The sequence below is a fragment of the Nocardia miyunensis NBRC 108239 genome, assembly GCF_001613065.1.
GTDB lineage: Bacteria > Actinomycetota > Actinomycetes > Mycobacteriales > Mycobacteriaceae > Nocardia > Nocardia miyunensis.
The window spans coordinates 57,672-105,573 of the sequence record NZ_BDBQ01000062.1 but is presented as its reverse complement, the minus strand read 5'-3'; the positions used below and the strand labels follow the sequence as shown (position 1 = coordinate 105,573).

The 47,902-nt window shown below is 67.4% G+C and carries 43 protein-coding genes; 28 read left to right on the top strand and 15 right to left on the bottom strand.

Going from position 1 to position 47,902, the window contains the following annotated elements; translation table 11 throughout:
- The 6 genes from NM2_RS50325 to NM2_RS26985 all read left to right on the top strand — a co-directional run.
- Nucleotides 1-1,173, top strand: a 1,173-nt coding sequence (locus NM2_RS50325) for a hypothetical protein (RefSeq protein WP_067674198.1), incomplete at its 5' end; no start/stop codon positions are given.
- 32 nt (nucleotides 1,174-1,205) lie between these two features.
- On the top strand, nucleotides 1,206-1,532 hold the full coding sequence (locus tag NM2_RS27005; protein WP_067674196.1) for a PE family protein: 327 nt from the start codon (nucleotides 1,206-1,208) through the stop codon (nucleotides 1,530-1,532).
- The gene (locus tag NM2_RS27000) at nucleotides 1,533-2,513 is read left to right on the top strand and encodes a PPE domain-containing protein (protein WP_067674194.1); all 981 of its coding nucleotides are present in this window, start codon (nucleotides 1,533-1,535) and stop codon (nucleotides 2,511-2,513) included.
- On the top strand, nucleotides 2,513-3,340 hold the full coding sequence (locus tag NM2_RS26995) for an ESX secretion-associated protein EspG (protein WP_067674192.1): 828 nt from the start codon (nucleotides 2,513-2,515) through the stop codon (nucleotides 3,338-3,340). Before NM2_RS27000 ends, NM2_RS26995 begins: the two co-directional genes overlap by 1 nt.
- A gap of 86 nt (nucleotides 3,341-3,426) precedes the next feature.
- Nucleotides 3,427-3,705 carry a WXG100 family type VII secretion target gene (locus NM2_RS26990; RefSeq protein WP_067674190.1) on the top strand — a complete coding sequence of 93 codons (279 nt, stop codon included), beginning with the start codon at nucleotides 3,427-3,429 and terminating at the stop codon, nucleotides 3,703-3,705.
- Between the two features lie 76 nt (nucleotides 3,706-3,781).
- Nucleotides 3,782-4,078 (top strand): WXG100 family type VII secretion target, encoded by a 297-nt coding sequence (locus NM2_RS26985; RefSeq protein WP_067674188.1) that lies wholly within the window; start codon nucleotides 3,782-3,784, stop codon nucleotides 4,076-4,078.
- Nucleotides 4,079-4,439: 361 nt separating this feature from the next.
- Here NM2_RS26985 and eccE read toward each other — a convergent pair whose 3' ends face one another.
- The gene (gene eccE, locus NM2_RS26980; RefSeq protein WP_084531594.1) at nucleotides 4,440-6,254 is read right to left on the bottom strand and encodes a type VII secretion protein EccE; all 1,815 of its coding nucleotides are present in this window, start codon (nucleotides 6,252-6,254) and stop codon (nucleotides 4,440-4,442) included.
- 200 nt (nucleotides 6,255-6,454) lie between these two features.
- Between eccE and eccB the strand changes: the two genes are divergently transcribed.
- Nucleotides 6,455-7,999 carry a type VII secretion protein EccB gene (gene eccB, locus NM2_RS26975; RefSeq protein ID WP_067674186.1) on the top strand — a complete coding sequence of 515 codons (1,545 nt, stop codon included), beginning with the start codon at nucleotides 6,455-6,457 and terminating at the stop codon, nucleotides 7,997-7,999.
- 75 nt (nucleotides 8,000-8,074) lie between these two features.
- Here the strand turns inward: eccB and eccA are convergent, their stop codons facing one another.
- Nucleotides 8,075-9,898, bottom strand: a complete 1,824-nt coding sequence (gene eccA, locus NM2_RS26970; RefSeq protein WP_067674183.1) for a type VII secretion AAA-ATPase EccA — start codon at nucleotides 9,896-9,898, stop codon at nucleotides 8,075-8,077.
- A gap of 216 nt (nucleotides 9,899-10,114) precedes the next feature.
- On the opposite strand from eccA, the gene eccD reads away from it, so the two are divergent.
- Genes eccD through eccCa form a run of 3 tightly spaced genes read left to right on the top strand, consistent with a single transcriptional unit; the run spans nucleotide 10,115 to nucleotide 17,069 of the window.
- Nucleotides 10,115-11,590: a type VII secretion integral membrane protein EccD gene (eccD, locus tag NM2_RS26965; protein WP_067674181.1), complete on the top strand. Its 1,476-nt coding sequence runs from the start codon at nucleotides 10,115-10,117 to the stop codon at nucleotides 11,588-11,590.
- Between the two features lie 56 nt (nucleotides 11,591-11,646).
- The gene (gene mycP, locus NM2_RS26960) at nucleotides 11,647-13,032 is read left to right on the top strand and encodes a type VII secretion-associated serine protease mycosin (RefSeq protein WP_067674217.1); all 1,386 of its coding nucleotides are present in this window, start codon (nucleotides 11,647-11,649) and stop codon (nucleotides 13,030-13,032) included.
- A 5-nt stretch (nucleotides 13,033-13,037) separates the two neighbouring features.
- Nucleotides 13,038-17,069 carry a type VII secretion protein EccCa gene (eccCa, locus tag NM2_RS26955; RefSeq protein ID WP_067674179.1) on the top strand — a complete coding sequence of 1,344 codons (4,032 nt, stop codon included), beginning with the start codon at nucleotides 13,038-13,040 and terminating at the stop codon, nucleotides 17,067-17,069.
- A gap of 30 nt (nucleotides 17,070-17,099) precedes the next feature.
- On the opposite strand, the gene NM2_RS26950 is transcribed toward eccCa, so the two are convergent.
- Nucleotides 17,100-17,603: a DUF4254 domain-containing protein gene (locus tag NM2_RS26950; RefSeq protein WP_067674215.1), complete on the bottom strand. Its 504-nt coding sequence runs from the start codon at nucleotides 17,601-17,603 to the stop codon at nucleotides 17,100-17,102.
- 176 nt (nucleotides 17,604-17,779) lie between these two features.
- Between NM2_RS26950 and NM2_RS26945 the strand changes: the two genes are divergently transcribed.
- Complete coding sequence (locus NM2_RS26945) at nucleotides 17,780-18,619, top strand: GntR family transcriptional regulator (RefSeq protein ID WP_084531586.1); 840 nt, start codon at nucleotides 17,780-17,782, stop codon at nucleotides 18,617-18,619.
- A 143-nt stretch (nucleotides 18,620-18,762) separates the two neighbouring features.
- Nucleotides 18,763-19,206, top strand: a complete 444-nt coding sequence (locus NM2_RS26940) for a GNAT family N-acetyltransferase (protein WP_245718236.1) — start codon at nucleotides 18,763-18,765, stop codon at nucleotides 19,204-19,206.
- A gap of 172 nt (nucleotides 19,207-19,378) precedes the next feature.
- Here NM2_RS26940 and NM2_RS26935 read toward each other — a convergent pair whose 3' ends face one another.
- The gene (locus tag NM2_RS26935) at nucleotides 19,379-20,020 is read right to left on the bottom strand and encodes an MBL fold metallo-hydrolase (protein ID WP_067674175.1); all 642 of its coding nucleotides are present in this window, start codon (nucleotides 20,018-20,020) and stop codon (nucleotides 19,379-19,381) included.
- Between the two features lie 84 nt (nucleotides 20,021-20,104).
- On the opposite strand from NM2_RS26935, the gene NM2_RS26930 reads away from it, so the two are divergent.
- Nucleotides 20,105-20,524: a MarR family winged helix-turn-helix transcriptional regulator gene (locus tag NM2_RS26930; RefSeq protein WP_218025996.1), complete on the top strand. Its 420-nt coding sequence runs from the start codon at nucleotides 20,105-20,107 to the stop codon at nucleotides 20,522-20,524.
- A gap of 216 nt (nucleotides 20,525-20,740) precedes the next feature.
- Here NM2_RS26930 and NM2_RS26925 read toward each other — a convergent pair whose 3' ends face one another.
- Nucleotides 20,741-21,568, bottom strand: a complete 828-nt coding sequence (locus NM2_RS26925; protein WP_067674171.1) for a helix-turn-helix domain-containing protein — start codon at nucleotides 21,566-21,568, stop codon at nucleotides 20,741-20,743.
- 104 nt (nucleotides 21,569-21,672) lie between these two features.
- Between NM2_RS26925 and NM2_RS26920 the strand changes: the two genes are divergently transcribed.
- Nucleotides 21,673-22,485: an alpha/beta fold hydrolase gene (locus NM2_RS26920; protein ID WP_084531585.1), complete on the top strand. Its 813-nt coding sequence runs from the start codon at nucleotides 21,673-21,675 to the stop codon at nucleotides 22,483-22,485.
- Nucleotides 22,486-22,647: 162 nt separating this feature from the next.
- Here NM2_RS26920 and NM2_RS26915 read toward each other — a convergent pair whose 3' ends face one another.
- Both NM2_RS26915 and NM2_RS26910 read right to left on the bottom strand, forming a co-directional pair.
- Nucleotides 22,648-23,379: a dienelactone hydrolase family protein gene (locus NM2_RS26915; RefSeq protein ID WP_067674169.1), complete on the bottom strand. Its 732-nt coding sequence runs from the start codon at nucleotides 23,377-23,379 to the stop codon at nucleotides 22,648-22,650.
- 222 nt (nucleotides 23,380-23,601) lie between these two features.
- Nucleotides 23,602-25,125, bottom strand: a complete 1,524-nt coding sequence (locus NM2_RS26910; RefSeq protein WP_067674167.1) for an alpha/beta fold hydrolase — start codon at nucleotides 25,123-25,125, stop codon at nucleotides 23,602-23,604.
- Nucleotides 25,126-25,560: 435 nt separating this feature from the next.
- Here NM2_RS26910 and NM2_RS26905 point away from each other — a divergent pair, with 435 nt between their 5' ends.
- A complete protein-coding gene (locus NM2_RS26905; protein WP_157121327.1) occupies nucleotides 25,561-26,877 on the top strand; it encodes a lipase family protein in 1,317 nt (438 codons plus the stop codon).
- 15 nt (nucleotides 26,878-26,892) lie between these two features.
- Here the strand turns inward: NM2_RS26905 and NM2_RS26900 are convergent, their stop codons facing one another.
- The 5 genes from NM2_RS26900 to NM2_RS26880 form a co-directional block, all read right to left on the bottom strand.
- A complete protein-coding gene (locus NM2_RS26900) occupies nucleotides 26,893-27,708 on the bottom strand; it encodes an IclR family transcriptional regulator (RefSeq protein ID WP_067674165.1) in 816 nt (271 codons plus the stop codon).
- Nucleotides 27,709-27,877: 169 nt separating this feature from the next.
- On the bottom strand, nucleotides 27,878-29,059 hold the full coding sequence (locus NM2_RS26895) for a thiolase family protein (protein ID WP_067674163.1): 1,182 nt from the start codon (nucleotides 29,057-29,059) through the stop codon (nucleotides 27,878-27,880).
- The gene (locus tag NM2_RS26890; protein WP_067674161.1) at nucleotides 29,056-29,838 is read right to left on the bottom strand and encodes a CoA-transferase subunit beta; all 783 of its coding nucleotides are present in this window, start codon (nucleotides 29,836-29,838) and stop codon (nucleotides 29,056-29,058) included. The genes NM2_RS26895 and NM2_RS26890 overlap by 4 nt, the downstream gene beginning before the upstream one ends.
- Entirely contained in the window at nucleotides 29,835-30,659 is an 825-nt protein-coding gene (locus tag NM2_RS26885) for a CoA transferase subunit A (RefSeq protein ID WP_067674211.1), read from the bottom strand. The genes NM2_RS26890 and NM2_RS26885 overlap by 4 nt, the downstream gene beginning before the upstream one ends.
- Before the next feature lie 55 nt (nucleotides 30,660-30,714).
- A complete protein-coding gene (locus tag NM2_RS26880) occupies nucleotides 30,715-31,683 on the bottom strand; it encodes a zinc-dependent alcohol dehydrogenase (RefSeq protein ID WP_067674159.1) in 969 nt (322 codons plus the stop codon).
- A 232-nt stretch (nucleotides 31,684-31,915) separates the two neighbouring features.
- On the opposite strand from NM2_RS26880, the gene NM2_RS26875 reads away from it, so the two are divergent.
- The gene (locus NM2_RS26875; RefSeq protein WP_245718235.1) at nucleotides 31,916-33,781 is read left to right on the top strand and encodes a bifunctional sugar phosphate isomerase/epimerase/4-hydroxyphenylpyruvate dioxygenase family protein; all 1,866 of its coding nucleotides are present in this window, start codon (nucleotides 31,916-31,918) and stop codon (nucleotides 33,779-33,781) included.
- Nucleotides 33,782-33,813: 32 nt separating this feature from the next.
- A complete protein-coding gene (locus NM2_RS26870) occupies nucleotides 33,814-35,199 on the top strand; it encodes an MFS transporter (protein ID WP_245718234.1) in 1,386 nt (461 codons plus the stop codon).
- Nucleotides 35,200-35,602: 403 nt separating this feature from the next.
- On the opposite strand, the gene NM2_RS50320 is transcribed toward NM2_RS26870, so the two are convergent.
- The gene (locus tag NM2_RS50320; RefSeq protein WP_439956922.1) at nucleotides 35,603-37,240 is read right to left on the bottom strand and encodes a MinD/ParA family ATP-binding protein; all 1,638 of its coding nucleotides are present in this window, start codon (nucleotides 37,238-37,240) and stop codon (nucleotides 35,603-35,605) included.
- Between the two features lie 927 nt (nucleotides 37,241-38,167).
- On the opposite strand from NM2_RS50320, the gene NM2_RS26860 reads away from it, so the two are divergent.
- From NM2_RS26860 to truA, 9 genes are all read left to right on the top strand, one after another.
- The gene (locus NM2_RS26860) at nucleotides 38,168-39,418 is read left to right on the top strand and encodes an MFS transporter (protein ID WP_067674152.1); all 1,251 of its coding nucleotides are present in this window, start codon (nucleotides 38,168-38,170) and stop codon (nucleotides 39,416-39,418) included.
- Between the two features lie 250 nt (nucleotides 39,419-39,668).
- Nucleotides 39,669-39,890, top strand: a complete 222-nt coding sequence (gene infA / locus NM2_RS26855) for a translation initiation factor IF-1 (RefSeq protein WP_040804562.1) — start codon at nucleotides 39,669-39,671, stop codon at nucleotides 39,888-39,890.
- Nucleotides 39,891-39,984: 94 nt separating this feature from the next.
- Nucleotides 39,985-40,098, top strand: a complete 114-nt coding sequence (rpmJ, locus tag NM2_RS26850) for a 50S ribosomal protein L36 (protein WP_040818798.1) — start codon at nucleotides 39,985-39,987, stop codon at nucleotides 40,096-40,098.
- 220 nt (nucleotides 40,099-40,318) lie between these two features.
- On the top strand, nucleotides 40,319-40,690 hold the full coding sequence (gene rpsM, locus NM2_RS26840) for a 30S ribosomal protein S13 (RefSeq protein WP_067674148.1): 372 nt from the start codon (nucleotides 40,319-40,321) through the stop codon (nucleotides 40,688-40,690).
- A gap of 9 nt (nucleotides 40,691-40,699) precedes the next feature.
- The gene (rpsK, locus tag NM2_RS26835) at nucleotides 40,700-41,113 is read left to right on the top strand and encodes a 30S ribosomal protein S11 (RefSeq protein ID WP_067674146.1); all 414 of its coding nucleotides are present in this window, start codon (nucleotides 40,700-40,702) and stop codon (nucleotides 41,111-41,113) included.
- Nucleotides 41,114-41,134: 21 nt separating this feature from the next.
- Entirely contained in the window at nucleotides 41,135-41,740 is a 606-nt protein-coding gene (rpsD, locus tag NM2_RS26830; RefSeq protein WP_067674143.1) for a 30S ribosomal protein S4, read from the top strand.
- Nucleotides 41,741-41,847: 107 nt separating this feature from the next.
- Nucleotides 41,848-42,906 (top strand): DNA-directed RNA polymerase subunit alpha, encoded by a 1,059-nt coding sequence (locus NM2_RS26825; RefSeq protein WP_040818611.1) that lies wholly within the window; start codon nucleotides 41,848-41,850, stop codon nucleotides 42,904-42,906.
- Between the two features lie 47 nt (nucleotides 42,907-42,953).
- Nucleotides 42,954-43,475, top strand: coding sequence for a 50S ribosomal protein L17 (gene rplQ, locus NM2_RS26820; RefSeq protein WP_067674141.1), 522 nt, complete (start codon nucleotides 42,954-42,956; stop codon nucleotides 43,473-43,475).
- Between the two features lie 87 nt (nucleotides 43,476-43,562).
- Entirely contained in the window at nucleotides 43,563-44,405 is an 843-nt protein-coding gene (gene truA, locus NM2_RS26815; protein WP_067674139.1) for a tRNA pseudouridine(38-40) synthase TruA, read from the top strand.
- A gap of 217 nt (nucleotides 44,406-44,622) precedes the next feature.
- On the opposite strand, the gene NM2_RS26810 is transcribed toward truA, so the two are convergent.
- On the bottom strand, nucleotides 44,623-45,303 hold the full coding sequence (locus tag NM2_RS26810; RefSeq protein ID WP_067674137.1) for a respiratory nitrate reductase subunit gamma: 681 nt from the start codon (nucleotides 45,301-45,303) through the stop codon (nucleotides 44,623-44,625).
- Nucleotides 45,304-45,515: 212 nt separating this feature from the next.
- Between NM2_RS26810 and NM2_RS26805 the strand changes: the two genes are divergently transcribed.
- Both NM2_RS26805 and NM2_RS26800 read left to right on the top strand, forming a co-directional pair.
- Nucleotides 45,516-46,373, top strand: coding sequence for a hypothetical protein (locus NM2_RS26805; RefSeq protein WP_067674135.1), 858 nt, complete (start codon nucleotides 45,516-45,518; stop codon nucleotides 46,371-46,373).
- A 53-nt stretch (nucleotides 46,374-46,426) separates the two neighbouring features.
- Entirely contained in the window at nucleotides 46,427-47,251 is an 825-nt protein-coding gene (locus NM2_RS26800) for an LLM class F420-dependent oxidoreductase (protein ID WP_067674133.1), read from the top strand.
- Nucleotides 47,252-47,443: 192 nt separating this feature from the next.
- Here NM2_RS26800 and NM2_RS26795 read toward each other — a convergent pair whose 3' ends face one another.
- Complete coding sequence (locus NM2_RS26795; protein ID WP_067674131.1) at nucleotides 47,444-47,779, bottom strand: metal-sensitive transcriptional regulator; 336 nt, start codon at nucleotides 47,777-47,779, stop codon at nucleotides 47,444-47,446.
- Nucleotides 47,780-47,902: the final 123 nt, after the last annotated feature.

Sequence of the window (47,902 nt, the reverse complement as noted above, 5' to 3'; positions counted from 1 at the left end):
CCGGGCACGCCCGCGGGGAGCAACGCGCCGGCCGCGCCGACCGCGGCACAGCCGAATGTCGATCCCACCCAGGTACTCACGGCCATCACCACCGGTCTGCAGACCGCTATGCAACTCGGCACGTCGGCGTTGCAGGTGGTGATGCAGATGTGGCAGGGCCAGGGCGCGGAGCAGGCCGCCTCGACGGGTGCGCGGGCGGAGTCCTCCGGCAGTCAGCTGGCCACCCAGAGCACCGGGCAGAAGTCGATTCTCGGCGCGGGCGCGACCTCGGTCTTCACCGGCGGCGCGCTGATGGCGGCCGTGATGGACAAGTACATGACCACGATGGCGCTCACCGCACCGGCCTTGTCGGTGCCCGGCGGAGCGGCGTTCATGGTCGCCGAGACCGCCGAGGCCATCGCCGAGGCGCTGGCGGTGATCACCAAGACGCGAGTGGAGCTGACGATCCACTCCGCCAACATGGTCGAGGCCGGTCAGAAGGTGGAGGTCAGCTCCACGCCCACGGGCGTCAACGCGGCCACCGAGGCGTCGACCGCGGCGGACACCGCGTCGGCGGCGTCGTCTTCGTCCAGCAGTGAACTGCAACAGCTCATGCAGCTGATTTCGCCGATGAGCCAATTGCTCACCACCGGAGTGCAATCGGCGACGCAGCTGGGCGAGGCGGCCAAGACGCTCATCCCGGGTGTGTCCACCACGCCGACAGCCGCTCCGGTCTCCGCCGACAAGGCATCCGCGCTCGGCGCGTACAAGGGCTCGGACTCGAAGAGCTCGTCCGCCGGTGGCGAGGGCGGCGGGGGTGGTGTCGGCGGTATCGCCGGAGTCCCCGCGACGCCGCTCACCCCGTACATCGGCACCCAGCTGGCCGGTGGTTCCACCTTCGGGCCCGGCGGTGCCGCGGCAGCATCCGAGGCGTTGGCGGCCGAGCCGGTGGCGACCTCGTCGCAGCTGTCCGGCACCAGCCCCGGGGTGATGCCGATGAGCGGCGCGGGCGCGGCCGCCGCCGCGGCCAAGGGGGTGGGCGCGGGCGACGCCGGTGGCGGCGTGAACGGCAATCTGGTCACCAGCTCGAACGGGGACGCGGTCGTCGGTGACCTCGAGGGCGCGACCCTGCCGGTGGTCGGGGCCTACGTCCGGGCCGTCGAGGCGCCACCCGACAAAGAACTGACGTTGTGATGGTGCAGCGGAAATCAAGTGGAGGGATCGTCATGACAGACAACAACTTCGACGGGGTCTACTTCAGCCCGGCCGCCGCGACCGACGCCGCGGGCCGCCTCGACGCGCTGGCCCAGCGCCTGGAGCAGGACCTGCAGACCAGCAAGACCGCGCTGACCGTTCCGGCGGCCGGTACCGACGAGGTCTCGGTGCGCGCGGCCCACACGATGAACGATGTCGCGGGCTCGTTCTCGACCAGCGCGGACGCGGGCGTGCTCGAACTGCAGAAGCTGGCCGCCTCGCTGCGGGCCCAGGTCACCCACTTCGGCCGGGTCGAGAGCGAGAACAGCACCGGAATCGAGCAGGCGCGGTCGGTCTAGATGATCGAACCACCGCAGCCCGGTTTCACCGGGGTCGTCTGGGAGGCGCGCGAACCCGACAGGCTCGCACGCGATCTCGATACCGGCCCCGGCCCACTTCCGATGGCCGAGGCCGGTGCCACCTGGTCCCGTCTGGCCACCAGCTTCGGTGCTGCGGCGGTCGAGTACGAGGCCATCATGGTCAGCTTGCGCGGTGCGTGGCAGTCGACGGCCAGTGTCGGTGTGCACGACCGCATTTCGGCGTTGCGCGATTGGCTGGCCGGCGCCGCGCAGGCGGCGGCCGCCAATGCCGCCAAGGCGCAGGAGCACGCCGCGGCCAATGAGCTCGCCCGCCTGACGATGCCGAATATGGCTGATATCAAGGCAATTCAGGAAGCGCAGCAGATGTTGCAGCAGATCGGCATCTCGCTGGGCGCGCCGATCCAGGCGATCGCGGCGGTCACCGACACCGATTCGGATATCGCCAAGGCCACCGCGTCGCGGGTGATGCGCGTCTACGAGGCGGCCACCGAACCGCTGGCCACCCCGTGGGTGCAGGATCATCCGCCGGAGCTGACCTCCGGCACCGCGCTGGCGGCCGAGCAGGCCGGTGCCCAGGTGCCGAAACTGCCCGAGCCCGAGGGGGTTCCGGTGCTGCCGCCGAGTTTCGATCCCGCGGCGTTCGCCATCACCCCGCCGATGAAGACCGCTTATCGCGCACCGTCTTTCGTGGAATCGACGACCGCCGCCGAGGAGGCCGCGGAGGTGGTCCCGGCGTCCGCGACGAGCCAGATTCCCGCCGGCGGCATTCCGGGAGCGGTCGCACCGGGTGCCGCGGCCGCGGGGTTGCAGAACGAGGAGCATCGCGCCGGAATCGCCGTCGAGGGTGCGGACGCGATCGGCATCGACAACGGAATCGTCAGTGCCCCAGCGGTTCTCGGTGGTTCGCCCGCCGGTCCGCAGCAGAGCGCGCCCGGTAACGCCCAGTCCGGGGCGGCCTGATGGCGACACTCACCAATGACGGCCTGTTCGCGGTGGCCGAACGGCTCGGCGTGCAGACCCTGCCGTTGGTGCTCGCCGTTGCGCCGCAGCATGATTCGTATGAGGAATGGCAGGCCGCGCAGGAGGAGGCGGTGGCCGGACTGACCGATGCCGGGGTGTTCGATTCCTACGGCGAGGTGAGTTCGGATCTGGCGCAGGCGTTGTTCGTCCTGGCGCAACCCGAACGCGAACTGGTGGCGCGGATCTATCGCGTCGCGCCCGATCGCGCGGGCGAGGCGGCCGACGCCCCTGCCGACGTGGTGCGAGTGTGCTTGGCGCGCAGGGGAGAAGACCATGCGATCGCCGTGCGCACCGGCGACGATTTCGAGTTGCGGACCTTCTGGTCCGACGGTTCGGGCGATTCGCTGGCCCGTCCGCTGCTCGGAGCGCTCGGGACGTGCGCACCGGCCGAGATCCCCGATTTCAGTGTGCTGTCCCATGATCTGAGCGAGCGGCTCAGCGAGGCGAGCACCGCGACGGAGTACGCCGACGCCTGCTACGCGCTCGGCGTGCCCGACCGGGAGGCCACCATTCTGGGTCTGGCCTTCGAATCCTGTTATGCCTACGCCGAAATCGTGGCCTATACGCACGAGGACGGCATAGCCACCCGGACACCGGGCGCCGTCGCGATGTACGACACCGGCCGCGGCCGGATTATCGCCATTCCGGGGCTGGCGCCCGATCAACAGTCTTGGTCGACGGTCACGCCGGGCACCGATCACCGGATCGCGCAGGCGATTTCGGCGCTGATCGAGATGTTGCCCGGGGAAAGGTGGCTGCGGCTATAAGTTCTGAAATATGTCCCGAAGTCTTCTATTCTGAAGAGGTCGGATGACCTCCGAGCAGCACTGAACCGTGATGAAAGGTTGGGAAAATGGCAGGCGCAGTCGGTCTTGATAAGGCCGCCATCGAAAAGGTGGCCAACGACATGGACACCTCGATCAACAACATCCGTAGCCACATCCAGAAGATCGAAGATGCCGCCGATGCCGCCAAGGCCGGATGGCACGGCGATGCGAACGCCTCGTTCGTGAAGTCCGCCACCCAGTGGCACGAGGAGGCCGAGACGCTCAAGGCCAACCTCACCGCGCTGCACCAGGCCGTTGTCGACGGCAAGAACAAGCTGCTGTCGATGGACCAGAGCAACGCCTGATCATCTCTTGCGGGTCTCGGCCGACGCCGGGGCAGTCCTGCCGCATCCCGAAATTTCCCGATGAGGAGATACATCCATGAGCGATATCCTTTACGACCCCGCCACGATGAACACGCTGTACGACGACCTGCAGCACTCCGGTTCGCAGCTCAAGCAGGAGGGCCAGAACCTCGAGCAGAACGCCACCGCGTTCCACAACGCGCTGCAGGGTGACAATGCGTCGTCCAACTTCGACTCGGTGCACAAGAAGTGGTCGGACGAGTTCAGCCAGCACCTGGGCGTTCTCGACCAGCTGTCCAACTCGGTCGAGGAGGCGCTGCACCGCGCGCTGGCGGCCGACTCCGCGGTCGGCGACGGCTTCCACGTCTTCTGATCCGAACGCATATCCCCGAAAGGCCGTTCGGAGTCGATCCTCCGAACGGCCGTCGGCATTTCTACTTCCGGGCCGCGCGAAAAGTTCTCGCGCGGCCTGCTCTGTTGTCCGGCAGCGTCATCGCGGTGCCGCGGGCCGCTGTAATAGCGGGTGCGTCCGGTGTGATTCCGCGGGAATTTCATTGTGCGCGAACGAATTTTTTCATTTACTGAATTTTCGGGGGGTGGGGGCCGGTTTCCCGCCGATGTCGCGATCATGAACAGTCGCTGATTTTTTCCGTTCACATATGTGACTGCGCATCCACATATGTGACTGATTCGGAAACGGGCGTACATCGATATTCCCGCCGACGCACGGGAATTCAGCGTGTGGCGAGCGATTCCCCGATGTACTGCATCTCGTCCGGTGTGGTGACCATGTGCACCGTCGCCGAATCGGTCGCGGTGCGGACGGTGATCATATTCGGCGACGCGGGATCCTGCAGCAGCGTGACATCGGCGTCGAACGGACTCGCCGGACCGTTCTCCTCGCGCACGTGCAGAATGGTCGCCCCGCCCGGCAGCGCGGTCGGGGTGATGCCGTCGAAGACCACGACAGTCGTTGTGGGATAAGAACTTCCGGGTTGCATCGCGGGCGCGGGCGGATGGTGGCTCGCGCCCGCCGAACGCGGCGCGAGCGAGAGTGAATGCGGCGCGGCCACACTCGCGACCATGGCGTTCCAGGCGTCCGGGCGCACGGTGTGCACCACCGTGTGCGCGCCCAGCGCGATCGCCCGCAGCACCACCTGCTGCGCCAGGTCGAGCTTGCCGATGACCTCCAGATGCCTTGTGCCCTCACCGATCAGCGGCACCGCGATGCCCTGCCCGGTCAGATCCGCGCCGATCAGCTGCCCGCATCCCGCGGTGGGCACCGCAAGCCCGTCCAGCGCGTCCAGAGGGCCGCGATAATCCTCCGGGGCATCTCCGGGAGCCACCGCGATGGGCAGGCTGTCCAGGAACGCGCGCAGCTGCTGTCCGGGCAGCCGCCGCAGACCCGGCACCGGCGGATCGGCCGGATTGCTCAGGGTGTCGAACCGCACCAGCGCGTGCAGTGCGATGCCCGGCCGGATCTCGTCCCGCGCGCTGCGCACGGCCTGCGGGCGCAGCCGCACGGTGATGGTCGTGGAAAGGCTCTGCGCGGCCCACAGATCGGCGAAACCGGGGGAGGCGATCAGATCCCGCCCGATCGCGTAACTGGTCAGGTGCAGGCCCTGGTATTCGAGCGTATTCGGCGATTCGGTGAACTGGTCCGGCGTGATGCCGTGCGTGAGTTGCCTTACCGCACTGTTGATCTCACCCGCGGTGAGCACCGAGACGGTGATGTCGCGCGCGGCGAGCCGATTGGCGACCCGGCGGGTGGCGATGATCGCCGCGCGCAGCGCCCCGGCTCCGCCGCCGCCGCGATTGTCCACCGCCTCGGCATTGGCCAGCGGATCGAATCGCAACACCAGCCACACCGTGCGCCGCGCGATCGCGGGCAGCGGGCCGAGGATGCGGTCGTAGAGCCAGGCCACCGCGCCGTTGCCCGCGGTGCGCGCGCCGGTGCTGATGACGTCGATGGAATCCAGCGTGATGTCGAATTGTCCTAGGCAGTTCGCGATCTCGCTGAGCGGCAACTCCTGGTTCGACCCGAGCGAGCCCGGGCGCAGCCAGGTCATCGAGTCCGGCGGCGGTTCGATCCGCAGCATGCTGATCAGCCGATCGTCATCCCAGCGCACGCCGTAGCTGCCGCCCTCGGGCAGCGGGACGTCGAATGTCTCCGGCGGCTCGGCGCTGGGATCGTGCCGCCACCGGTTCCAGCGAAAGGAGATGGCGCCGCCGATGATTCCGGCGAGGTTGCGCGGCTGACGGCGACGCAGCGGCACGAGTCCGATCAGCGCTACGACGACGCCGATCGGGACGATCTCGTACCACGGCAGAGCGCAGGCGGTGGCGATCCAGCCCGCGAGCGCGGCCAGCAGCAGCACCGGAACCACTTGGCGCAGTGGGAAATCCCGGAACACCCAGAAGTCCTGATCGTGCAGCGCGATCGGTGGGCGGACGCTGCGCCCCGCGCCGCCGTTCTGCGACGAGCGCCCGTCGGCCGATCCGGATTCGGATTCCTCGGGTCCGGTGTACACGATCGCTTCTTCGACCATCGTTTCCTCTTCAATGGAGCCGGCCTGTACGGCCGGAAGCGCGCTGCGAATGGCCGGTTTCACGGACCACGTTACTGTGTTCGGCCTGTGAGTGGCGGTCGACCCGTGCAACCGCCTAGTCTTTTCCTTGCGGGGAGTCTCCTTGATGGGCGGCCATACCTGCGCGTTCGACCGATGCCCTACCGTTCGAGGGAGATCCAGTGCCGGCACAGCTGACAACTCGGGCACAGGTCAATGGATATCGCTTCCTGTTGCGCCGCCTCGACCACGCGCTGGTCCGGCGGGATGTGCGGATGCTGCACGATCCCATGCGCTCACAGTCCCGTTCGCTGATCATCGGCGCCATCCTGGGCGTGATCGCGGTGGCCGGTTGCGTGATCCTGTCGTTCATCCATCCGCAGGGTTCGGTCGGCAAGGCGTCGATCATCGTCGGCAAGGACAGCGCGGCGCTTTTCGTGCTGGTCAAGGATCAGTCCGGGAATCAGACCCTGCATCCGGCCATGAATCTGGCCTCGGCCCGGCTGATCAGCGGCAGTAACGAAACACCCACCTCGGTCAAGGATTCCAAGCTGTCCTCCTATCCGCGCGGTCCGCTGCTGGGTATTCCGGGTGCGCCGAACGCGTTGCCGGGGACCTCGCAGGGCGATCATTCGGATTGGTCGCTGTGCGAGTCGGTCGCCCTGTCGGCGAGCGGCAGCGCGACGAGTTCCTCGGCCGTCACCACGACTGTTGTTGCCGGACAACCCGAACTGGGCAGCCAGGCGCGGACCGCGGACCCGGGGGAGGCGGTGCTGGTCCGGCACGACGACAAGACCTATCTGCTCTACGACGGTAAGCGTGCGGAGATCGATCCCACCGATACCGTGATGGCCCGCACCCTGAACCTGGGCGCGCACCCGACGCGGCCGACCGGCACCGGCCTGCTGGACGTCGCGGTCCCGGTGCCGCCGCTGGCCCCGCCGAAGATCCCGGACGCCGGTCGTCCGGGACCGGGGAAACTGTCGAATGTGCCTGTGGGCGGGGTGATCTCGGTCGCGCCGCTGGACGGCGGCGGCGCCTCGGATCTGTACGTGGTGCTGGCGAACGGCGTGCAGCACATCGGCCCGTTCGTCGCGCAGCTGATCCGCAACGACGATTCGCACGGGATGAGCGAGATCAAGACGGTCCCGCCGGACGTGCTCGACGGCGTCCCCGTGGTGACCACCCTGAATCTGGGCCATTTCCCCACACAGGTGCCGAAAATCGTTTCCGCCGAGGATGATCCGGTGACCTGCGTGCACTGGAACAAGAGTTCGGGCCTGGCCACCGAGCAGGTCGAGTCGAGTAATCCGGCGGACAAGGCAGAGGTCTCCCTGGTGCTGGGAACTCAACTGCCGCTGCGAAATTCGGAGCATCCGGTCAAGCTGGCCACCTCGTCCGGCAGCGGCGATCACGTCGACGAGGTGTTCGTCCAGCCGATGACGGGTGAGTTCGTGCAGACCACCGGGATGGATTCGGGCAGCCTGCGCCGGGACAGCCTGTTCTACATCACCGACGACGGAATCCGTTACGCCATACCGGATCTGGCGACCGCACAGATGCTCGGCCTGGGCAAGACGCCGCATCTGGCACCGTGGGCGATCGTGGGCCAGCTGGTCCCGGGGCCGACGCTGTCGCGCACATCGGCGCTGGAGAGTTACGACAGCGTGCCGCCCAGCGCGTCGAGTTCGGACGACTCGTCGAACACCACCACCGCGTCAAACTGAGGGTCGCGGAACCGAAACAGCAGCGGCTCTGTCACTTTCGAAGTGGATTCGAAAGCAGCAGAGCCGCGGTGACGCTCAGCTCAGGCCGAGCGAGGCGAGAATGGTCACGAGGGCGGCCCGCATGTCCGGCGCCTCGATCCGCATCAGCACCGCCTCGTCCACGTCGGTCAGATCCAGCGAATCATCGTTGGCGAGGCGGAATTCGCGTTCCTCCTCGGCGGCTTCGATGACGTTACGGATGAAACGACCGTTACCGGCCAGGTCGACCCCGCGACGCGGCTGGCCGTTCTGATCGGTGCTCTCCATCTCGTACAGCCGTTGACACGCCTCGACCAGCAATGCGGTGGCCTCCTCGGCCAGTTCCGAGTCGCGGGACTTGGCGATCACCTCGCCGATCTGCCCCAGTTCCTCGGCGGTGTAGGACGGGAACTGCAGACGCTTTGAGAAACGGGACGCCAGACCGTCGTTGGCGGCCAGCAGGCGGGTGATCTCGCCGTCGTATCCCGCGATGATCACCACGAGCCGATCGCGGTCGTTCTCCATGCGGGCCAGCAGGGTGTCCACGGCCTCACGACCGAAGGCGTCACCGCCGGACAGGCCGGTCTGGATCAGCGTGTACGCCTCATCGATGAAAAGCACACCGTCCATTGCGCTATCGATCAATTTATCGGTTTTTATCGCGGTACTACCCAAATGTTCACCGACGAGATCCATTCGCTTCGCTTCGACGACCTTGTCGGTTTTCAGAATGCCGAGGCCGCAATAGATCTTGGCGACGACGCGAGCGATCGTGGTTTTACCGGTACCGGGCGGGCCGGTGAACGCCAAGTGATTGCCGCGGGATTTGGCCGAAAGGCCCTTCTCCGCACGGATCTTGGCCAGCTGCGCACTCGACTGCAACCGGGCGACCTGGGTTTTCACCGAGACCAGACCGATCTGCCGATCGAGTTCCTTGCGCGCCTCCTCCAGCGTCTTCTTGGCGCGATCCTGGAAGTCCGCCTCCTGCTGCTCCTGCATCGAGGGAGCCGAGTCGGGGTCCCAGCGGTCGGTCCGGGCGGCGATGGTCTCCTTGGAGGTGATGGTGATCCGGTAGGTGCGATCGCGCATCGCCTCGGTGTTGGCGGCGAAATCCGGTGCCTGCGAATAGACCTTCTCGAAGAGCTTCTGCGCCTCTTCCTCGGCCCCGTTCTCGCGCAGGCACAGCCCGCGGCAGAACATGGCGGTGGTGCGCGCGGCCGGAATCGGGCCGTGCTCGGCCATTTCCATGCGGCGGATGGCCTCGCCGAACAGGCCCAGCTGAGCACAGGCCGAACCGACCATGACATGCGCGCCCGCCGCCATGAACGGATCGTCCCACTCGGCCGAACCGGCCAGCACGGTCATCACATCGGGCCAGCGCTGGGTGTTGTAGTGCAGTACGCCGCGCACGTAGGCGGAGATCCGGTTGTCCGGCTCGGTTTCCGGCGCGGGCGCCTGTCCGCGACGGAATTCGGCGAGCTCGTCGAGCACCTGCTCGGCCTCGTCGAACTTCTTGTCGGAGATGAGTTGCGCGGCCTGGGCGACCCAGATCTCGGTGTAGTTCGCCAGCGGGTAGTCGATGTACAGGCCGGTGACGAACCGCCCGGCGAGCTCGCGCGGGCGCAGTCCCAACCGGCGTTGCTCGCGGTAAAGCGTTGCGCCGCTTGTCTTCTGCAGCTGGGTGAGCACCTCCGGGGTCATCTCACCGGCGATGGCCAGGCCGAGCCAGGCATCGCACATCGTGGGATCCCACTCGGTGGCACGCTGGAACGCCAACTTGGCGTACTCCAGGTCGCGCGTGGCCTCCTGTCCATCGATGGTCAGACCCAGCGACAGAACGCCGGCGTCGAAGGCGCGTTGAGCTTGGCGGTTGCTGGTCATAACACTCGAACCCCGAATTTTCTTTTGTGAAGGCCCATTCCGTATCTCTCCTGACCAGCGTACCGATCGCGCACTACTCACCTGTCCGATACATTAGGGTTCGCTGCACAAAGGTCGCAACGCGAAGGCAATTGACGGGGTGAAAGTGGTTCGGCCAGCTGACAGATCGTCGTGTGATACACCGTTGGTTACCGTGGGTCCGGGATCGGCGGCCTCATGACGACGCCATCGCCGGGCGGGCGGACCGCCGCGGAGCCCGAACTCTGCCGAGTCTCGGTCATCGGAGGAAATACGCAGCTGGATGTGGGTTTGCCCACGGCGATCCCGGTGGCCTCGTTCATCGGTGACCTGGTCTCGCTGATCGAATCTCGCAACCCGGACGTCTCGGACGGCGAGGAAGACACCGGCCCGTTGCAGACCCAGCACTGGACGCTGGCGCGGCTCGGGCGCGATCCGATCCCGCCGAGCCGGACCCTGGTCGAGGCCGAGGTGCACGACGGCGATCTGCTCGTGCTGCGCGCGGTGAGCGCCAAGGAGACCCCGGCGCTGTTCGACGACGTCATCGACGCGGTGTCGCGGCTGACCGCGGACACCTTCCGCGGCTGGTCGCCGCAGGCGGCCCGTTGGACGGGCCTGGTCGCCGCCGTGCTGTCCGCGGTCGTGGCGATGCTGCTGCTGGCCGCGGGCCGGTCCCACGTCAACGGTCTGGCCGAGGGGTTCGTCGCGGCCGGTGTCGGGATCGCGGCCATGGTGGCCGCCGCGATCGCGGTGCGCCGCTACAGCGATGCGCTCGCGGGCACCTGGCTGTCGCTGGCCTCGCTGGTGCTGTTGTTCTCCGCCGGTGTGTTCTTCGTACCGGGTGGTCTGGGCAGTCCCCATCTGCTGCTTGGCTTTTCGGTCGCGCTGGTGGCCGCGGCGGTGGGTTATCGCGCGACCGGTATCGGGACGACGTTGTTCCCCCTGGCGATCACCGTCGCGCTGTTCGGCGGGATCGCCGCTGCCGTGCGGATGATCTGGGACGTCGCGCTGTCCGGTATCGGGGGCGGCATGCTGGTGGGCGCGCTGATCGTGATCTCCTCGGTGCCTCGCCTGTCCGCGGTGCTGGCCCGGCTGCCCGTGCCGCACGTGCCGACCGCCGGTGCGGCGATCGATCCGGCCGACCACGAGCCGCGCCCGACCATCGAGGGCATCGGCGCGATCGGCGCGACGGCGCTGCCGTCGGCGGTCGGCCTGGGCCGACGTGCCAAGGCGGCCAACGCATATCAGACCGGCATCCTCGCGGGCTGCACTCTGGCGGCGGTCTTCGGCGCGGTCGCCGCGGCCGATCCGCTCGGCGGGGTGCGCTGGCCGGGTATCGCGCTCGCGGTGGTCACCTCGATCATCCTGGCCCTGCGCGGCCGCTCCTTCGCCGATCTGACCCAGGCCGGTTCGCTGATCGCGGGCGGCGCGGTGATCTTCGTCGCGACGGCGGCCGGTGTGTCACTGGGGGATTCGCGCGCGGTGCTGATCTCGGCGGGGCTGTTGCTGATTTTCGCCGCGGCGGTGGTGGTCTTCGGCGTGATCGGTCCGCACATCGAGATCACCCCGGTGATGCGCCGGATGAACGAGTTGTTCGAATATCTGCTGATCGTGCTGGTGATCCCGCTGGTGTTGTGGATCATGGACGTGTACTCGATGGCCCGCGACATATGACCGGTGCGGGCCCGGTGGGCGGGAAAGGTTACGGCCGCGGTCGTTGCGTGCTCAGGATGCTGTGCGCGGCAACGGTTCTCGCTGCGGCGATATTCGCCGTCCCGGGGCCCGCGAACGCGGTCCAGCCGCCGTCGGTCGATCCCCGGGCACTGGGCGCGGCCCAGGCGCTGAGCGGACGTCCCGCACCGCTCGAGCCCACCGAACAGCGCGAGGTGTGCGCCACGCCGATGCTCAGCGGCGCCGTGCCCAGCGACGCGCCGATCGCGCAGCGGGTGCTGAATCTGCCTGCGGCATGGCAGTTCTCCGAGGGGGCCGGCCAGAAGGTCGCGGTGATCGACACCGGGGTGAACCGGCATCCGCGCCTGCCGAATCTCCAGGCGGGCGGCGATTATGTCTCCAACTCCGACGGCACCTCCGACTGCGACGGGCACGGCACCATCGTCGCGGGCATCATCGCCGGACAGCCCAGTGCGGACGACGGATTCTCCGGCGTCGCACCGCAGGCGCAGATTCTGAGCATCCGCCAGCTGAGTCTGGCCTTCTCGGCCAAGAACAACCGATCCAGCGGGCAGACGCCCGGCGCGATCTCCGATTCCGGATACGGCAACGTGCTCACCCTGTCCGCCGCGGTGGTGCGCGCGACCGATATGGGCGCGACGGTGATCAACATCTCGGAGGTGGCCTGCACGGGCGCGGGGTACGACACCGCTGACGGATCGCTCGGCGCGGCAGTGCAATACGCGTACAACCACAACGTGGTCGTGGTCGCCGCGGCCGGGAACATGCAGTCCGACGGACCCTGCAAGACGCAGAACACCGGATCGGGCTGGGATGGCGTGCAGACGATTCCGAGCCCGGCGTGGTTCGATGAGTATGTGCTGTCGGTCGGCTCGGTGGATCCCAACGGCTCCCCCTCGGAACTGACGCTGCGGGGCCCGTGGATCGGCGCCGCGGCGGTCGGCCGCCAGATCGTTTCGCTGGACAGCAAATCCGGTGGCACCGGCCTGGTGAACTCCGTGCAGAGCAACGACGGCATCCGGCCCATCGAGGGCACCAGTTTCGCCGCGCCCTACGTCGCCGGCCTTGCGGCACTGGTGCGTTCGCGTTTCCCGAAGCTCACCGCCGGGCAGGTCATCGATCGGATCGAGCGCACCGCGCATCATCCCGGTGCGACCCGGGACGACTCGGTCGGCTACGGGATGATCGATCCCGTCGCCGCGATGACCGCGGTACTGCCGGACCGTCCCGTGTCCGCGGGTGCGGATGTCCCACGGGCCATCCCGACGCCCTATTCGCCGCCGCCCGCGGACACTCTGCCGCGCAAGGTCGCCACGATCGGCTCGATCGTCTGTCTGTCCGTGCTGGGAATCGGTATCGCACTGGCGATTCCGCTGCGCCGCCGCCCCGGGACCGCCGCCGATACCCTCGACCACGATCGGTAGGACTCATGATTACCGAAGGTTTCGTCCGCCGTCCGCGTATCGCTCCGCCGCGCGCGCCCGGCGGAGAGGTGACGCTGAGCCCGCCGCCCGAGGTCACCCGGCCGGTGCCCGGCCCGCTGATCTCCAAGCTGATGCCGGTGGTGATGGTCGTCGCGGTCGTCGGCATGCTCGCGATGATGGTGATGATGGGCAGATCGCTGCTCAGCAACCCCATGATGATGATGTTCCCGATGATGATGGTCGTGTCGATGGTCGGCATGATGATGGGCCGCGGCGGCGGTGGCAGCAAGTCCGCCGGTGAGCTCAACGAGGAGCGCAAGGACTACTTCCGCTACCTGGACCAGATCCGTCGCGACGTGCGTAAAACCGGTGTGCGGCAGTTGGATTCGCTGCGCTGGTCCCATCCCGAACCGGTCGATCTGGAATCGCTCGTCGGCACCCGCCGGATGTGGGAGCGCCGCCCCAACGATCCCGACTTCGGGCATGTGCGCGTCGGGGTGGGCAGTCACCGCCTGGCGACGAAACTGGCTCGCCCGGAGACCGGTCCGCTCGAGGACCTCGAACCGGTCTCGACCGTCGCGCTGCGCCGTTTCGTGCGTACCCACTCGGTCGTGCACCAGTTGCCGACCGCGGTTTCGCTGCGCGCCTTCCCGGCGGTCAATATCGAGGGTCCCGACGAGGACTCCCGAATGCTGGTGCGCGCCATGCTGATGGAATTCACCGCATTCCACGGACCCGATCACGTCGCGGTCGCGATCGTCTGCGCGGACCCCGACGGCGATGCGTGGTCGTGGGCGAAATGGCTTCCGCACCTGCAACATCCGACCCATCGCGACGGTATGGGATCGGCACGGATGATGTACGGCTCACTGGGCGAGCTGGAGACCGCGCTGTCGGCCGAGCTGATGGAACGCGGCCGGTTCATGCGCAATCCCCAACCGACACAGGGCCGAACGCATCTGATCGTGATCATCGACGACGGATTCGTCAACGGCACCGAGCGCCTGGTCAGCGAGTCCGGCCTGGACTCGGTGACGGTGCTGGACCTGACCGCGCCGGAGAACGGCCTGGCCGTGCGACGCGGTCTGCAACTGGTCGTCGGCGACGGCGCGGTGAGCGCGCGCAGCGCCGCCGGAGTGGAACGTTTCGCCACGGTGGACGAGGTGAGCACCGCCCAGGCCGAGACCTTCGCCCGCGCGCTGGCGCGGTACCGGATCGCCACCGCCGCGCAGATCGTCAGCCTGGGTGAGGAGACCCGCACCGACCCGGGTCTGATGGCGCTGTTGAAGATTCCCGACGCCGCTCAGATCGAACCGGCCAAGGTGTGGCGTCCGCGTACCGCGCGCGAGCGGCTGCGGGTGCCGATCGGCGTCACCCCCGACGGCACCCCGGTCGAACTCGACATCAAGGAATCGGCCGAGAACGGTATGGGCCCGCACGGATTGTGCATCGGCGCAACCGGTTCGGGTAAGTCGGAGTTCCTGCGCACGCTGGTGCTGTCGATGGTGGCCTCGCACTCCCCGGACGCGCTGAACCTCATCCTGGTCGACTTCAAGGGTGGTGCGACGTTCCTGGGCCTGGATCCGCTGCCGCACGTCGCGGCGGTCATCACCAACCTCGAGGCCGAGCTCTCGATGGTCGACCGTATGAAGGACGCGCTGGCCGGTGAGATGAACCGCCGCCAGGAACTGCTGCGGTCCTCGGGCAACTTCGCGAACGTCACCGATTACGAGAAGGCCCGTGCCGCCGGGGCCGCGCTGGATCCGCTGCCCGCACTGTTCGTCGTGGTCGACGAGTTCTCCGAATTGCTCTCGCAGAAGCCGGATTTCGCGGATCTGTTCGTGATGATCGGCCGTCTGGGCCGCTCGCTGCACGTCCATCTGCTGCTGGCCTCGCAGCGACTCGAGGAGAACAAGCTGCGCGGTCTGGACTCGCACCTGTCCTACCGCATCGGTCTGCGCACCTTCTCCGCCAACGAATCTCGCGCCGTGCTGGGTATCACCGACGCCTACCACCTGCCGAGCGTGCCCGGCTCCGGATATCTCAAGACCGATGCCGCGGATCCGTTGCGGTTCAACGCGACCTACGTCTCGGGACCCTATGTCGCCCCGGTGGCGACCGGCCCGGTCGTGGTCGGCGGCCGGACGGTGGGCGGTTCGCCGACGATCTTCACCGCGAGTCATGTGGAGGTTCCCGAACTGCCGCCCGAGCCGGAGCCGGAATTCGATCCGCTCGAGCTGCCCGAACCGCCCACGGCCGAGGAGGGTATCCCGGATTCGCTGCTGACCGTGGTGGTCAAGCGGCTCACCGGGCACGGCCGTCCCGCGCACGAGGTGTGGTTGCCGCCGCTGGACGAATCCCCGTCGGTGGATATGCTGCTGCCCGACCCGGATTGGCGTTCGCCCGCGAACCGGCACGGTCAGCTGTGGATGCCGATCGGCATCATCGACAAGCCGTACGAGCAGCGCCGCGACGTGCTGACCATCCAATTGTCCGGCGCGCGAGGACATGTCGCGGTGGTCGGCGGTCCGCAGTCGGGCAAGTCGACGGCGCTGCGCACCATCATCATGTCCGCGGCCGCGACGCACACTCCCGAACAGGTGCAGTTCTACTGCCTGGACTTCGGCGGCGGCAGTATGGCCGGTCTGGTCGGCCTGCCGCACGTCGGCTCGGTGGCCGGTCGTCTCGACGTGGACCGGGTCCGGCGCACGATCGCGGAGCTGACCTCGCTGATGCGTCAGCGCGAGGAGCGGTTCAGCGAACTGGGCATCGAGTCCATGGCGGAGTTCCGGCGGCGCAAGTTCTCCCAGATCCGTACCGACGGCACCATGCCGCCGGAGGATCCGCTGGCGGCGGACCGGTTCGGTGACGTATTCCTGGTGATCGACGGCTGGGCGACCATCCGCGAGGAGTTCGAGGTACTCGAGCCGCAGATCAATGCCATTGCCGGACAGGGCCTCTCACTCGGCATCCACCTGATGATCGGTGCGTCCCGCTGGGCGGAGATCCGCGCGGTGGTCAAGGACCAGGTCGGTACCCGCCTGGAGCTGCGCCTGGGTGATCCGACGGATTCGGAGATGAATCGGCGTTCGGCGGCGTTGGTTCCGGTCGGCCGTCCCGGCCGCGGTCTGACGCCCGAGGAACTGCACATGCTGATCGCGTTGCCGCGCTTGGACTCCCAGACCGAGACGGGTGATCTGTCCCAGGGCGTCGCGGCCTCGCGCGAGGGCCTGGCGCAGCTGTGGGGCCATCGCAAGGCGCCCGAGGTGCGCATGCTGCCCATGCAGTTCTCCCGCGAGGAGTTGCTGGCCGTGGCCGCCCAGCGCGGTATCGAGCAGAGCCCCACCCGCATCGTCGTCGGGCTCGGCGAGAACGAATTGGAGCCGCTGGTACTGGATTTCGGCACCGAACCGCATCTGTTGGCCTTTGCCGACGTGGAGTGCGGCAAGACCACGCTGCTGCGCAATATCGCGATGGGCATCATCGAGAGCGCCACGCCGGAACAGGCCCGCATCATCATGATCGACTATCGCCGAACCATGCTCGGCGTCGTCGAGGGCGATCAGCTGGCCGGATACTCGACCTCCTCGCAGACCTGCGGGTCGATGGTCGGCGATATCGTCAGATTCCTGTCCGAACGCATCCCCGGCTCGGACATCACCCCGAGGGAGCTGCGCGAACGCAGCTGGTGGAGCGGGCCCGAGATCTACATCCTGGTGGACGATTACGACATGGTGGTGCAGGGCGCGGGCAACCCGCTCACCCCGCTGCTGGAGTATCTGCCGCAGGCCCGCGACATCGGCATGCACCTGATCGTCACCCGCCGAACCGGTGGCGTGTCCCGCGCGCTGTTCGACCCGATCCTCGGCGGTATGAAGAACATGTCCGTCTCCGCGCTGATCATGAGCGGCCCTCGCGACGAGGGCAAGATCATCGGCGACGTGCGCCCGTCCAAACTCCCGCCCGGCCGCGGAATCCTGGTCTCCCGCACCCACGGCCAGGAGATGGTCCAGATCGCCAACCTCCCACCGCTGTAATTTTGGCCGGACGGGGAGCGAGAGACGCCGCTACCAGGCGGGCAGGCGGCGGCGTCCGGCTAGGACGTCGGCGATGAGATCGTCGTAGGCGTCGGCCAATTCGGCGAGGTGATGCCACGCGATGTGCAGGATCTCGTCATTGGCGTCCAGCGTCATCAGGGCGTGGTGGGCCCGGACCGATGCCTCGGCGAGACGGTCGATGACCGAGCCGACGGTTTCGGTGTGCAGGGTCGCGCCGAGGCGATGCTGGGGGATGGACCGGGATATCCAGTCGTCGATCGCCATCACCAATTCGCTTCGGCGCCGCTCGATTTCGAGCAGTGTCGCCGGAGAATGGTCCGGTTCGGATCCGCCGCGCCCGATCAGCCGACGCTCGTGCAGCACCGCGAGATCGCGGGTGAACCACAGCATGGGCCCACCGATCACGCGATAGCCGCGACATGCGCGTAGGAGCAGATCAGAACTCGGCAAAATCTCGCTCACGAAGGTCTGGACCGCGGTCACACTCTGCGGTGCGTCGGGCACTGCTGCCACGACCACCGTCTGAGATGTCTCCGAACCCGCCACGTTGCCTCGCCGTCATCGCAGTACAGCACCCGTTCAGGACGTTCATTACAATAAACCTCTGAAGCGGGGTGTCAAGGGTCGCACGGCATGTCAGCACCAGGGGTAAACTCCTTTACCTTGAAGTAACAACCCGTAGGAGCGAGATGGCGGACGGTCCGAGGTATCAACGGATCGCAGATCTCCTCCGCGAGGAGATCCGCATCGGCAGGTGGAAGCCGGGCGATCGGCTCCCCAGCCACAACGAGCTGGCCGAACAAATGCAGGTGTCGATTACGACCGCGCGCAACGCGATTCAGGTCCTGGTCGCCGAGAACCTGCTCTACACAGCCACTTCGCGCGGCACCATCGTGCGCAGTCAGGAAGTGCTGGAATCGGTCGTCACGACCCCGCTCCGGCCCGATCGCCCGAAATCCTCGCAGGACATCTTCTCCGAGATCGCGCGGGCGGCCGGTCGTGAACCGGCGAAACATTTCACCGCCCGAATGGAACCGGCCGGTCCGGATGTGGCATTGTGGCTGGGTGTTCCGGAGGATTCCTGGGTCGTCGCGCGCACGGTCGTGCAGTACCTGGACAACGAGCCGTGGTCCTGGGAGGTCAGCTTCTATCCACGCGACCTTGCGGAGGCCACCGGTGTGGACTCCCCGCGCGACATCCCCGAGGGCACCACGCGCCGCCTGGCCGAGCGCGGTCATGCCGAGTCCGCGCATCGCGACACCGTCATCGCCCGCCCCGCGACCGCCGAGGAGGCGGACGTGCTGGGGGTAGGGACGGGCACTCTGCTGCTGGACCATCTGCGCATCGGTGCGAACGGTTCGCGGATCACCCGCGCGACCAGGCACCGTTCCATCGCCGCGCGCAACCGTCTGGCCTACGAACTCGGCGACGACGCCGGCACCGAACTCATCCGCAAGACCCTGGGCGCGCAGAATCCCCCGGGCAACGCCCATTCCTTCGGTAACTCGTTGGTGCCCGGATCGCCATGACAGTCCGCATCCGCCAGGCCACGCTGGCCGACCTCGGCACCATATGCCGACTACGGCTCCAACGAACGGCCTGGCTTGCGGCACGCGGGTCCGATCAGTGGACCAGACAGGGTCGAGGGCTTCCCATCGAAATATTTGCCCACGTGGTCGGGCGGGCAGTGCATGCCGGGGAAACCTGGATCGCCGAGGACCGCGGCGAATCGGTGGGCACCATCACGGTGAACGACCGTGCGGACGAAGGACTCTGGACACCGTGCGAAACCGCCGAGGCGGTGATCGTCCACTACATGATCGTCGATCTGCGTTTCGCCGGAAACCGCATCGGCTCCCAGATGCTGGCCCACGCCGCCGCCCTGGCCCGGGCCCGCCACCGCACCTGGGTCCGTCTCGACGCCTGGACCACCAACACCGATCTGCACGACTACTACCTGCGCGCGGGATTCCGCCTGGCCCGGCTGGCGGGCCCCGAAGCCTCCGGCCCCTCCACGGCCCTGTTCGAACGCCGCGCCGACTCCTGGCTCCCCGCGGTCGTTCCCCGCCTTCCGTTGCAAGCCGACAGCGTCATCCGCTCGGCCTCCCCAAGCTGAGACTGCTTGTGCCGCTTCGGATTTCATTTCGTGCGCCGCGCCCGGACCCGTGGACGCGCTCCGAAGTCTCCGATCCCGCGATTCGCAGCGCTTCCGCGTGGGTTCGCGCGGCACTCGGGGCTGCCCGCGGCATGATCATCAGCGGGTGTCCGATGTTGTCCCGCAGGTGATTTCAGCCGATTTCGACGGACGCGCCGGACGGTATCCGGTGGTATGGGGCTCCGATGCCGGGGCCGTCGTCGCCCAGGAAACCGGCGATCATCGTGGTGCCGATGTCGTTGAGCGCGCCGTCGTGGACGGCGAGCGCCTGGCGTGGGGCCACTTCCCGCACGTAGTCGATCAGCTGTCCGGTGCTGGACCAGGGGCCGTGCACGGGTAGCAGCAGGGTGTCGACGGCGACGTCGGGGACGGTGAGAGCGTCGCCAGGATGGAACAGGGTGTCGTCGATCAGGAATCCGATGTTGCCGACGCGTGGGAGATCGGGGTGGATGACCGCGTGCCAGGTGCCGTACACCTTCACCTCCCGGCCCGCGGCGGTGAAGACCTCGCCCGCGCCGACAGCGGTGACTCGCGCACCCAGGCCGTCCAACTCGCGGGCGACGGATGTGTTGGTCCAGATCCGCAAGGCCGGATTCTGTTGTGTGGCTTCGCGAAGCGTCTCCTCGGAGAAGTGGTCGAAGTGCTCGTGGGTGACCAGCACCGCGTCGGCGCCCTCCAGCGCCCGCGGATCGGTGAGACCGCCCGGGTCGACCACCAGACGCTGACCGTCGACTTCGACGCGGACACAGGCATGACCGAACTTGATGAGCTGCATGACCCCTCCACCTTTCAAATTATACAACCAAACTGTACAACTAGATTGTACAATTTGGTTTCACTGTCTCGGTACGATGGGATGGTGAGTGATGCACTGGCCGAAGAGTTGCGGCATGCGATCGGCGGTCTGGTCCGTGCCGTGCGGGCCGTCGACACCATGTCGGCCGGGGAGGCCGCGGTCCTCGGCTATCTCGACCGCGACGGCCCGCACACCACCGCCGAACTGGCGCATCGGCGCAAGGTGACGCATCAGTCGGCCGCCAAATCCGTCAAAGAACTGATCGGGGCCGGTCTGGTGCGTGCCGAACCGCACCCCGACGACGGCCGCAAACACCTGCTGTACATCACCGATACCGGCCGGGACCGCCTGCGGCGGGAACGCGCTCAGCGCGCCACGTCGCTCGACAGCGCCATCCGCGACACGCTCACCCCGCAGGAGCGGCAACGGCTGCGAGACTGCGTGCCCCTCCTGACTCGCCTGACCGCTCGCCTGAACGAATAGTGATCAGGACGCACACCTCGACGCGATCGTCCACGGTCCGAGCGCGGCGGCGCGCGATATGCGAGAGCGAAATCTCCTGCGCCGCAGTCGATTCGATGCGCAGGCCCAGCGTCGCTCGGTGGCGCGGGAGCGTGACGGCCGGGATGGGCAGAGGATCGGAGAATACGGATCGTCGTCGGCGATGTCTGAAACGCCGGTTCGGGCGGGAAACTCGCGTCAAGGGCGGGCGGTGAGGTTTGCCGTCTGCCACGCACCCGGACGTACGCCGGTTTCGCGCAGGAAGAAGGCTGAGAAGTTCGATGCGTCGGGGAAGCCCAGCCGTTGTCCGCAGCGGGCCGGGGTCAGGCGATCGTGTGCCAGCAGCCGCTCGGCCTCCAGAACGAGCCGCTCGCAGAGGTAGTCCTTGGCGCTACGACCGATCGCGGCATGGACGCCGCGCGACAACGTCCGCGGCGAGTATCCGAGTCGGCGTGCGTAATAGGCGACGTCGTGATGAACCCGGAATTCCTCCTCCACCGCGTCGCGGAACCGCTGAAAGACATCGTTCGCGGTCCGGACCGCGTCGGTAGGCGGGCTGAGGCGTAGCAGCAGCGCGGACAGCAGCAGGCCGAGGAGTTCTGTGGTTCGGGTGTCGTGCGCTGCCGCGGCCTCGAGACGAAGATGCCCGAGCGCGGCCGTGATCAACGGCCACTGTGCGTCGGTGGCGGTCCAACAGGCCGAGGCGTGCGGGTCGGCGGCCAGGTCGCGGCTGCCTGGCGTGATCGGCAGGGTCGGCACGAACAGGACCAGATCGCCCGTGAGGTCATCGATGTTCTCCCAGCGGTGCACCACACCAGGTCGGATCCACACGACGCTTCTGCTCGCCAACCGATGATCGGAGAAGTCGATCGACACCCATCCGCGCCCGCGCCGGACCACCGCGAGCACGTGGAAATCACCGCGCTGGGTCCAGCCGTCGTTGAGCCGCCGCAACGTCGCGAAGGACATCGTCTCGACCGGCGCAAGGGTCTCCCGTGGCGGTCGATAGATGAGCTGCCGAATCATATGTCCATTTTCAACCATGCCGCGTCCGTTCATGACGATGCCTACGGGACGCCCGGAGTGATGGAATCGAGTATCGGAAATGCCACTGAGAGCAAGGAATTCGTATGGCCTTCGCCGTCTCGTCTCACATACCCGCCTATGACCACCGGCCCGGGGCCGGATCGACGCTGGTATTTCTTCACTATTGGGGAGGAGCGGCGCGCACCTGGAAACCGGTGATCGACCGGCTTCCCGGCCGCGCCACGCTGAGCATCGAATCCCGTGGCTGGGGACGCTCCCGCCACCTGCCCGGCCCGTACACCCTGGAACAACTCGCCAGCGACACGCAAGAGATCGTCGCCGACGCCGGGGTGACCGACTACGTCCTGGTCGGACACTCCATGGGCGGCAAGGTGGCGCAACTCGTTGCCGCCACGCGTCCCGCGGGACTCGTTGGACTCGTCCTCGTCGGGTCGGGACCGGCCGAGCCTTCCGCTGCCATCACCCCCGAGTATCAGCAAGTCTTGTCGCACGCCTATGACTCCGACGAGGCCGTGGCCGAGGCGCGCGACACCATCCTCACCGCCACGCCCCTGAACGTCGATCTTCAGGCCCAGATCGTGGCCGATTCGAGGGCCGGCGATCCGGTAGCCCGTGCCGAGTGGCCGCTGCACGGGATCGCCCGGGACATCACTCGCGAAGTTCGTGATATCGCGGTCCCCGTACTGGTCGTCGCCGGTGAACACGACCGAGTCGAGCCGGTCGAGGTGCTCCGTGCCAACCTCCTGCCGTATCTGGACAGCGTGGACCTGCGTGTCATCCCCGGCAGCGGCCACCTCATACCGCTGGAAGCGCCCGCCGCTCTCGCCTCGATCCTCCAGGAAATACCGTTCGGCACCGGCGGAGATCCCGCCGCAGCCGATCGGCATTCACTCTGAGGGGCACGATGTGAAGCCGGATACGCCCCGACCGGCCGGTACCGGCCGGTCGGGGCGGTTGTGCGTCTGCCGACCACCGCTGAGGAGGCGGGCCGAACTCGTCCGCGATCAGCGGCGTCCTGGCCGACTCCTATCGGCTGCTGCCCGTCCGGCGGGCCTGCCTCACTTCAGGTGCCGGGCGAAGAACCGGTTCCCGGCTTCCCCCGCGAACTGCGGGACGCCGGTGTGCCCGCCCATATTGGCGTGCAGCGTCTTCTCCTCGGAGCCGAAGGCGTCGAACAGGTCCAGGGCCAGTTGCCGGTCGTTTCCCTCGTCGTCCCATTGCAGCAGGACGTGCAGCGGAATGGTGACCTGCCGAGCCTCCTCGAACATGATGCGAGGCACGTAACTCCCGGCGAACAGAACGGCGGCCGAGATGCGCGGCTCGACCACCACCAGCCGGGTGCCGATGGCGATCACCCCTCCCGAATACCCGACCGGGCCGTCGATCTCGGGCAGCGCGAGGAGGGCGTCCAGGGCGGCGCGCCATTCCGGGACCGCCTTTTCGACCAGCGGGAGGACGAGCCGTTCGACGATCTCGTCGTCGACGGGCTTGCGGGCCGCGATTGCCCGGTGCAGGTCGGCGTTGGCCTGTTCGGCGGTGTCGGAACGGGGCCGGTCACCGCTCCCGGGGAGTTCGATGGTGGCCGCGGCGAAACCCTCCGCCACGGCGTGCCGGGCCCGGCCCACGAGTCGCGGATACATCTTGTGCAGTCCGCCGGGGTGGCCGACCAGGATCAGCGGTGTCGGTGCGGATGCGGATTCGGGCGTCCACAGGATGCCGGGGATCTCGCCGAGGGTGAATTCGCGTTCGAGGACGCCGTCGCCGAGACGTTGTTCGGAAATGAATTGCATGGTCGTGCCTTTCGGGAGTGCGCTCGAGCGGCGCTCCCGGACGACCTATCGCCCGACCGTGACCCCTGAGGGGAGCACCCATATCGATACTGCGTTCACGGGTACCACCTCCTCGTTCTCCTGCACGGCTGCCGGAAGGTTAGCAGTGGCCGCCGTCGCCCGCCAACGGGTTTTGCGAGTTGTTCTACCGCAGTGGATTTACCAGGCTGCTCGGCTTCGGGCTCAGTAGTCGTCGCGGTAGTTGGGGTCGCGTTGGCAGGTGAGGTCGGTGGCGGGGAGGGTGCCGTCGCGGAGGTAGGTGTCGACGACGTCGGTCACGCAGTGGCTCAGGCCGGAGTGGAGGACGCCGTGCACGCGGGTGTCGGCCAGTGTGACCATTCGTGACGCGGTCAGGTCGTGGTGCAGTGCGACGCCTTCCGAGTACGCGGTGCGGGTATCCCGGGTTGCCTGCAGGATCAGGGCTGGTGTCGAGTTGTGCACGGCGGTGGGTGGCTCGATCGGGTCCGGCCAGAACGCGCAGGCGGTGATGTTGTTGGCGAACGCGCCGAACACCGGTTGGGTCGCTCGCACGTTTTCGATGTTGCGGAGATACCAGGCCGGATCTCGGGGTGCGGCCTTGTCGCCGCACTGGACCGCGGCCATGCCCGGAGCCTCCAGCGGAACGGGACCGTTGATCTTCGCCTTCAGTTGTTCCAAGTCGATGGGCAGCCCGGACACCGCGTCGGACACAGTCCGCACGGCCTCGGCGAGGGTGGGGTTCTTCCGCGGATTCGACAGCAGCGACAGCAGCATCAACGGAACGGTGTGCTCATCGATGAGGAAGCCGCTGCCGATGACCGGATGCGACGCGGCACGCCGGATCATGTCCTCGACGAAGGCTCGGACCTGCGGTGCGGTGCGGCCGAAGTGGTAGTCGGCATCGCGGCGGGCCGCCCAGATCGCCCAGTCGTCGAGCGCTGCCTCGTTGACCGGGCCCATGTCCTGGTACGCGCCGAGCCAGTAGCGGTCCGGGTCGAGGGCGCTGTCCAGCACCATCCGGTCAGTGTGCCGGGGGAACATCTGCGTGTAGACCGCGCCCAGGTAGGTGCCGTAGGAGTCGCCGAAATAGTTGATGGTGCGTTCACCGAATGCGCCGCGGATGACATCCATGTCTCGGGCGGTATTGCGGGTGGTGATGAGCCGGGCCTTCTCGGGATCGGGTGTCACACAGGAAGCCGCGAACGCGGCGGCCAGGCCGGCGTCACGCGCGTAGCCGAAGGTGTCGAAACCGGCCGAGAACAGCATGGTGGGCAGCGGCAGCGCACAATTCATCCGGTCCGATCGGCCGATGCCACGCGGGTCCATGCCGACCAGGTCGTACCGGGCACGGACATCCGGTGTGAATCGATCTCGCAGATCGGCCATCATGCCCAGGCCCGGACCGCCGGGACCGCCAGGGTTGGACAGCATGATCCCGCGCCTGCGGGCCGGGTCGGTGGCCGGGATACGCGAGATCGCGATGGTCAGCTTGCGTGCGTCCGGTCGGTTGTAGTCGAGCGGCACCACGACGCCCGCGCACTGCGCTCCCGCACCGTCGAGCGTCGCGTCGTTACACGGCTTCCAGTGCAACTGCTGGTGATAGAACGACTCCAGCCCACGCGGGATGTCATCGACCGGATCGGCGCTTGCTCGTCCCGCCGGCACGGTGGCGAAAGCGGCGGCGGATATGACCGCCAGTACGAGCCATCGGACCCACAGTATCGGCATCGCAACTCCTGATCGAGACCTCCGTGTGCGCGTCCCTGATTCCGCACAGCCATTTTTCGAGGTCACGAAACAGCACACTACTGCCGTTTGCTGGAGGCGGACCAGTGCGGTGGAGATTTACAGTTGCGTCATCCGTGCTCGCCTCGGTTACGTTGAGGTTAAGGCTTTGACGTGATGTTTTGTTGGGATAACGAACATGTGTGAATCGCTGGACGGCGAATTATCTTCGTATGCCAGGCAATTGCCTGAAATGGCCAAGCGTCGGTGTCGGCTGGGCCCTGCGGTCCCTGTCCTCTTTTTCGCGGGGAATCGATAGTTGCCGCAACTTTTTCGTTGCGATATCGAATCGTTATGCTACCGTGATTCCAATCTCATTTGCGGGTTGATGCGGGCACAGAGTGCCTGCACACCGCAGAAGCGGACGCGGGAGACGCGATGGAATTCGGGCACATGTTGTCGACATATCGAGAAAATGCTTACCGCACAGCGTGTTCGGCCACCGATGCGCTCGGCCTTCCGGTCGACGGCGCACCCGGGCAACCGGTGATGCGGTGGCGGATCGGCCGGCTGTGGCTTGCGACCCTCACGCTCGCCATGATCATGCTGCCGGCGGCGTTGTCGATGCCGATGGCGCGAGCCGCGGTGTCATCCCCCGATGACGATCCCTTCTATGCCGCACCCGCCGATCTGGCGTCGCATCCGAACGGCGCGGTGCTCGGGTCGCGGACGATCTCGCTGCTCGGTCTGCCGATACCGGTGAAGGCGTGGCAATTACGTTATCGCACAACCGATTCCGAACAGCATCCGCAGCTGGACGTGACCACGGTGCTGACGCCGCCGGTGCCCTGGAACGGGCCGCGCCCGGTGCTTTCGTACCAGGTGCCCGAGAACAGTCTCGACACCCGGTGCGCACCGTCGTCCACCCTGCGCGGCGCCGACCCGGCGAGCGTCATGCAGGATGCGCCGTTCATCGCGGATGCGCTGCGCCGCGGATGGGCCGTCGTGGTGAGCGATTACGAAGGACCGCAGTCCCGGCTCTTCGACGGCGTGACCTCCGGGCGTGGCGTCCTGGACGGAATCCGGGCCGCACGGTCCTTCCGGCCGGCCGGCATCGATGCCGCGAGCCCCATCGGCTCCTGGGGATACTCGGCCGGAGCCTTCGCCACGCTGTGGGCCACGCAGTTGCGCCGGGAATACGCACCGGACGTGCGATTCGTCGGCACCAGCGCCGGCGGGGTCCCCACCGATATCCCGGCCATGGCACAACGCGCCAACGGCGACGCGGGGGCGATCATGATCCTGCTCGGGCTGGCCCGCGACGAACCCGGCTCCCGGTTGGCCGATCTGCTGAACGACCGGGGCCGCCGCGCGCTGCTCGCCGCGAGCACCTCCGCGTGCGGTGCGGATCAGGCTCGGAAATTCTCCGACATCCACGTCGACGATTTGGCCAAGGTCCCGAACCTGTTGGCGCAACCGGCTTTTCGCAACGCGGCCAAGCCCAATGAACTCGGCCGTACCACCCCCGACACCCCGCTGTACCTGTACCACAGCGTCAGCGACGACAAGATTCCCGTCGCCGGCTACAGCGCCCTCGTCGATACCTACTGCGCGCACGGCGCCACCCTCACCGCGATCCATTCGCTGTTCCCGATGCACCTCGGAGCCGCCGCGGGCGAAGCCTTGGGCGCTTTGAACTTCCTCGCCGACCGCTTCGCAGGCGACCCGCAAGCCCCGGGGTGTGTGGTGCATTGAGCATCCACCTGCCGCTCAGCCGAGGCGGGTGACCGGTTTCGCCGTGGCCACATCGTGCTCGATGGCGGTGGCCGCGGCGTGCAGGTGGGGAATCAGGTTGGTGTGGATGTCCTCTACGGTGCGGCGGGAGGCGTGGGTGGAGATGTTCACCGCTGCGATCACGGCTCCGGAGGCGTCGTGGATGGGGGCCGCGACGGACCGGAGGCCCTCCTCGAGTTCCTGGTCGACGAGCGAATAACCTTGTGCGCGAACGGTTTGCAGTTCGGCGCGCAGCGTGGCCGGATCGGTGATGGTCTTGGGGGTGAACTGTTCGAGCCGGGTGGTGCGCAGGTAGGCGTCGAGTTCGCGGGCCGGTAGTCCGGCCAGCAGGACGTGGCCCATGGAGGTGGCGTAGGCCGGGAAGCGGGTGCCGATGTTGATGCTGACCGTCATGATGCGGGAGGCCGCGACACGAGCGACGTACACCACGTCCGAACCGTTCAGCACCGAGACCGAACTGGATTCCCGCACCCGAGCCGACAGCTGTTCCAGATGTGGCTGTGCCACTTCGGGCAGCGTCATGCTGGACAGGAACGAATAGCCGAGCTCGAGCACTTTGGCGGTGAGCGAGAAGTGCTTGCCGTCGGTGCGGACGTACCCGAGGTCGGCGAGGGTGAGCAGGAAGCGGCGGGCCGCGGCGCGGGTGAGGCCGGTCTCGCGGGCGACATCGGACAGCGTCAACTGCGGGGTCCGGGCGCCGAACGCCTTGATGACCATGAGCCCGCGTTCGAGCGACTGCACGTAGTGGGCGCCACGGGTACCGTCGTCGACCTGACCGTCGAGTTCCCCCATGGTTATCCGTCCTCCTCGGCCGATGGTTGCCGTGCCGCGTCCTGCCCGGGGGCGGTGAGCACAGCAAGGGTAACGCAACCGCGGGTTCGCCTATTCGATCCGTAACGTGTCCGGATCCGCACCGGCCCGGGATCGACGGCGTCGGAGGCTCCGAGGAGGACGGGGGTCGTCACGCTGTGGCTTCCAGAACCACGGCGAGCCCTTGACCGACGCCGATGCACAGTGCCGCGAGCCCCCAGCGGCTGCCGCTGCGCCGCATCTCGCGCGCGAGCTGATTGACGATCCGCCCACCGGATGCGCCGAGCGGATGTCCGATGGCCAGCGCGCCGCCGTTGACGTTGACGATGTCCGGGTTCAGTTCGGACCAATCGGACAGGCAGGCCAGCGATTGCGCGGCGAAGGCTTCGTTGAGTTCCACGACGCCCAGGTCGTCCCAGCCGATTCCGGCGCGCCGCAACGCGATTCGTGCGGCCTCGACCGGTCCGATGCCGAATGTGTCCGGGTCCACGCCTGCCGCGCCCCGTCCGGCGATTCGCGCCAGTGGCGCGAAACCGATTCGCTCGGACAGCTTTTCGTCGCCCAGCAGCAGTGCTGACGCACCGTCGTTCAGCGGTGAGGCGTTACCCGCGGTGACCGTCCCGTCGGGACGGAACGAGGGCTTCAGCCGAGCTAGCGTCTCGACGGTCGTGCCCGAGCGCAGCGATTCGTCGCGGGCGAGTTCGGTTCCGGGCACGGGAATTACGTGGTCGTCGTAGAACCCGCTGTCCCATGCCTTCGCGGTGAGCTGGTGGCTGCGCGCGGCGAATTCGTCCTGCGCCGCGCGGTCGATGCCGTACCGCTCGGCGAGGATTTCGGTGCTCTCGCCCAGCGATACCGTCCACCGGTCGGGCATGGCGGGATTGACCAGCCGCCACCCCAGCGTGGTGGAGTACAGCGTCTCGTTACCCGCCGGAAAACCCTTGGCGGGCTTGGGCACGACCCACGGCGCGCGGCTCATGGATTCCACCCCGCCCGCGACAACCGTTGCGGCGTCACCGGTTTCGATCAGCCGCGAGCCCTGCATGACCGCGTCCAGGCTGGAACCGCAGAGCCGGTTCACGGTGGTGCCGGGAACGCTGGTCGGCCAGCCCGCCAGCAGCGCAGCCATCCGCGCGACGTTGCGGTTGTCCTCACCGGCCTGGTTGGCCGCGCCGAGCACCACTTCGTCCACGGTCGCCGGGTCGAGGCCGGTCCGGTCGATGAGTACCCGCAGCACGTGCGCGGCGAGATCGTCGGGACGCTGTCCGCTCAGCGCGCCGCCGAACCGGCCGAAGGGGGTGCGGATGCCGTCGTAGAGGAATGCGTCGCTCATGATGCCGCCTTCAGTGCGCGCAGGGTCGACAGTTCCGCGGCGGTCGGCGGTTCGGTGGTCTCCAGGTCCGGTGACACCCGCAGGTCCCAGCCCGTCGCCTCGCGAACCTGATCGACGGTGATTCCGGGATGCACCGCGGTCAGGATCAGCTCGCCACGCTCGTCCGGTCGCAACACACCGAGGTCGGTGATCACCAGCGTCGGCCCCGCGCCGTGCAGGCCGAGCGCGCGGCGCTCGCCGTTGCCGCGGCCGTGGCCCAGCGAGGTGATGAAATCGACCCGGTCGACGAATGCCCGGCGCGACTGCCGCACGACGACGAACACCTCACCGCACGAGGCCGCGATCTCCGGCGCGCCACCCGCGCCGGGCAACCGGACCGCCGGATCGGCGTAATCGCCGCCGATGACGGTGGTGTTGATATTGCCGAACTTGTCGATCTGGGCCGCCCCGAGGAACCCGACGTCGATGCGCCCCGGCTGCAACCAGTAGTTGAACACCTCCGGCACGGAGATCACCGCGTCGGCGGTCTCGGCGAGGACGCCGTCGCCGATGGAGGCGGGCAGCCGATCCGGTTTCGATCCGAGCGTGCCCGACTCGTAGACGAGCACCAGTCCGGGCGCGTGCGTGGTGCGGGCGAGATTGGCCGCGGTGGAGGGCAGCCCGATGCCGACGAAGCAGCGGGCGTTGTCCCGGAGTGTGCGGGCGGCCGCGATCGCCATCATCTCATCCGAGGTGTAGCCGGATTCGATTGTGGCGCTCGATGTTTCGGTGACGGTCATACCAGGCTCCCGGGGGTGGCGGTGTATACGGTGTCGTCGAGCCAGCGGGCGAAGGCTTCACGATCGCGGCCGATGGCATCCCAGGCCGCGTAGTAGTCGTTGTCGCGCTCGCTGTAGCCCTGCGCGTAGGAGGGGTGCGCGCCACCCGGAACCTCGGCGACCGCGGTGACCGCCCAGGCGGGCAGCACGATCGCGCCCGGCATCGGGGTCAGCTCGTCGACGATCTCCTCGACCGTGACCAGGCTGCGTTTCGCCGCGAGCACGGCCTCCTTCTGCACTCCCAGCAGACCCCACAGCTGCACGTTCCCGCGCCGATCCGCGCGCTGGGCATGAATGACGGACACATCGGGATTCAGCGCGGGCACCGCGGTCAGCTCCTGTCCGGTGAACGGGCAGGTGATGGATTTGATGGTGTCGGTCACCGCGGGCAGATCGGTGCCGACGTACCCGCGCAGCACCGCGAACGGCAGTCCGGACGCGCCCGCCACATAGCGGTTGGCCATGCCCGCGTGACTGTGCTCCTCGATCTCCAGGGGGACCGGCCAGGCGTGTTGCACCGCGTCCCGGAATCGGTGCAGGGATCCGACGCCCGGATTACCGCCCCAGGAGAAGATGAGCTTGCGGGCGCAACCGGCCCCGATCATCTGGTCGTAGACGATGTCGGGTGTCATGCGCACGAGGGTCAGGTCGCGGCGGCGCTGACGGATGATCTCCTGTCCGGCGGCCACCGGAATCAGATGGGTGAACCCCTCGAGGGCGACGGTGTCGCCGTCCCGAACGAGTTCGGCCACCGCCTGTGCCAAGGATGAAATCTCGGCCACACTCACTCCTTATATGAACTATCTGAACTGCTGTTGCTGTCGTCGGTAAGTCGGGTCAGTCGAGCCGGATCCAGCACTTGCCGGGTGTGGATCGCACGGCCTCGAAGGCGCGGGCGGTCTCGTCGAGCGGGAATTCGGCGTGCAGGACGCGGCTGGGGGACAGGCCGCCGTCGAGCAGGGCGACGGTGTCGGCGAAGTCGGTGGGGTGGTCGTAGATGAGCGAGCCGACCAGGTGCAGCTGGCGGTAGACGATGTCGAAGCTGGACACCCCCGCCGGTTCGGTGCTGAGCCCGATCAGCAGGGCGGTGCCGCCCGTGGCGAGCCGGGCCAGGGCGGGCGGCAGGGCGGCGGGCACGCCGGAGGTCTCGAACAGGTAGTCGAAGCCGGTGTCGGATTCCACGGCCGCGATCGCGCCGAGCGCCTCGGCCAAGGCTCGCCGACCCCCGTGCGGTTCGATCACGTGCGGTGTGATGCCCGCGTCGACGAGTAGTTCGCACAGGAACAGGCCCTGCGAACCGGTGCCGACCACCAGGCAGCTGTCCCCGGCGGTGATCCCCGACCGCCGGATGGCCGCGCGTGCCACCGTCAGCGGTTCGGCGCAGACCAGGTCCCGCAGGCTCACGTGCGATGCCACCGGAAATGCGAAATCGGCTGGCACGGTGACGTATTCGGCGATGATGCCCGGTGTGTTGATGCCGACGATGATCCGGTTCGGACAGGCGGAGGTGAATCCGCGCCGGCACGCCTCGCACCGCATGCAGCAGTAGTTCGGCTCTATGGCGATCTGTTCGCCGATTCTTTGCTCATCGACCTCCGCGCCGACGGCGACGATATCGCCGACGCCTTCGTGGCCGAGGATCCAGGGGACTTGCGGAACCGTGCGGTGACCCCGGTACACCGACAGGTCCGAGCCGCACAGTCCCACGCCTCGCATGCGTACCAGGACCTCGCGCGGCCCAGGGGCGGGCTGCGGTACCTCGATGACCGAAATCCGCTCGGGTGCAACGAGAGTCGCTGCCTTCATGAATTCTCCTGTGTGCGCATTGCGAACAAATGGTTGCTATACGAACATGCTAGACCCGTCGATCCGGTGGCTCAAGTGTCAGTTTCAAGGTTTCTACATGGCACTATCTGTTTCATCGTCGTGACCGGCTAAGCTCTTCGGTTGATTGACAGTGACTCGCATCACCCTTACTGTGTGTCTACATTACGCACATGTGTTCGCAATGCGAACAGAATCGGATTTGGAATCACCCGTGACCCCACGCTCAATTGCCACCGTGTGCCTGTCCGGCACGCTCGATGACAAGCTGTCCGCCGCCGCGGCGGCCGGTTTCGACGGCATCGAGCTGTTCGAGAACGACCTGATCGCCAGTCCGCTGGGCCCCTCGCGAGTGCGGCGGCGCTGCGCGGACCTGGGGCTGTCGATCGACCTGTATCAACCGATGCGGGATATCGAGGCCGTTCCGAAGGAGGTCTTCGAGGCCAACCTGCGCCGAGCGCTGTGCAAATTCGACCTGATGGCTGAGCTCGGCGTCGACACGGTGCTCGTTTGCTCATCGGTTGCGCCACATGTCGTCGACAACGATGAGCTCGCGTCCGAACAACTGCGGGTCCTGGCCGAACACGCGGCCGAGCGCGGCTTGCGGGTCGCGTACGAGGCGCTCGCGTGGGGACGGCACGTCAACACCTGGGAGCACTCCTGGCGGATCGTGCGCGCCGCCGACCATCCGGCGCTGGGCCTGTGCCTGGACAGCTTCCACATCCTGTCCCGCACCGATGACGCCGCGGGTCTCGCGGAACTGCCCGGTGACCGAATCTTCTTCCTGCAGTTGGCCGATGCGCCGCGACTGGCCATGGACGTGCTGCAGTGGAGCCGCCACTACCGGCTGTTCCCGGGGCAGGGCGCATTCGATCTGCCCGCCTTCCTCGGATATGTCCTCGACGCCGGATATGCCGGGCCGCTCTCACTCGAGGTCTTCAATGACGTTTTCCGCCAAGCCGATCCGCATCGGGCCGCGCGCGACGCGATGCGTTCGCTGCTGTGGTTGCAGGAACAGCACGTCATCCGGACGGGGTGCGCCGAGGAGTCACGGCCGCCGGCCCCGCCGCAGCTGCTCGGGCACGCGTTCACCGAACTCGGCGTCGGCGGGGCGGCCGCCGGACGTATCTCGGAAACGCTTGCGGCCCTGGGCTTCACACATACCGGAACGCATCGAAGCAAACCCGTGCAGCTGTGGCAGCAGGGCCGGGCGCGAATACTGTTGAACGGCACCGTCACCGAACATCACCACCCCGACCTCGCGGAGATCGGCGCTTTCGCCGTCGAGAGCGACGACCCGGGGCGATCGGCGGCTCGCGCCGAGGCCATGAAGGCGCCGATCCTGCCGCGCGTACACGCTCCCGCCGAGGCCGACCTGGCCCATGTCGCGGCGCCGGACGGATCATCGGTCTTCTTCTGCCGCACCGGTTTCGACGGCTGGCTCGGCGATTTCGCCCCCGCCCGAGCCGATGTCGAACTCGCGGCCGAAGCGCCCGCGCCCGCCGGGCTCACCGGTGTCGATCATCTCGGCCTCACCCAGCCCTTCGACTATTTCGACGAGGCCGCGCTGTTCTATCGTGCCGCCCTGGGCCTGGACATCGCCGCCGAGACCGAATTCGCCGCGCCCTACGGCCTGGTGCGTGACCGCACCGTGAGCAACGACGGCGAAACCCTGCGCATCGTGCTGAGTTCCACCCTGCTGCGCCGCGGATCCTGGGCGCCCGGCGTGCCCGATCCGCAGCACGTGGCATTCGGCACCGGCGACATCTTCGCCACCGCGACCCAGCTGCGTCGCCGCGGCGCGCCGATACTGGATATCCCGCCGAACTACTACGCCGATCTCGGCGCTCGAATCGGTTTCTCCCCAGCCGAACTCGACCGCATGGCCGCCCTGGGCATCATGTACGACCGCGACGAGCACGGCGAGTTCTACCACCTCTACACCGAACTCCTCGGCAGTCGCGTGTTCTTCGAGATCGTCCAGCGCGTGGGCGGCTACCGCGGCTTCGGCGCGGTCAACGCCCCGGTGCGGATGAGCTCCCACCGCGCTCGCCGTCTCGCCCTCCAGCCCCCTGCATGAGTGTCAACGTCGACCGGACAGAAAGATCAGCAGTGAGTACCTCCACACCTCCTCCGTCACCGCCCGTGGCCAAGACTCCCCGCAAGGCCGCGGCCAGCGGCTGGATCGGCAGCGCCCTCGAGTACTACGACTTCTTCGTGTACGCCCAGGCCGCTGCGCTGGTCTTCCCGGTCATCTTCTTCCCCAAGGGAAATCCGACCGTCGCCATTCTGGCGTCGCTGGCCACCTTCGGGGTGGGATACGTAGCCCGGCCGCTGGGCGCGTTCGTCCTCGGCCACTGGGGCGACCGGCACGGCCGTAAGAACATGCTGGTCCTGTGCATGATGATGATGGGCGTGTCCACCTTCGTGGTGGCGCTGCTGCCCACCTATCACTCGGTCGGCTACCTGGCCCCGGTACTGCTGGTGATCATGCGGCTGATCCAGGGCTTCGCCGTCGGCGGTGAAATGTCCGGCGCCAGCGCGATGATCGTGGAGCACGCCCCCTTCGGGCGACGCGGATTCTTCGCCAGCTTCACCCTGCAGGGCACCCAAGCCGGTCAGCTGATCGCCGCCGCCGCGTTCCTGCCGATGGCGGCGCTGCTGCCCACGGACGCCTTCCAGAGCTGGGGTTGGCGAATCCCGTTCCTGCTCAGCTTCTTCGTGCTGCTCGCCGGTTATCTGATCCGTCGCGGGGTCGAGGAACCGCCCGCCTTCCAGGCCGAGCAGGACGCGCAACAGGTAGTGAAGGCCCCGATCGTCGAGGCCGCGCGGGACAGCGGCTCGAACATGCTGCGCGTGGTGTGCATGTCGCTGATGAACATCATCCCGACCACCGCCGCCGTCTTCGGCGCCACCTACGCCACCAACGCGAGCTACGGCATCGGGATGAGCAAGACCGGCCTGCTGTGGATCTCCGTCGTCGGCAATGCCGTTGCGGTACTGCTGATCCCGTTCGTCGGCAACCTGTCCGACCGGATCGGCCGGCGGCCGTGCATCATCGTCGGATCGCTCGGCTCGGGCGCCCTGTCCTTCGGCTACCTGTGGGCCATCAGCCAGGGCAACATGCTGTTGACCTTCGTGCTGGCAATCCTCATGTGGGGCATCGTCTATCAGGGTTACAACGCCGTCTTCCCGGCCTTCTATCAGGAGCTGTTCCCCACCCGCACCCGGGTCACCGGCTTCGCCGTCTCGCAGAACATCGGCACCCTGGTCACCGCGTTCCTGCCGACGGTCTTCGCGATCGTCGCACCGCCGCATGCGAACGTCCCGCTCATCGTCGGCGCCTTCACCTTCGGCTGCTCGGCGCTCGCGGCGATCGCCGCCCTCTCCGCGCGCGAGACATACCGCATCCCACTCGAGGAACTCGGCACCCCCACCGCGAAATCCGTTCCGCAGGAGGAATACCGACGCATGCGTGCCGGAGCCGCAGTGGCCTGAGCGCTGGGTCCCCGCCGCTCAACTGGGCAAGGAACTGTCGCACGTCGACTGCACGTGGGCAATTCCAGACGGTGAGTGCTTTCCTGTCGATTTCCGGATACTGATGTGCGCAATGGGCTGTCAGTGAAACTTTCCGGCCGACAACGCATTCGAACGACATGCCGGGATTGATCGCGTCGCCGGAGATGGGATGCGGGGTGCGCTGCCATCCGGGGCCGGGAGCCTTCTCGGCCCTGTGCACCGGGACGCCGACAAGGGGGGCCGCCCTGGAGGATGGTGCCCGACTGGAGCGATGTCGTGCATTGCGGCGCAAGCAGACTAATCCCGACCGAGAACGGGTTCGCGCCCACCTCCGTGTGGAAGTGGGCGCGAATTCGGTTGGGGCAGTTCGGTGTCGAACGGGTCAATAGCTGAAGCGGTGGTGTTCGGTGGCGAAATCGTCGGCGACGGTGGCGGCGAGTTCGACCAGCGCGCGCTTGGTGGTCTTGTGCAGGCGGGCCAGCTCGATCTCGGCGCCCTCGGACAGGTGTGCGTCGTAGGGGATGATGTGGACCGCGCGGCACCGGGACAGGAAGTACTCGCGCAGCTGCTGGATGCCGACGTTGGGGGAGCCGGGGCGGGGGAGGTTGATCACGACGACGGCGTTGCGGACCAGGTGGTCGTGGCCGTGCAGGGACAACCAGTCCAGGGTGGCCGCGGCGCTGCGGGCGCCGTCGATCGCCGAGGACGAGATCAGCACCAGCGAGTGGGCCAGCTCGAGCACGCCGGCCATCGCCGAATGCATCAGGCCGGTGCCGCAGTCGGTGAGGATGATGTTGTAGAACCGCTGCAGGACGCGGGCGACCTTGCGGTACTCCTCATCGCTGAAGGATTCCGAGGCGGCCGGATCCCGTTCGCTGGCAAGCACTTCCAGTCGGCTGGTGCCCTGCGAGGTGTGTCGGCGGACGTCCGAGTACGAGTTGATCGACGGGTCCAGCAGCAGATCGCGCACCGTGGAACGGGTCTGCAACTGCACGCGCTGGGACAACGTGCCGAAGTCCGGGTTGGCGTCCACCGCGATGACGCGGTCACCGCGGATCGAGGCGAAGATCGAGCCGATGCCCATCGTCGTGGTCGTCTTGCCGACGCCGCCCTTGAGCGAGAGCACCGCGATCCGGTAATCGCCGCGGACCGGCTGGCGGATGCGGGCGACCAACTCCTGTAGGCGCCGCTCCTCGGCCGACATGCCGGGATTGATCGCGCCGCCGGAGATGTGGTGCACGGTGCGCCGCCATCCGGTGCCGGGCGCCTTCTTGGCCCGGCGCACCGGGACGTCGTCCAGTGAGGGCTGCTGCCCGGGAGGGAACTGCTGATACTGCGGCGGCTGCTGCTGGTACTGACCCTGCTGGTACTGCTGTGGATAACCCTGACCGCCCTGCTGCGGGGGCGGGGACTGCCACTGGTTGCCCTGAACGGGCGGTTGCGCCGGAGCTCCGAAACGCGGATCGGGCTGGGCCGGACCGGGCGGGTACTGCTCGTTGCGCGGGGCGACCGGCGGCTGCTGCGCGGCGAAATTCGGCGCATCGGGCGGCGGCACCTGGCGATAGCCGCCGGACGACGGCCGATCGCTGGAAAATCCCTGTGCGGCAGGCGGATACGGGGCCAGGGGATGCTGCTCGTCCGGGCGGCCCGCGACCACGGTCCGATCGTCCGGGCCCGGGTGGGTCGGCGCGGGCGCGTCGAAGGCCTGATGCCGCCCGCTGTCGGGATCGATACCACGCTCGGGCGCGACGGGCGGCTGTGCGAATGCCTCGGGCGCATTCGGTTGCGGGGCAGGGGAATCGGGCAGCCGCTGCGGCGCTTCGGCTTCAGGTCCCGGAGCAATGGAATTCTCTTGCGGCGCAGCCGAATCCAACCCGCCGACCCACGCGGGCGCACTCTCGCCCTCGTCGAGGGCCGGTTGTTCCTCGTGCTGCCCCGGAGGTTCGGGCAGCGGCGGCCGCTGGGGTGTCTGCTGCGGGGGAGGCGGCAGATCCGGTCGGCCACCGACCCGCACGGTCATATCCCCGGAATCGCCGGACTGCGGCGTCGCGGGACCCGAATATGCCTGCGGCGCCTCGGGAATCGGCGGTCGGTTCGCGGGCGGCCCGTCCGGGTGCGCCGGGGGGACCTGCGGCATCGGACCGGACTGCCGCGGCGGAAACTGTTGCGGCGGTACCGGGCCGGGCGGCTGCGGCTGATTCTGTTGCGGCTGAACGAATTCGTTCTGCGGCATCGGCCCGGGACCGCGCTGATCGGGACCCGGGAAACCCTGGCCAATCTGCTGCGGGCCGGTGTCCGGCCGGGGGCCGGGCCCGAATCCGTTGTCGGGCTGCGGGAATCCCCCCATGGCTTGCGGATTCTCGGGTCCGGGCTGGTGGAATTCCCCGTTGGGGCGCTGCGCGACTGCGCTCTGCTGCGGTTCACCCCACGCCTGCGACTCGGATTGTGGCTCACCCCACGGTCGCTGCTCGGGCGCATCCTCGGATTTGGACTTACCCTTTTTCTTGGTGCGGCCCTTGAGTCCGGGATCGGGACGCTCGCCCTCGGGCTTGCGGCCGAAGCGGAACTTGGACGGCTTCTCCGAGATCAGGTCGCGCTGCGGCAGATTCTGTACCGGGGCTTCGTATCCGGACTGCGTGTCTTCGCTCTCCGACAGCCACGGAGGCAGCATGGGAAGTTCGTTGTTGCTCACAGCGACACCCCGCCGGTGCTCGCCATGACCGCGTGCGCTGCGTCGCCGACGTAGTCGCTGCGCTCGCTCACTGGTGTCCCCCTGGGATCTGCTCGGCCGATTACCTGGACAGTCCGCAGTTTACGCGAGCGCACCCGATGGCGAGTGATCCGCCGCTGCATCGCGCAGGCAGGTGCGACAGGAGTGCGAGGTGTAGTCTCGGCCCGGCTCGGCGTGCGCTGTAGCCGAGTTGTACGAGTTCGGGAGCAGGGCGCAATGGCATCATCGGTCGATCACGAGGACACCGCGCGCCTCGACGAACTCCCGGTACGGCCCATCCATCGCAGGCTCGTCGCCCTGGTCGGCATGGGGCTGTTCTTCGATCTGTACGAGCTGTTCCTGGCCGGGACGATCACCGGCGTCTTCAAAGCGCAGTTGCATCTGTCGACGTATCAGCTCAGCGGCATCCTGGCCTCGGCGTTCGTCGGCCAGTTCATCGGCGCGCTGGTGCTCGGCCGGTTGTCGGACGTGTTCGGCCGCCGCCGGATGTTCATGATCAATATCGGCCTCTACGCGGGATTCACGCTGCTGGGCGCGTTCAGCCCGAATGTTTGGTTCCTGATGGTGACCCGCATGCTGGCCGGTCTGGGCATCGGCGCGGAGATGACCCTCGCGGACACCTATCTGTCCGAGGTGATGCCGCCGCAGGTGCGCGGCCGGATGATCTCGATCGCCTACACGATCGGTTTCTGCGCCGTCCCAGCCGTGGGATTCCTGGCGCGCTGGCTGGTTCCGCTGGAACCGCTGGGATTCGACGGCTGGCGCTGGCTTTTCGTGATCGGCGGACTCGGCGCGGCGCTGGTGTTCTTCGCGCGCCGGTTCATGCCCGAATCCCCACGCTGGGAACAACATCGAGATCGCGCCGCCGGACGCACCCCCTTCACCGAGATCCTCGCCGCACCGCTGCGCACCCGCACGCTGCTGTTCTCGGCGGCGATGATCCTGCAGGTCTTCGGCTACTACGGCTTCGGCACGCTGGCCGTTCTGGTGTTGCAGCACAAGGGTTTCACGGTTTTCAACTCGCTCGGCTACCTGGCGATCACCTATCTGGGCTATCCGATCGGCTCGCTGCTGGCGATCCCGCTGATCGAGCGGATGGAACGCAAATATCTGGTGCTGGCCGCCACCGCCGCGATGGCGGTCTTCGGCCTGATCTTCGGATTCGCCGTCAGCGTGCCGCTGATCCTGATCTCGGGCGGGCTGTTCACGCTGGCGAGCAACGTGTTCTCCGACGCGATCCACACCTACCTGCCCGAATCGTTCCCCACCAGCGTCCGCGGCACCGCCTCGGGCACGACCTACTCGCTGTCCAAACTCAGCACCGCGATCCAGCCGTTCCTGCTGCTCCCGCTCCTGGACAGCCGCGGTCCCGGCACGGTCTTCACCATCATCACCGCGGCCCTGCTGATCATGTTCGCCCTGATCAGCGTCTGGGGCCCGAGGACAGGCCGCGGCCCCCTCGCCTGAGCTGTCGTGAGCGCGCTTCGCGCAAAGCGAAAGGGGCGGTTTGGCCCGAGAACTACGCGCGGGTAAGCTTGGTCGGCGGTGCATCTGTTCGCCGGTCGGTTCATGTCTGCATGTTCCTGTCCGGTGAGTATGGCACCCGGTCGGCGAAAGTGCACGAGAGTCGGCCGCAAAAACAGACGGTGACGGCGGAGAGATCCGCCGACGAGCTGCGACCAATCAGGGTTTCAGCGCAAACGGGATCGCGGAGGATATGGCGAAGAAGGAAGGGGCCATCGAGGTCGAGGGCCGGGTCATCGAGCCGTTGCCCAACGCGATGTTTCGGATCGAGCTGGAAAATGGTCACAAGGTTCTCGCCCACATCAGCGGCAAGATGCGGCAGCACTACATCCGCATCCTCCCCGAGGATCGTGTGGTCGTGGAACTTTCGCCGTACGACCTGACCCGCGGTCGCATCGTCTACCGCTACAAGTGATCGCTCCGGCGATCGCCCCATAGATTTCCCCGGCCGCACCGGTCGGGGAAAACCTGTGTTCACAGCCGGTGAACACCGAGAAGATTGGAATGACGTGAAGGTCAACCCCAGCGTCAAGAAGATCTGCGAGAAGTGCAAGGTGATCCGCCGTAACGGCCGGGTCATGGTGATCTGCGACAACCTGCGGCACAAGCAGCGTCAGGGCTAGTCCCTCGAGGGAAGCCTCGGCTCGCGCACCAGCCAAGCACCGAACGCGGTTCGGATTGGCACATATATGAAGAACTCCCAGAGCCACACGGCATCGGCGAGCCCGCGAAGTCCTCGGACGAGGCGGGCGGATGCCGGAACCACCCCCGGAACGGAGGCCGGGGCCCCAGACGAGGGGACGGCCAGGGAGCAGACCTCCGCAACATGAAGGAACATGCCATATGGCACGTCTGATGGGCGTCGACCTCCCGCGCGAGAAGCGCATGGAGATCGCACTGACCTACATTTTCGGTATCGGTCGTACCCGTTCCAAGGAGATCCTCGCGGCCACGGGCGTCAGCCCGGACCTGCGTTCGAAGGACCTCTCCGACGACGACGTCACCCGGTTGCGCGATTACATCGAGGCGTCGGACCTCAAGGTCGAGGGTGACCTGCGCCGCGAGGTGCAGGCCGACATCCGCCGCAAGATCGAGATCGGCTGCTACCAGGGCATCCGCCATCGCCGCCACCTGCCGGTGCACGGCCAGCGGACCAAGACCAATGCGCGCACGCGCAAGGGTCCGAAGAAGACCGTCGCCGGCAAGAAGAAGTAGGGATAACCGATGCCTCCGAAGAGTCGGGCCTCCGGCCCCAAGAAGACCCAGAAGTCGCGGCGCAGGGACAAGAAGAACGTCCCGCACGGCCACGCGCACATCAAGTCCACGTTCAACAACACCATCGTGTCGATCACCGACCCCGAGGGCAACGTCATCTCGTGGGCGTCCTCGGGCCACGTCGGTTTCAAGGGTTCGCGCAAGTCGACCCCGTTCGCCGCGCAGCTCGCCGCCGAGAACGCTGCCCGCAAGGCGCAGGAGAACGGCGTCAAGAAGGTCGACGTGTTCGTCAAGGGCCCGGGTTCGGGCCGTGAGACCGCGATCCGTTCGCTGCAGGCCGCGGGCCTCGAGGTGGGCACGATCTCCGACGTCACCCCGCAGCCGCACAACGGCTGCCGTCCGCCCAAGCGGCGTCGCGTCTAGCGGGAAAGGAAATAGCGAAAAATGGCTCGTTATACAGGCCCCATCACCCGCAAGTCGCGTCGTCTGCGCGTCGACCTCGTCGGAGGCGACCAGGCGTTCGAGCGTCGTCCTTACCCGCCCGGCCAGCACGGCCGCGCGCGGATCAAGGAATCCGAGTACCTCATGCAGTTGCAGGAGAAGCAGAAGGCTCGCTTCTCCTACGGCGTCATGGAGAAGCAGTTCCGCCGGTACTACGAGGAGGCGAACCGCCAGAAGGGCAAGACGGGTGACAACCTGCTGCGCCTGCTGGAGTCGCGTCTGGACAACGTCGTGTACCGCGCCGGTCTGGCCCGGACCCGTCGGCAGGCCCGTCAGCTCGTCTCGCACGGCCACTTCCTGGTGAACGGCCGCAAGGTCGACGTTCCCAGCTTCCAGGTGAGCCAGTACGACATCATCGATGTCAAGGAGAAGTCGCTGCCGACGCTGCCGTTTCAGGTGGCGCGCGAGACCATCGGCGACCGTCCGAGCGCGGGCTGGCTGCAGGTCGTGCCGGGCCGGCTGCGGATCCTGGTGCATCAGCTGCCCGAGCGTGCGCAGATCGATGTGCCGCTGAACGAACAGCTCATCGTCGAGTACTACTCGAAGTAACAAGGCGTATATCGCCGCTGGTGGAACCGCCTGTGGAGAGATTGTGGGTGGTTCCACTCATTCCAGTCGTGGACGTCAAATAGCGGGCGTCCAGAAGGAGGAAGAAAATGCTGATTTCACAGCGACCGACGCTGACCGAAGAGGTTATCGCCGAGAACCGTTCGAAGTTCACCATCGAACCGCTCGAGCCGGGTTTCGGTTACACCCTCGGCAACTCGCTGCGCCGCACCCTGCTCTCGAGCATCCCGGGTGCCGCCGTCACGAGCATCCGCATCGACGGCGTGCTGCACGAGTTCACCACCGTCCCGGGCGTGAAGGAGGATGTCACCGACATCATCCTGAACCTCAAGGGCCTGGTCGTGTCGTCCGAAGAGGACGAGCCGGTCACCATGTACGTGCGCAAGTCGGGTCCCGGCGCGGTCATCGCCGGTGACATCGTCCCCCCGGCGGGCGTGACCGTGCACAACCCGGACATGCACATCGCCACCCTGAACGACAAGGGCAAGCTGGAGATCGAGCTCGTGGTCGAGCGCGGTCGCGGTTACGTCCCGGCCGTGCAGAACAAGGCGTCGGGTGCGGAGATCGGTCGGATTCCGGTCGACTCGATCTACTCTCCGGTGCTGAAGGTGACCTACAAGGTCGAGGCGACCCGTGTCGAGCAGCGTACCGACTTCGACCGGCTCATCCTGGACGTCGAGACCAAGAACTCGATCTCCCCGCGGGATGCGCTGGCCTCTGCCGGTAAGACCCTGGTCGAGCTGTTCGGTCTGGCGCGTGAGCTCAATGTCGAGGCCGAGGGCATCGAGATCGGGCCCAGCCCGGCCGAGGCGGATCACATCGCCTCGTTCGCGCTGCCGATCGAGGACCTGGACCTGACCGTGCGGTCGTACAACTGCCTCAAGCGCGAGGGTGTGCACACCGTGGGTGAGCTGGTCGCGCGCACCGAGTCGGATCTGCTGGACATCCGCAACTTCGGGCAGAAGTCCATCGACGAGGTCAAGGTCAAGCTGCACTCGCTGGGCCTGTCTCTGAAGGACAGCCCGGCCTCCTTCGATCCTTCCAGCGTCGTCGGCTACGACGCCGCCACGGGCACCTGGAGCGACAGCGGCACGTTCAGCGACACCGACAACGGCGAGCAGGACTACGCCGAAACCGAACAGCTCTAGGCCGTACGGGGCAGCGTCCCCGGGGCCTTCCCAAAGGAGAACAACCAATGCCCAAGCCCAAGAAGGGTGCTCGCTTCGGCGGGTCGGCGTCGCACCAGAAGGCGATCTTCGCCAATCTGGCGCAGGCGCTCTTCGAGCACGGTCGGATCACGACCACCGAGGCCAAGGCCAAGGCGCTGCGCCCGTACGCCGAGAAGCTCGTCACCAAGGCGAAGGCCGGCACGCTCGCCGACCGTCGCGAGGTGCTCAAGGTCATCCGCAACAAGGATGTGGTGCACGAACTCTTCGCGACCATCGGACCGTCGTTCGAGGGCCGCGAGGGTGGTTACACCCGGATCATCAAGACCGTGCCGCGCAAGGGTGACAACGCGCCCATGGCGATCATCGAGTTGATCCGCGAGAAGACCGTGAGCAACGAGGCCGATCGCGCCCGTCGCGTCGCCGCGTCGCAGCAGGCCAAGGCCGAGGAGGCCCCCAAGGCCGAAGCGGCTGCGGAGTCCGAGGAGTCCGCCGAGACCGAGGCTCCGGCCGAGGCCAAGGCCGACGAGGCTGCCACCGAGGACGCCTGACCGCTGTCGTCGGATGCCATGCGCGAGCCCGCCGTCCCCTCCGGGTCGGCGGGCTTCGCTCATGTTAACCAGGAGATCGCTGTGACCATGTCCGATTCGTCCGGGCGGACCGTTGCAATTCGGGTACGGCTGGACGTCTCCTATGACGGCACCGATTTCACCGGGTGGGCGCGGCAGCCGGAGCTGCGCACCGTGCAGGGCGTGCTGGAGGAGTCGCTGAGCAAGGTGCTGCGGGAGCCGATCCAGCTGACCGTCGCGGGCCGCACCGACGCCGGAGTGCACGCCGAGGGACAGGTCGCGCATTTCGACACCGCCGCCGGACTCGATGTCGACAAGTTGCTGCATCGACTCGCGCGTTTCCTGCCGAAGGATGTGCGCGTCACCGGAATCCGGCCCGTCCCCGCCGATTTCGACGCCCGCTTCTCGGCGATCCGCCGACACTACGTCTACCGGCTGACCAGCGCGCCCTACGGCGCGTCGCCGTTGCAGGCCCGCAGCGTGGTTCCGTGTCGTCCGGTGGACCTGGACGCGATGCGGGAAGCATCGCGAAAACTGTTGGGGCTGCACGATTTCGCCGCATTCTGCCGCCGCCGCGAAGGCGCGACCACCGTCCGCGAACTACAGCGCTTCGACTGGGATCGCACCGGCGATCTGCTGACCGCCCACGTCAGCGCCGACGCCTTCTGCTGGTCCATGGTCCGCAGCCTGGTCGGCGGCGTCCTCGCGGTCGGCGAGGGACGCCGTACCGCCGAATGGATCGCCGGACTGCTGAACGAACGAGTCCGTTCCAGCTCGGTCACCGTAGCCCCCGCTCACGGCCTGAGCCTGATCGCGGTCGACTACCCGCCGGACGAGGACCTGGCCACCCGCAACGCCCAGACCCGAGAGATGCGCACCGTCCCGAGCGCCGAGGGCTGCTGCGGCGATTGACCCCGCCGCGCCGATCCACCCCGCCGGACGTTCGACCACCGTGCGGGCGAGGCGATCTCGCTACCCGACAGCGGTACCACCGAGCGAGTCGGTCCCGGTAGGGTGCTGCGGGCGCGGTCGCCACGGCGATCATGAGATCGTCGGGCTCGATCGGAATCGGTTGCGGGATGGACGATGTCACCGGTGCGAGTGGCAGGTGTGCGAAATCTGTTGTGCGCTAGGGTGACTCGCTACCCCTGTGCGCCCGGCGGATGGCTGAGGTAAGGACGCTGGTCAGCCGGTGGATGCTGCGTTCGATCGGGCGGAAGAACAGGCCCGCGAGTCTGGTGTAAGGCCACAGGGAGATGGCCAGGATCACCGTGAGAGCTCTGATCCGGTAGAGCAGCGGAGCATGAGCCATGACGGCCGGGCGGGGGTGGAGGGTGAACAGGGAGGGGAACCAGACGAACAGGGTGTGGGCCGCGATGTCTTGGGAGCCGGTGGATCTCGGGTCGAAGATCACCAGCACACCGGACAGGAGTGCGGCGGCCAGGACCGGCAGGGTGATGCGGTCGACGATGGTCACCGGACGAGTGGAGCCGTCGACCATGGCGGGCAGCAGCAGGAGGGCCGCACCGGTGAGGGCGATCGGGGCGGCGACGGTCTCGCTGACGACCACCACCTGCGAGACGCTCAGGGGGAAACCGAAATGTGTACGGCTGAGCAGTATTTGGCCGACTCGCGGGATCAGTACCCCCAGGACTCCGATGCGGAACAACCACCGGCCCGCCCGCGAGAAATCGGTGCGGGCCGCGACGACGCCGGAGCGGAATCGGTCGTGCCGCCAGCGCCACCAGTGGCCCAGAACGAAAGAGACGAAGGCCAGGTAGGGGATGACCAGCCAAACCAAGGTTGTCATGAGATTTTCTCGGTGCCCTCCGGAGGCGACCGTGCTGGTTCGCCGTTCTCGGCAAGCCTATGCCGACGCGTCCGGGGTGGGGCGGAATCCGAAGTGGTGCAGGGAAATGTCCGATAGCCGCCGACCTGATACGGTGCGTCCCGGCTGCCTGCACCGACTCGCTTCGAGGGGTGTTCGTGCGTCGGCCGGAGCAGGTGGCAGACTCGGGGCCCATGAGTCCGCAGAGCCGTGGCCGTAAGGGCAAGGAGAACAAGCGAGCAGAGGTGCGGGGAGGCAGTGCGGAGGTCGTCGAGGACGACGATCTCGGGGTGGCCGAGATGATGGACGAGGTCATCGCGCGGATAACGGAATTCGAGCGGGTGGACGAGCCGGTGGACGGCGAGTATCTGGCGGCGGGGCTGCTCGCGGTCGGATACGGGGAGAGCGCGGAATACCTGGAGGTGTTCGTGCGGCTGTTCGCCGACCGGGCCGAGGAATTGGCGACGCCGGGCGCGCTGGCCTTCCTGCGCTGTGTCACGGCGCTCACCGTGGAGCCCGTGCGCACGGTCGCCCGCGAGGCCGCCGATCGGCTCGCCGCGGCCGGTGTCGTCCCGCCCGCCTGGGTCCCCGAACTGGACGAACCGCTCACCGCGGGCGAATTCGTCCGCTGGCCCGATGTGGAGGGCACGGGCGCGACGCTGTTCGGCAGTTTCGCGCGGGCGGGCCGCACGGACGGCTTCCTGATCTTCGTGGACGACGAGAACTGCGGGGCCGCATACGATTTGGCCCCGTTCGTCGGAGAGGGTCTGACGGAGTCGCGGCGGCTGACCGATGAGCAGGAACCCGCCGACGCGGAACCCATGACCGCCGGCGACTTCCGCTGGCACGTGCAGGCCGCGCTGGACGCGCGCATGCTGCACGATCGCGCGGCGATGGAGGCGGGCGTGGAATGGGACGAGCCCGAGGAGGACGACGCGATTCCGCACGAGGTCGCCGAGGTGGTCGCGCGGGCGCGATTGCAGATCCTGCCCGTCGCGGCGAAACCGCTCCCGATCCACGTGCATCCGGAATTCGAAACGGGACTTGTGTAAGTGGACCTCGCGCGGCTGGAATACGTGCCGGAGTGTCGGGGTTCACACCCGGTATGACGATTCGTGGATTCGGCAGGTTCGGGGCGTGGCGATACTACGGGGCGGTGACTCCGGATGATGCGAAGGAATTGGAAGGGCTGGGGTACGGCTCGATCTGGCTGGGCGGGTCACCCGCCGCCGAGCTGCCCGTCGTGGAGTCGCTGCTGGAGGCGACCGAGAACGTCGTGGTCGGCACCAGCATCGTGAACGTGTGGAGCGCGCCCGCGGCGGAGACCGCGGAGTCGTTCCACCGGATCGATAAGCGTTTCCCGGGGCGTTTCATCCTCGGCGTCGGGATCGGTCATCCCGAACACCAGAACGAATATCGCAAGCCGTACGACGCCCTGGTCGAGTACATCGACGTGCTGGACCGGGCCGGTGTGCCCAAGCAGCAGATGGCCCTGGCCGCGCTCGGCCCCCGGGTGCTGAAGCTCTCCGGCGACCGCACCGCCGGTGCGCTGCCGTATCTGACCACGCCGCAGCACACCCGTGAGGCCCGTGAGATCCTCGGCCCGGACGCCCTGCTGGTCGCCGAGCACAAGATCGTCCTGGACACCGATCCGGCCACCGCGCGCCCGACCGGCCGCGATGTCGTCAAGTTCTATCTCGGTCTGCGGAACTACGTCTCCAACCTGAGCCGTCTCGGCTTCAGCGAGGAGGACCTCGCCGCGCCCGGCAGTGACAAGCTGATCGACGCGCTGGCCCTGCACGGCACCGCCGAGCAGATCGCGGCGGGCCTGACCGAGCATCTCACCGCGGGCGCCGACACCGTCGCCATCCAGGCGCTCGGCAACGATTACATGGGCACCCTGCGCACCCTCGCCGCCGCACTCGGCTGACCGGCCGGACACCTACCTCGCGCCCGCATCCGTACCCGCCGCCGAACCCCGGCAGGCACGGATGCGGGCGCTGTCGAAAGCGTGTAGCGCGGATCGTTCATCGCCGAGCCCGCTTGACCGGTCGCATGTGATGGACGCCCCCGCTCGATGCGATGGCCCCCGTGACGGACGCTGTGGTTTCGTGCCGCTCGCTCAGGAGCGCACGAGGCGGGCGATCGCGTCGGTGGCCTCTTTGATCTTCTCCTGGGCCTCGGGTCCGCCGCGCACGGCCGCGTCGACGACGCAGTGGCCGATGTGATCCTCGAGCAGGCCCATCGCCACCGCCTGCAGGGCCTTGGTCATGGCCGAGACCTGGGTGAGGATGTCGATGCAGTATTGCTCCTCTTCGACCATGCGCTGCAGGCCGCGAGCCTGGCCCTCGATGCGGCGCAGGCGTTTGAGGTAGTCGTCCTTGGCGGTGATGTACCCGTGGGCGGCGTGATCGTGACCCGACGCGGTCTCCGCCGTGGTGATGTCGTCCTCGGTCACCGGATCGCCCTCTTCTCCCAGCCCCGTCGAGCCTGCCGTCTGTGATACCCCACCAGGGTACAGGCTGGTGGGAGTGGTCGCGCCCCGGTTTCCGCCCGGGGCGCGGGGGTGCGCGAGAATCGG

Excerpts from the sequence above, each read along its gene's own strand:
- NM2_RS27005 (WP_067674196.1), top strand. The coding sequence starts at position 1,206 with ATGACAGACAACAACTTCGACGGGGTCTACTTCAGCCCGGCCGCCGCG.
- NM2_RS27000 (WP_067674194.1), top strand. The coding sequence starts at position 1,533 with ATGATCGAACCACCGCAGCCCGGTTTCACCGGGGTCGTCTGGGAGGCG.
- NM2_RS26995 (WP_067674192.1), top strand. The coding sequence starts at position 2,513 with ATGGCGACACTCACCAATGACGGCCTGTTCGCGGTGGCCGAACGGCTC.
- NM2_RS26990 (WP_067674190.1), top strand. The coding sequence starts at position 3,427 with ATGGCAGGCGCAGTCGGTCTTGATAAGGCCGCCATCGAAAAGGTGGCC.
- NM2_RS26985 (WP_067674188.1), top strand. The coding sequence starts at position 3,782 with ATGAGCGATATCCTTTACGACCCCGCCACGATGAACACGCTGTACGAC.
- eccE (WP_084531594.1), bottom strand. The coding sequence starts at position 6,254 with ATGGTCGAAGAAGCGATCGTGTACACCGGACCCGAGGAATCCGAATCC.
- eccA (WP_067674183.1), bottom strand. The coding sequence starts at position 9,898 with ATGACCAGCAACCGCCAAGCTCAACGCGCCTTCGACGCCGGCGTTCTG.
- eccD (WP_067674181.1), top strand. The coding sequence starts at position 10,115 with ATGACGACGCCATCGCCGGGCGGGCGGACCGCCGCGGAGCCCGAACTC.
- mycP (WP_067674217.1), top strand. The coding sequence starts at position 11,647 with ATGCTGTGCGCGGCAACGGTTCTCGCTGCGGCGATATTCGCCGTCCCG.
- eccCa (WP_067674179.1), top strand. The coding sequence starts at position 13,038 with ATGATTACCGAAGGTTTCGTCCGCCGTCCGCGTATCGCTCCGCCGCGC.
- NM2_RS26945 (WP_084531586.1), top strand. The coding sequence starts at position 17,780 with ATGGCGGACGGTCCGAGGTATCAACGGATCGCAGATCTCCTCCGCGAG.
- NM2_RS26935 (WP_067674175.1), bottom strand. The coding sequence starts at position 20,020 with ATGCAGCTCATCAAGTTCGGTCATGCCTGTGTCCGCGTCGAAGTCGAC.
- NM2_RS26925 (WP_067674171.1), bottom strand. The coding sequence starts at position 21,568 with ATGATTCGGCAGCTCATCTATCGACCGCCACGGGAGACCCTTGCGCCG.
- NM2_RS26920 (WP_084531585.1), top strand. The coding sequence starts at position 21,673 with ATGGCCTTCGCCGTCTCGTCTCACATACCCGCCTATGACCACCGGCCC.
- NM2_RS26915 (WP_067674169.1), bottom strand. The coding sequence starts at position 23,379 with ATGCAATTCATTTCCGAACAACGTCTCGGCGACGGCGTCCTCGAACGC.
- NM2_RS26910 (WP_067674167.1), bottom strand. The coding sequence starts at position 25,125 with ATGCCGATACTGTGGGTCCGATGGCTCGTACTGGCGGTCATATCCGCC.
- NM2_RS26905 (WP_157121327.1), top strand. The coding sequence starts at position 25,561 with ATGGAATTCGGGCACATGTTGTCGACATATCGAGAAAATGCTTACCGC.
- NM2_RS26900 (WP_067674165.1), bottom strand. The coding sequence starts at position 27,708 with ATGGGGGAACTCGACGGTCAGGTCGACGACGGTACCCGTGGCGCCCAC.
- NM2_RS26895 (WP_067674163.1), bottom strand. The coding sequence starts at position 29,059 with ATGAGCGACGCATTCCTCTACGACGGCATCCGCACCCCCTTCGGCCGG.
- NM2_RS26890 (WP_067674161.1), bottom strand. The coding sequence starts at position 29,838 with ATGACCGTCACCGAAACATCGAGCGCCACAATCGAATCCGGCTACACC.
- NM2_RS26880 (WP_067674159.1), bottom strand. The coding sequence starts at position 31,683 with ATGAAGGCAGCGACTCTCGTTGCACCCGAGCGGATTTCGGTCATCGAG.
- NM2_RS50320 (WP_439956922.1), bottom strand. The coding sequence starts at position 37,240 with ATGACCGTGCGGGTCGGTGGCCGACCGGATCTGCCGCCTCCCCCGCAG.
- NM2_RS26860 (WP_067674152.1), top strand. The coding sequence starts at position 38,168 with ATGGCATCATCGGTCGATCACGAGGACACCGCGCGCCTCGACGAACTC.
- infA (WP_040804562.1), top strand. The coding sequence starts at position 39,669 with ATGGCGAAGAAGGAAGGGGCCATCGAGGTCGAGGGCCGGGTCATCGAG.
- rpsM (WP_067674148.1), top strand. The coding sequence starts at position 40,319 with ATGGCACGTCTGATGGGCGTCGACCTCCCGCGCGAGAAGCGCATGGAG.
- rpsK (WP_067674146.1), top strand. The coding sequence starts at position 40,700 with ATGCCTCCGAAGAGTCGGGCCTCCGGCCCCAAGAAGACCCAGAAGTCG.
- rpsD (WP_067674143.1), top strand. The coding sequence starts at position 41,135 with ATGGCTCGTTATACAGGCCCCATCACCCGCAAGTCGCGTCGTCTGCGC.
- NM2_RS26825 (WP_040818611.1), top strand. The coding sequence starts at position 41,848 with ATGCTGATTTCACAGCGACCGACGCTGACCGAAGAGGTTATCGCCGAG.
- rplQ (WP_067674141.1), top strand. The coding sequence starts at position 42,954 with ATGCCCAAGCCCAAGAAGGGTGCTCGCTTCGGCGGGTCGGCGTCGCAC.
- truA (WP_067674139.1), top strand. The coding sequence starts at position 43,563 with ATGTCCGATTCGTCCGGGCGGACCGTTGCAATTCGGGTACGGCTGGAC.
- NM2_RS26810 (WP_067674137.1), bottom strand. The coding sequence starts at position 45,303 with ATGACAACCTTGGTTTGGCTGGTCATCCCCTACCTGGCCTTCGTCTCT.
- NM2_RS26805 (WP_067674135.1), top strand. The coding sequence starts at position 45,516 with ATGAGTCCGCAGAGCCGTGGCCGTAAGGGCAAGGAGAACAAGCGAGCA.
- NM2_RS26800 (WP_067674133.1), top strand. The coding sequence starts at position 46,427 with ATGACGATTCGTGGATTCGGCAGGTTCGGGGCGTGGCGATACTACGGG.